Annotated in this window: 46 protein-coding genes, 1 tRNA gene and 2 pseudogenes (2 of these 49 only partly in view); 32 read left to right on the top strand and 17 right to left on the bottom strand. The window is 65.1% G+C overall.

Going from position 1 to position 57,671, the window contains the following annotated elements; all coding sequences use genetic code 11:
• The 4 genes in view from mfd to pdxA are tightly spaced (at most 52 nt apart) and all read left to right on the top strand, a layout consistent with a single transcriptional unit that may run on beyond the window.
• Positions 1 to 2,660: the 3' portion of a transcription-repair coupling factor gene (gene mfd / locus EXR94_00550; GenBank protein MSR01218.1), read on the top strand. 610 nt of this gene lie to the left of the window's left edge; 2,660 of the gene's 3,270 nt are visible here — the last part of the coding sequence; its start codon lies beyond the left edge, outside the window; its stop codon occupies positions 2,658 to 2,660.
• Positions 2,661 to 2,712: 52 nt separating this feature from the next.
• Positions 2,713 to 4,152, top strand: coding sequence for a hypothetical protein (locus EXR94_00545; GenBank protein ID MSR01217.1), 1,440 nt, complete (start codon positions 2,713 to 2,715; stop codon positions 4,150 to 4,152).
• A 16-nt stretch (positions 4,153 to 4,168) separates the two neighbouring features.
• Entirely contained in the window at positions 4,169 to 5,506 is a 1,338-nt protein-coding gene (locus EXR94_00540; GenBank protein ID MSR01216.1) for a hypothetical protein, read from the top strand.
• Positions 5,503 to 6,417 carry a 4-hydroxythreonine-4-phosphate dehydrogenase PdxA gene (gene pdxA / locus EXR94_00535; protein ID MSR01215.1) on the top strand — a complete coding sequence of 305 codons (915 nt, stop codon included), beginning with the start codon at positions 5,503 to 5,505 and terminating at the stop codon, positions 6,415 to 6,417. Before EXR94_00540 ends, pdxA begins: the two co-directional genes overlap by 4 nt.
• On the opposite strand, the gene EXR94_00530 is transcribed toward pdxA, so the two are convergent.
• Positions 6,386 to 7,885, bottom strand: coding sequence for an HlyC/CorC family transporter (locus tag EXR94_00530; GenBank protein ID MSR01214.1), 1,500 nt, complete (start codon positions 7,883 to 7,885; stop codon positions 6,386 to 6,388). The genes pdxA and EXR94_00530 overlap by 32 nt on opposite strands.
• On the opposite strand from EXR94_00530, the gene EXR94_00525 reads away from it, so the two are divergent.
• The 4 genes from EXR94_00525 to EXR94_00510 all read left to right on the top strand — a co-directional run bounded on the left by EXR94_00525 (position 7,818) and on the right by EXR94_00510 (position 11,048).
• The gene (locus EXR94_00525; GenBank protein MSR01213.1) at positions 7,818 to 8,681 is read left to right on the top strand and encodes a cation transporter; all 864 of its coding nucleotides are present in this window, start codon (positions 7,818 to 7,820) and stop codon (positions 8,679 to 8,681) included. The two genes, EXR94_00530 and EXR94_00525, sit on opposite strands and share 68 nt — an antisense overlap.
• Before the next feature lie 83 nt (positions 8,682 to 8,764).
• Positions 8,765 to 10,618 carry a translational GTPase TypA gene (typA, locus tag EXR94_00520; protein ID MSR01212.1) on the top strand — a complete coding sequence of 618 codons (1,854 nt, stop codon included), beginning with the start codon at positions 8,765 to 8,767 and terminating at the stop codon, positions 10,616 to 10,618.
• Between the two features lie 41 nt (positions 10,619 to 10,659).
• Positions 10,660 to 10,878: a hypothetical protein gene (locus EXR94_00515; protein MSR01211.1), complete on the top strand. Its 219-nt coding sequence runs from the start codon at positions 10,660 to 10,662 to the stop codon at positions 10,876 to 10,878.
• A gap of 96 nt (positions 10,879 to 10,974) precedes the next feature.
• A tRNA-Ile gene (locus tag EXR94_00510) sits at positions 10,975 to 11,048 on the top strand.
• Between the two features lie 97 nt (positions 11,049 to 11,145).
• Here the strand turns inward: EXR94_00510 and EXR94_00505 are convergent.
• Positions 11,146 to 11,601, bottom strand: a complete 456-nt coding sequence (locus EXR94_00505; GenBank protein MSR01210.1) for a site-specific integrase — start codon at positions 11,599 to 11,601, stop codon at positions 11,146 to 11,148.
• 295 nt (positions 11,602 to 11,896) lie between these two features.
• Here EXR94_00505 and EXR94_00500 point away from each other — a divergent pair, with 295 nt between their 5' ends.
• Entirely contained in the window at positions 11,897 to 14,299 is a 2,403-nt protein-coding gene (locus EXR94_00500; GenBank protein MSR01209.1) for a transmembrane domain-containing protein, read from the top strand.
• A 52-nt stretch (positions 14,300 to 14,351) separates the two neighbouring features.
• Here the strand turns inward: EXR94_00500 and EXR94_00495 are convergent, their stop codons facing one another.
• The 4 genes from EXR94_00495 to EXR94_00480 form a co-directional block, all read right to left on the bottom strand.
• Positions 14,352 to 15,548, bottom strand: coding sequence for a sterol desaturase family protein (locus tag EXR94_00495; protein ID MSR01208.1), 1,197 nt, complete (start codon positions 15,546 to 15,548; stop codon positions 14,352 to 14,354).
• Between the two features lie 587 nt (positions 15,549 to 16,135).
• Complete coding sequence (locus EXR94_00490; GenBank protein ID MSR01207.1) at positions 16,136 to 19,294, bottom strand: glycosyl hydrolase; 3,159 nt, start codon at positions 19,292 to 19,294, stop codon at positions 16,136 to 16,138.
• A 460-nt stretch (positions 19,295 to 19,754) separates the two neighbouring features.
• Complete coding sequence (locus EXR94_00485) at positions 19,755 to 20,054, bottom strand: Hsp20/alpha crystallin family protein (GenBank protein MSR01206.1); 300 nt, start codon at positions 20,052 to 20,054, stop codon at positions 19,755 to 19,757.
• A gap of 64 nt (positions 20,055 to 20,118) precedes the next feature.
• Positions 20,119 to 21,432: a hypothetical protein gene (locus EXR94_00480; GenBank protein ID MSR01205.1), complete on the bottom strand. Its 1,314-nt coding sequence runs from the start codon at positions 21,430 to 21,432 to the stop codon at positions 20,119 to 20,121.
• 178 nt (positions 21,433 to 21,610) lie between these two features.
• Between EXR94_00480 and EXR94_00475 the strand changes: the two genes are divergently transcribed.
• The 3 genes from EXR94_00475 (at position 21,611) to EXR94_00465 (ending at position 23,785) form a co-directional block, all read left to right on the top strand.
• Entirely contained in the window at positions 21,611 to 21,940 is a 330-nt protein-coding gene (locus EXR94_00475) for a hypothetical protein (GenBank protein ID MSR01204.1), read from the top strand.
• A gap of 79 nt (positions 21,941 to 22,019) precedes the next feature.
• Positions 22,020 to 22,487, top strand: a complete 468-nt coding sequence (locus tag EXR94_00470; GenBank protein MSR01203.1) for a nuclear transport factor 2 family protein — start codon at positions 22,020 to 22,022, stop codon at positions 22,485 to 22,487.
• Positions 22,424 to 23,785: an amidohydrolase family protein gene (locus tag EXR94_00465; protein ID MSR01202.1), complete on the top strand. Its 1,362-nt coding sequence runs from the start codon at positions 22,424 to 22,426 to the stop codon at positions 23,783 to 23,785. Before EXR94_00470 ends, EXR94_00465 begins: the two co-directional genes overlap by 64 nt.
• On the opposite strand, the gene EXR94_00460 is transcribed toward EXR94_00465, so the two are convergent.
• Positions 23,782 to 26,118, bottom strand: a complete 2,337-nt coding sequence (locus EXR94_00460) for a S9 family peptidase (GenBank protein ID MSR01201.1) — start codon at positions 26,116 to 26,118, stop codon at positions 23,782 to 23,784. The genes EXR94_00465 and EXR94_00460 overlap by 4 nt on opposite strands.
• Positions 26,119 to 26,254: 136 nt before the next feature.
• Here EXR94_00460 and EXR94_00455 point away from each other — a divergent pair, with 136 nt between their 5' ends.
• On the top strand, positions 26,255 to 27,373 hold the full coding sequence (locus EXR94_00455) for a class A beta-lactamase-related serine hydrolase (GenBank protein MSR01200.1): 1,119 nt from the start codon (positions 26,255 to 26,257) through the stop codon (positions 27,371 to 27,373).
• Between the two features lie 36 nt (positions 27,374 to 27,409).
• Here EXR94_00455 and EXR94_00450 read toward each other — a convergent pair whose 3' ends face one another.
• The 3 genes and pseudogenes from EXR94_00450 to EXR94_00440 form a co-directional block, all read right to left on the bottom strand.
• Complete coding sequence (locus EXR94_00450; GenBank protein ID MSR01199.1) at positions 27,410 to 27,892, bottom strand: hypothetical protein; 483 nt, start codon at positions 27,890 to 27,892, stop codon at positions 27,410 to 27,412.
• A gap of 108 nt (positions 27,893 to 28,000) precedes the next feature.
• On the bottom strand, positions 28,001 to 28,741 hold the full coding sequence (locus tag EXR94_00445) for an aldolase (protein ID MSR01198.1): 741 nt from the start codon (positions 28,739 to 28,741) through the stop codon (positions 28,001 to 28,003).
• A 1-nt stretch (position 28,742) separates the two neighbouring features.
• A pseudogene (locus tag EXR94_00440) lies at positions 28,743 to 29,121 on the bottom strand (VOC family protein).
• 141 nt (positions 29,122 to 29,262) lie between these two features.
• Between EXR94_00440 and EXR94_00435 the strand changes: the two are divergent.
• The 5 genes and pseudogenes from EXR94_00435 (at position 29,263) to EXR94_00415 (ending at position 33,081) form a co-directional block, all read left to right on the top strand.
• The gene (locus EXR94_00435) at positions 29,263 to 30,477 is read left to right on the top strand and encodes an MFS transporter (protein MSR01197.1); all 1,215 of its coding nucleotides are present in this window, start codon (positions 29,263 to 29,265) and stop codon (positions 30,475 to 30,477) included.
• A 19-nt stretch (positions 30,478 to 30,496) separates the two neighbouring features.
• Positions 30,497 to 30,919 (top strand): hypothetical protein, encoded by a 423-nt coding sequence (locus tag EXR94_00430; GenBank protein MSR01196.1) that lies wholly within the window; start codon positions 30,497 to 30,499, stop codon positions 30,917 to 30,919.
• 467 nt (positions 30,920 to 31,386) lie between these two features.
• Positions 31,387 to 31,596 (top strand): hypothetical protein, encoded by a 210-nt coding sequence (locus EXR94_00425; GenBank protein ID MSR01195.1) that lies wholly within the window; start codon positions 31,387 to 31,389, stop codon positions 31,594 to 31,596.
• Between the two features lie 98 nt (positions 31,597 to 31,694).
• Positions 31,695 to 32,825 (top strand): dipeptidase, encoded by a 1,131-nt coding sequence (locus EXR94_00420; protein MSR01194.1) that lies wholly within the window; start codon positions 31,695 to 31,697, stop codon positions 32,823 to 32,825.
• Positions 32,826 to 32,934: 109 nt separating this feature from the next.
• A pseudogene (locus EXR94_00415) lies at positions 32,935 to 33,081 on the top strand (isocitrate lyase).
• A gap of 69 nt (positions 33,082 to 33,150) precedes the next feature.
• Here EXR94_00415 and bla read toward each other — a convergent pair.
• Genes bla through EXR94_00400 form a run of 3 tightly spaced genes read right to left on the bottom strand, consistent with a single transcriptional unit; the run spans position 33,151 to position 37,389 of the window.
• Positions 33,151 to 34,131 carry a class A beta-lactamase gene (bla, locus tag EXR94_00410; GenBank protein ID MSR01193.1) on the bottom strand — a complete coding sequence of 327 codons (981 nt, stop codon included), beginning with the start codon at positions 34,129 to 34,131 and terminating at the stop codon, positions 33,151 to 33,153.
• A 26-nt stretch (positions 34,132 to 34,157) separates the two neighbouring features.
• Entirely contained in the window at positions 34,158 to 35,873 is a 1,716-nt protein-coding gene (locus EXR94_00405) for a CocE/NonD family hydrolase (protein ID MSR01192.1), read from the bottom strand.
• A 4-nt stretch (positions 35,874 to 35,877) separates the two neighbouring features.
• The gene (locus tag EXR94_00400) at positions 35,878 to 37,389 is read right to left on the bottom strand and encodes a carboxypeptidase (GenBank protein ID MSR01191.1); all 1,512 of its coding nucleotides are present in this window, start codon (positions 37,387 to 37,389) and stop codon (positions 35,878 to 35,880) included.
• 103 nt (positions 37,390 to 37,492) lie between these two features.
• Here EXR94_00400 and EXR94_00395 point away from each other — a divergent pair, with 103 nt between their 5' ends.
• The 8 genes from EXR94_00395 (at position 37,493) to EXR94_00360 (ending at position 48,274) form a co-directional block, all read left to right on the top strand.
• Positions 37,493 to 38,590, top strand: a complete 1,098-nt coding sequence (locus tag EXR94_00395) for a D-TA family PLP-dependent enzyme (protein ID MSR01190.1) — start codon at positions 37,493 to 37,495, stop codon at positions 38,588 to 38,590.
• A gap of 2 nt (positions 38,591 to 38,592) precedes the next feature.
• Entirely contained in the window at positions 38,593 to 40,536 is a 1,944-nt protein-coding gene (locus tag EXR94_00390; protein MSR01189.1) for an ABC transporter ATP-binding protein, read from the top strand.
• A 66-nt stretch (positions 40,537 to 40,602) separates the two neighbouring features.
• Positions 40,603 to 40,944: an arsenate reductase gene (locus tag EXR94_00385; GenBank protein MSR01188.1), complete on the top strand. Its 342-nt coding sequence runs from the start codon at positions 40,603 to 40,605 to the stop codon at positions 40,942 to 40,944.
• 11 nt (positions 40,945 to 40,955) lie between these two features.
• Entirely contained in the window at positions 40,956 to 41,699 is a 744-nt protein-coding gene (locus EXR94_00380; protein ID MSR01187.1) for a GntR family transcriptional regulator, read from the top strand.
• Positions 41,671 to 44,802, top strand: a complete 3,132-nt coding sequence (locus EXR94_00375) for a SusC/RagA family TonB-linked outer membrane protein (GenBank protein ID MSR01186.1) — start codon at positions 41,671 to 41,673, stop codon at positions 44,800 to 44,802. Before EXR94_00380 ends, EXR94_00375 begins: the two co-directional genes overlap by 29 nt.
• 20 nt (positions 44,803 to 44,822) lie before the next feature.
• The gene (locus EXR94_00370; GenBank protein MSR01185.1) at positions 44,823 to 46,163 is read left to right on the top strand and encodes a RagB/SusD family nutrient uptake outer membrane protein; all 1,341 of its coding nucleotides are present in this window, start codon (positions 44,823 to 44,825) and stop codon (positions 46,161 to 46,163) included.
• Between the two features lie 399 nt (positions 46,164 to 46,562).
• Positions 46,563 to 46,862, top strand: coding sequence for a TfoX family protein (locus EXR94_00365; protein ID MSR01184.1), 300 nt, complete (start codon positions 46,563 to 46,565; stop codon positions 46,860 to 46,862).
• Positions 46,859 to 48,274 (top strand): aminotransferase class V-fold PLP-dependent enzyme, encoded by a 1,416-nt coding sequence (locus EXR94_00360; protein MSR01183.1) that lies wholly within the window; start codon positions 46,859 to 46,861, stop codon positions 48,272 to 48,274. Before EXR94_00365 ends, EXR94_00360 begins: the two co-directional genes overlap by 4 nt.
• A gap of 356 nt (positions 48,275 to 48,630) precedes the next feature.
• Here the strand turns inward: EXR94_00360 and actP are convergent, their stop codons facing one another.
• Positions 48,631 to 50,196, bottom strand: a complete 1,566-nt coding sequence (actP, locus tag EXR94_00355; GenBank protein ID MSR01182.1) for a cation/acetate symporter ActP — start codon at positions 50,194 to 50,196, stop codon at positions 48,631 to 48,633.
• Positions 50,193 to 50,468: a DUF485 domain-containing protein gene (locus tag EXR94_00350; protein MSR01181.1), complete on the bottom strand. Its 276-nt coding sequence runs from the start codon at positions 50,466 to 50,468 to the stop codon at positions 50,193 to 50,195. The genes actP and EXR94_00350 overlap by 4 nt, the downstream gene beginning before the upstream one ends.
• An 80-nt stretch (positions 50,469 to 50,548) precedes the next feature.
• Here EXR94_00350 and EXR94_00345 point away from each other — a divergent pair, with 80 nt between their 5' ends.
• The 5 genes from EXR94_00345 to serC all read left to right on the top strand — a co-directional run bounded on the left by EXR94_00345 (position 50,549) and on the right by serC (position 56,406).
• Positions 50,549 to 51,436: a hypothetical protein gene (locus tag EXR94_00345; protein ID MSR01180.1), complete on the top strand. Its 888-nt coding sequence runs from the start codon at positions 50,549 to 50,551 to the stop codon at positions 51,434 to 51,436.
• 108 nt (positions 51,437 to 51,544) lie between these two features.
• Positions 51,545 to 52,822, top strand: coding sequence for an amidohydrolase family protein (locus EXR94_00340; protein ID MSR01179.1), 1,278 nt, complete (start codon positions 51,545 to 51,547; stop codon positions 52,820 to 52,822).
• Between the two features lie 37 nt (positions 52,823 to 52,859).
• A complete protein-coding gene (locus EXR94_00335) occupies positions 52,860 to 54,083 on the top strand; it encodes a DUF1015 domain-containing protein (GenBank protein MSR01178.1) in 1,224 nt (407 codons plus the stop codon).
• A gap of 15 nt (positions 54,084 to 54,098) precedes the next feature.
• The gene (locus tag EXR94_00330) at positions 54,099 to 55,313 is read left to right on the top strand and encodes an ACT domain-containing protein (protein MSR01177.1); all 1,215 of its coding nucleotides are present in this window, start codon (positions 54,099 to 54,101) and stop codon (positions 55,311 to 55,313) included.
• A gap of 1 nt (position 55,314) precedes the next feature.
• Positions 55,315 to 56,406, top strand: coding sequence for a 3-phosphoserine/phosphohydroxythreonine transaminase (gene serC, locus EXR94_00325; GenBank protein ID MSR01176.1), 1,092 nt, complete (start codon positions 55,315 to 55,317; stop codon positions 56,404 to 56,406).
• Here serC and EXR94_00320 read toward each other — a convergent pair.
• A complete protein-coding gene (locus tag EXR94_00320; protein MSR01175.1) occupies positions 56,325 to 57,074 on the bottom strand; it encodes a CPBP family intramembrane metalloprotease in 750 nt (249 codons plus the stop codon). The genes serC and EXR94_00320 overlap by 82 nt on opposite strands.
• Positions 57,071 to 57,640 (bottom strand): SufE family protein, encoded by a 570-nt coding sequence (locus EXR94_00315; protein ID MSR01174.1) that lies wholly within the window; start codon positions 57,638 to 57,640, stop codon positions 57,071 to 57,073. The genes EXR94_00320 and EXR94_00315 overlap by 4 nt, the downstream gene beginning before the upstream one ends.
• Between EXR94_00315 and sseA the strand changes: the two genes are divergently transcribed.
• Positions 57,534 to 57,671 carry the start of a 3-mercaptopyruvate sulfurtransferase gene (gene sseA, locus EXR94_00310; GenBank protein MSR01173.1) on the top strand. It continues 714 nt past the right edge of the window, so 138 of the gene's 852 nt are visible here — the first part of the coding sequence; the start codon lies at positions 57,534 to 57,536; the stop codon falls past the right edge of the window. The two genes, EXR94_00315 and sseA, sit on opposite strands and share 107 nt — an antisense overlap.

The following is a 57,671-nucleotide window of genomic DNA, read 5'->3' as shown; positions in this document are numbered from 1 at the left end:
GGGGCTTCGATCTTACCAGCCAGCGGAGCGGGGAGGAGCAGGAGGCGGTAACGGTCCTGCCGGTCCGGACGGTTGCGGCGGCCGTGTCGGCCGATCGCGGGGCCAGTGTCCGGCGTTCGCTACTCGATCTTCTCCCCACGGGCACGTTGGTCCTCGTCGACTCTTCCACCTCCAACGCCGAGGAAGTGGCGCGGGCGTGGCGGGAGGCCGAGCACCATCTCGAGGTCGCCCGTCGGCTCGGCGAGGACCCGCCGGCGCGCGCGGAGATTCTTCTCTCGCCTGAGCAATGGGGCGCCGCCCTCCACCGGTTTGCCCACCTCACGCTCTGCGAGGAGCCGGTTGATCTCCAAGCCGGGTTCTTCCCGCCGGAAAAAATCGACCGTGATGTCAAGCGGCTTCGGAGCCTCCTCGACGGCGGGCTCGCCACCCTGATTCTTTGTGATAACGAAGGCCAGCTCGAGCGGCTGAGCGAGTTGCTCGACGAGCACGGGCGGCCGGGCGGCGCGATGCTGGCGGTCGGCGCCCTCGATGGCGGCTTCGTGATGCCGGCTCTTCGGGTCATGACCGACCATGAGGTTTTCCGGCGGGCCCGGCGGCTTCGACGGGTCCGCCGGTACCGGCAGGCGGCGCCGACGGTGGTGGCCGGCACGTTGGCCAGCGGCGATTACGTGGTGCACCTCGACCACGGAATCGGAATCTACCGGGGAATCACCTCGATCGAGGTCGAGGGCGGCGCGATCGAAGTGGCGATCGTCGAGTACGAGGGTGGCGACCGGTTACATGTGCCGCTCTACCGGCTCGACCAGATCGAGCGCTACCGCTCCGGCTCGGACGACGGCGACCAACCGCCGCCGCGGATCCACCGGCTCGGCAGCGGCTCCTGGAAGAAGGTCCGGGATAAAACCCGCGAAGCGATCCAGCAAATGGCCGCCGAGCTGCTGGAGCTCTATGCCAGGCGCCAGGTCAACGCCGGGTTTGCCTCGCCCCCGGACACCAAATGGCAGCGGGAACTCGAGTCGGGCTTTCTGTACGAGGACACCCCCGATCAACGGCGGGCCACGGACGAGGTGAAGAAGGACATGGAACGCCCGGTTCCGATGGACCGGCTCGTGGTCGGCGACGTCGGCTACGGCAAGACCGAGATCGCCGTTCGGGCCGCGTTCAAGGCGGTGCAGGGCGGCAAGCAAGTGGCGGTCTTGGTACCGACCACGGTGCTGGCGGAGCAGCACGGGCGGACCTTCGCCGAACGGCTGGCCGACTTCCCGGTCAAAGTCGAGGTGCTCTCCCGGTTCCGGACCGCGAAGGAGCAGAAGAAGGCGTTAGGCGAACTGGCGGCCGGCACGATCGACATCGTGGTGGGCACCCACCGGTTGCTCTCCAAGGATGTCGAGTTCAAGGACCTCGGGCTCCTCGTCATCGACGAGGAACACCGGTTCGGGGTCAAGCACAAGGAAATGATCAAGGCGATTAAGTTGGCGGTCGATGTGCTCACGTTGACGGCCACCCCGATACCCCGGACCCTGCACATGTCGCTGGCCGGAATCCGGGACCTGAGTCTCATCGAGACCGCCCCGCGCGACCGGTCGCCGATTCTGACCTTTGTCGAGCCGTGGGACGACGGGCTGTTGGAGGAGGCCTTTGCCCGGGAACTCGACCGGGGTGGGCAAGTGTTCATGGTCCATAACCGGATCGAAACGATCGAGACCATCGCCGCCCGGGTCCGGGCCCTGGCGCCGCGGGCTCGGGTGGCGGTCGGGCACGGGCAGATGTCGGCTGACGACCTTGAGGCCGTGATGCAGAAGTTTGTGGTCGGGGACCTCGACATTCTGGTGTCGACGATGATCGTCGAATCGGGCCTCGATGTGCCCAACGCCAACACCATGGTGGTGCATGACGCCCATCGGTTCGGTCTGGCCCAGCTGTACCAACTCCGGGGGCGGGTCGGGCGGAGCCACCGGCGGGCGTACTGCTACCTCCTGACCCCGGATTTGATCGATCAGGAGGCCGAGGAACGGCTCAAGGTGCTCGAGCACCATACCGAGCTGGGGGCCGGGTACCGGATTGCGCTCAAGGACCTCGAGATTCGGGGGGCAGGCAACCTGCTCGGCAGCGAGCAATCGGGTCATGCTCATGCCGTGGGGTTCGATCTCTACCTCCGGTGGCTCGAGGAAACGGTCAAATCGCTCCGGGCCGGCGGGGGGATCGTCGAGACCCCGGTCCCGCCGGATGTGGTGTTCGACCGGCCAGCGCAGCTCCCGGACGAGTACGTGGCGGATGACGATTCCAAGCTGGATATCTACCGGCGACTAGCGCGAGCGGCCCGGCCCGACGAAATTGATGAGCTTCGCCAGGAGCTTCGGGAGCGGTTCGGGGTCCTGCCGGATGCGGCCGAGAATCTCCTCGATCTGACCAGGCTCCGGGTCATCGGGGCCGGCCTCGGCATTCAGCACATCCTGGTTCGGGGCGATGAGGCCCGGGTCAGCTTCCGGGCGGGCACGACGCCCCGGATGGCCCGGCTGACGGCGGCGCTCGAGCATGTGCAACTCGCGGCGGATATTCGCCGGACAGTGCCGCTGTCGCTTCGGTTGGTTCGGTTGGGTGGGGAACAGATCATTCCGGCTCTGGTGCGGGCGCTTCGCCAGGTGGGAGCCGACAAATAGGCGCGACGGTGCATCGGCATCCGTCATCAAGACACCATGAACGGGAGTTGACATGAGGCGTTTGGTTTCTGGGTTCGTGCTTGGGGGCGTGCTGCTCTCCGGTTGCGACAAGTTCGCGGCGCGGTCGGATGTGGCGGCCCTGGTAGGGGCCCACGAGTTGTCGGCGGCCCGGGTGGCCGAGATCATGGGCAAATCGGGGGGCGGTCCGACCCTTCAGGCTGCCGAGTTCATCGCGAATCTCTGGCTCGACTACTCGTTGTTCGCCCAAGCCGTTGCGAAGAACGAGATCAAGACCGATTCGACCAGTATCGAAGCGGTCCTCTGGCCGACGTACGCCTCCGCTCGGGCCCGGATCTGGCAGGATTCGGTGCGGGCCCGCCGGGCGGTCTTGTCTGCCGGGGCGGTCGACAGCGCGTACAGCGGCACCGAAGGCCGGATCGTTCAGCACATCATCCTGATGCCCGCCGGACCGACGGCCGCCGACACGGCAACCGCCAAGAAGCAGGCCGACGATGCCCTGGGCAAACTCCGCGGCGGGGCCGACTTCGGCCAGCTCGCGGCCCAGATCAGTGGCGACGGCAGCAAGACCGACCAGGGCTATCTCCCGTTTGGTCCGCGCGGTCAGTTCGTCAAGGAATTCGACGATGTGGCCTGGAACCTCCAGCCGGGAGAGATGAGCGGCGTGGTCAAGAGCCAGTTTGGCTTCCACATCATCCGCCGCCCGACGCTCGATGAAGCGCGGTCCCGGATCCAAGCCAAGCTGACCGAAGAGACCGCCGGCAAAACCGACTCGCTCTACATCGCGGAACTGACGGCGGCGTACGGGATCAAGGTGGCCGGCGGCGGGCCGGCGGCCATGAAGTCGGCCGCGGCCTACCCCGAAGATGTCCGGAAGTCGAACCGGACGTTGGTGTCGATCAAGGGAGGCGACCTGACGGTGGGCGACTTCGTCAAATGGACGGCGATGTTTCCGCTTCAGGCCAAGATGCAGATCCGGAACGCCCCCGACAGCTTGCTCAACGAGTTCGCCAAGGACCTCGCGGTTCGGACGATCTTGGTCAAGGCGGCCGACTCGGCCGGGCTCCAGGTCCAGCCCCAGATGCGCCAGTTTGCCCAGATGCGGTACACCCGGTCGGTCGAGCAGCTCCGGACCGAGCTCGGACTTGGGGTGCCGGAGTTGGGCGCTGAATCGAAGCTGTCGGCGGCCGACAAGTCCAAGGTCGCCTCCGACAAGGTCGAGGAGTTCTTTGCCCGGCTGCTCGACGGCAAAGCCCAGATGCAGGTGGTCTTGCCGGAACTCGGAGATCATCTCCGGGCGACCGGTGGCGGCAAGGTGAACCAGGCCGGTGTTGCCCGCGCCGTCGAGTTGGCCACCGCGCAATTCCGGCGCGACTCAGCCGCCGCGGCCGCGAAGGGTGGGCAGCCGGGTGCTCCGGCCCCGATTCAGCAGGCTCCGGGCGGACCGCCGATCGGCGAGCCGGCGAAGCCGTAACGAGTAAGGAATCTCGATGTTGTTCAAGGCGATGGGATCGGCCGGGGTGGCGGCGGTTGTGATGCTGACCCCGGCCCCGGCAGGGGCCCAAACCAGAGATACCACGGATGCCCTCGATCGGATTGTGGCGGTCGTGGGCACCAAGGCCATGCTGTCGACCCAGTTGCAGGAGCGGTTGTACACCGAGCTCCAAGGCCGGGAAGCACCCAAGGATCCCAAACTCCTCCGGCAGTTGTTGGAGACGATTCGGTCGTCGCTGGTCGACGACGAGTTGGTGGTGCAAGAGGCCCAACGCGATACGATGATCAAGGTCACGGACGAAGAGGTGACCCAGTCGGTCGACGAACTCTATCGCAACATTCGGCGCAAATTCAATTCGGAAGAACAGTTTCGGGCTGACCTCCAGAAGGCCGGGTTCCAGACCCTCGAGGAGTGGCGGAGTTACAGTTCCGACCAGCAGCGGCGGAAGTTCTTGAGCGACCGGTTTTGGCAGCGGCTGAACCAAAGCCAGAAGATCAAGGACCTCCCGCCGACGGACAACGAGGTTCGCCAGTACTACGACCAGAACAAATCCTCGTTTGCCCCGCGCTCGGAAGGGATTTCGTTCCGTCAAGTCATCGTCGGCCCGAAGGCCAGCGACTCGGCCAAGATCGTTGCGGTTCGGATTGCCGACTCGATTCTGGTAGAACTCCGGAAGGGCGCTGATTTCGCCGTCGCGGCCAAGCGCTTTTCGATGGACCCCGGGACCAAGGAACAGGGTGGATCGCTCAACTGGATCCGCCGGGGTCAAGGGTATGATCCCAAATTCGAGGAAGCGGCCTTTTCGCTTCGGCCCGGCCAGATTTCCGATCCAGTCGAGTCGTCGTTCGGATTTCATTTAATCCAAGTTGAGCGGGTCCAACCCGCCGAGGTGTCGGTCCGGCACATCTTGATCAGTCCGGCCATCGATTCGACCAACGCCGATAGCGCCCGCCGGGTCAGCGAGGCGGTGTACGTCGCCATCAAGGCGGGCGCATCGTTCGACAGCCTGCAGCGGCTCTACCACGATAAGATCGAGGAGCGGGAGGTCAACCAGTTGCCGCTCGACCAACTCGCGCGGCAGGCGCCCCCGTACGCCGAGGCCCTGCGGGATGTCAAACAAGATGAGTTGGCGCCGCTGTTCCGGCTCGACTCGCCCGACCCGAACCGGGCCAAATTTGCGGTGGTGCAGGTCACCAATCGGATCCCCGCCGGCGAAACCCGGTTTGAGGACGTCCGCGATCAGATCCGGAACCGGCTGGCCACGATCCTGGGCCGCCGGAAGCATTTGGACCGGCTTCGTCATGCCACGTTCGTGGAGTTCCGCCCGCTGTGACCCCCGGGCCCGCCCGCCTCGCCGTCACGTTAGGCGATCCGCGGGGCATCGGGCCGGAGATCGTCGCCAAAGCCCTGGTCGGTCTGACCGGGGTTTCCATCACCCTGATCGGCGCCGACGACCAAATCAACGGCATTCCAGCGGATCATCGCGTCTCCGTGGGCTCATGGAAAGCGGGGTCCGGGGCCCGTCCCGAGGACCGGCCCCGGGTGGTCCGGGCCGGGCAACTGGCCGGGCATGCGGTTGAACGGGCTGCGGCGTTGGCCATGACGGGGCAGGTGGACGCGATCGTGACCGCCCCGCTCGAGAAGCATGCCCTGCATGTGGCCGGCTTTCGGTATCCCGGTCACACCGAGTGGTTGGCTCACCTCGCGGGCGATGTCGAAGTCGCCATGATGCTGGCGGCCGACCGGCTTCGAGTGGTCCTGGTGACGACCCACGTGGCGTTTCGAGACGTGCCGGCCCTGCTGACCACCGACCGGGTGGTTCGGACCGGCAAAGTGACGATCAAAGGGCTTCGCGACTGGTTTGGGATCGAGGAACCGAAGCTCGCCCTCTGTGCCCTCAACCCCCATGCCGGGGAGCAGGGGCTATTTGGCGACGAGGAGGCCCGCATCCTGGCGCCGGCCGCCCGGGCGCTCGGCGCCGCGGGCCCGCTTCCGGCCGACACGGTCTTTGTCCGAGCCATGCGGGGAGAATTCGATGCCGTGCTTGCCCCCTATCACGACGTCGGGATGACGGCGATCAAGGTGGCCGCCTTCGGTGAGGGCGTGAACATCACCCTCGGCCTCCCGTTTCCGAGAACCTCTCCCGACCACGGAACCGCCTTCGACATCGCGGGCCAGGATGTCGCGAACCCGGCCAGTATGCGCCAGGCCGTTACCCTGGCGGCGAGCCTGGCCCGTCGGTAGTTCGCGTCCCCGGCGCCGAGACCTTGACCTTCTTGACCCTCCGGCCCTCCATCGCCACGATTTCGAACCCGTGATTGCCGGCGGTGACCCGGTCGCCGGGTTGCGGGAGCCGACCCAGTTGGCCGAACAGATAGCCACCTAACGTGGTGTAGTCGGTATCGTCGAGGGCGGCGGCGTGGGCCGCGTTGAACTCGGAAATCGTCATCGAGCCGTCGAGCATCGGGGCCCCGTCCTCTGGAACCGAACGTTCGGCGACGTCGTGTTCGTCGAAGATCGGCCCGACGATCTCCTCGAGCAGGTCCTCCATGGTCACCAGCCCCGCGGTGCCGCCGTACTCGTCGATCACGATGGCCATATGGGTCTTGAGCCGCTTCATGTCGGCCAAGACGTCTTCGACTTCGCGGGTGCTCGGGACCAGGTGGGGAGCCCGGGCGACGGACCGCACCGAGGCGTCCGGCGTGGTGCGGAGCGCCCGGAGGAGGTCCTTGGCGTGGACGATGCCGACAATATCGTCGAGGGAGTCGAGGTGGACGGGGTATCGCGACCGGCCGGCGGCGGCGACGATGTCGGCCGCCTGTTCAACCGTGAGCCCCGCTTCGAGGGCCACGATCTCCGTTCGCGGCGTCATGACGTCTTGAGCGGTCTTTTCGGTGAACTCGAACACCCCTTCGAGGAGCCGGGCGTCCTGAGGACCGAGCTGGCCGCCCTCCTGGCTCTGTTCGACCAGCATCCGGATCTCCTCGGGCGAGTGGAGCCGCTCGTGGGAGCCGGTGGTCTCGATGCCCATCAGCCGGAGGAGCCAGTTGGCGGTGTTGTTGAGAATTCGAATCGGCACCGCCATTAGCCAGGCGAACCCGATCAGGGGCGCCGCCATCCAGCTGGCCATGACTTCCGGGTAGCGGAGCGCCAGGGCCTTCGGCATCAACTCGCCGAGGATGATCAGAGTGTAGGTAATGATCCCGAAGCTCAGGACCGTGGCAATGGTTTCGGTCTGGACCGGGCCGATCCGGTCAGGCAAGGTCTCAAGTGCTTTGAGGAGCAGGCCGGACAACGCCGGCTCGCCGACCCAGCCCAGGCCGAGGGAGCAGAGGGTAATGCCGAGCTGGGTGGCGGAGATGTACCGGCCGAGCGATTGATGGACGCGACTGGCCAGCATAGCTTTACGGTCGCCGTCGCGGGCCATTTCGTCGAGCCGGGTCTTGCGGGCCCCGACCAGGGCGAATTCCGCCGCCACAAAGAAAGCGTTGGCCCCGATCAGGGCCAAGACCGCCGCGAGACCCAGTAACAGCGTCCCGGCTTGGGGAGGTTCCATAGGTACCAACGTAAGCCACCCGGTGGCCTTGGAGCGAGAGGCCGTCTCCAAGAAACTGATCCTCGTCCTCATCCTCACCGCGGTCTTCATGGTGATCGAGGCGGTGGCCGGCTGGGTGAGTGGCGCCCTGGCGCTGTTGGCGGACGCCGGGCACATGCTGATCGACGTGGCCGCCTTGGCCCTGTCGGCGTTTACGGCCTGGCTGGTTCGGCAGCCTGCCTCGCCGTCGAAGACCTACGGGTACCTCCGGATGGAGATCCTGGCGGCCGTGGTCAACGGCGCGGCCCTGATCGGGATTGCGGCGGCCGTGATCGTCGAGGCCTTCGACCGGCTCGGCGACCCTCAGCCGATCCGGGTGGACATTTTCCTGGCCGCGGCCGTGGCGGGCCTCCTGATCAACGTGACCAGCCTCCGACTCCTCCACACCCACCGGCATGGCGGCCTCAATATTCGGGGGGCCTACCTCCATGTGCTTGGCGACACCCTGGGTTCAGTCGGCGCCCTGATCGCGGCCTTGGTGGTGATGTCCACGGGCTGGACGTTGATCGATCCGATCATGTCGATCCTGCTCTCGGTGTTGATCCTGGGCGGGGCCTGGCAGCTCCTCAAGGAGAGCACCCAAATCCTCCTGGAGTCGGCCCCGCCGCACGTTCCGATGAACGAGGTCCGGAGCCGGCTCTTGGCGGTGGCTGGGGTGCAGGATGTGCACGATCTCCACGTCTGGACCGTCACGAGCGGCGTGGTGGCCATGAGCGGGCATGTGGTGGTCCCGGAGTTGGCAGGCCATCCGGCCGCGCTGACCCAGCTCCTGGCGGAGCTTAAAGCCCTCGGAATCCAGCATTCGACCCTTCAGCTCGAGGTCCAGGATCACTGCGAGGGGCTCGATTGCTTACGTCGGGGGGAGACCGGGCCGATTCACAGCCAGGAGGCCCCCGCCCACCACCACCACTAAGGGGGACGGGCGGGTTTTGGCCTCCTCCTTGCGCCGGTCCGGCTCCCCGATCTATATATGGCCCGCCGAAGGGGGCTAAAGCTTTGCAGATTCGTAACATTGCTATCATTGCGCACGTCGACCACGGGAAGACCACGTTGGTGGATCAGATGCTCCGCCAAGCGGGGGTCTTCCGCGAGAATCAGCACGTCGAAGAGCGGGTGATGGACTCCAATCCCCTCGAAAAAGAACGTGGTATCACGATCCTGGCCAAGAACACGTCGGTGCACTGGGGCGATACCAAAATCAACATCGTCGACACGCCGGGCCACGCCGATTTCGGCGGTGAAGTCGAGCGGATTCTGCGGATGGTCGATGGGGTGCTGATTCTGGTCGACGCGGCCGAAGGCCCGATGCCCCAGACCCGGTTCGTGACCCGGAAGGCGCTGGCGCTCGGTCTCAAGCCGATCATCGCCATCAACAAGATCGACCGACCCGACGCGGAGCCGTATCGGGTGCACGACGAGGTCCTCGGACTCTTTATCGACCTCGAAGCCACCCACGAGCAGCTCGACGCGCCGTTTCTGTATACCTCCAGCCGTCATGGACACGCGACGACCGAACTCGACCAGCCGGGGACGACCCTCGGTCCGTTGTTCGATTCAATCGTGGCCAACGTTCCGGCGCCAACCGGCGATCCGGAAGGCCCGTTCCAAATGCTGATCTCGACCCTCGATCATTCCTCGTTCCTTGGCCGGCTGGGAATCGGGCGGATCGAACGGGGCCGCCTCAAGCTCGGCGACAGCGTCGCGGTCCTTCCATTGGGCGAGCCCGGCATGGTTGCCCCGGACGAGATCATCGGTCGCGGCCGGGTCACTCGACTGTACCAGTTCGAGGGGCTCGCGCGGGTCGAAGTGCCCGAGGCTGAGGCCGGTGACATCGTGGTGGTGTCGGGCTTTGACGGGATCGAAATCGGGAAGACGTTGACCCAGGTCGAATGCCCGGAACGACTCCTTGGTATTGCGGTCGAAGAGCCGACGATCTCGGTCGATTTTTCCCTGAATAACTCTCCGTTCTCCGGCCGGGAAGGGAAGTTCGTCACCAGCCGCCAGGTGCGGGACCGGTTGTTCAAAGAACTGGAGCGGAACGTAGCGCTCAAGGTCGAGGAGACCGATTCGCCGGATACCCTGGCCGTGAGCGGCCGCGGCGAACTCCACTTGGGCATCTTGATGGAGACGATGCGGCGCGAAGGGTACGAGTTCCAGGTGTCGCGGCCCCGGGTCATTACCCGAGAGGGCGCCGACGGCGAACGCCTCGAGCCGTATGAAGAGTTGCTGGTGGACGTGCCCGAAAGCTTCATGGGCGCCGTCATGGAAAAACTCGGGCCCCGGCGGGCCGAGTTGACGGAAATGCGGAACCCGGGCCAGGGCACCCTCCGGATGGTGTTCCGGATTCCGTCTCGTGGTTTGTTCGGCTACCGGTCGGAGTTCCTGACCGATACCCGGGGCACCGGCACGTTGCACCACCGGTTCCTCGACTATGGTCCGTGGGCGGGTCCGCTCGCGGGCCGGAAGCGGGGCGTCTTGGTGGCGGACCGTGAGGGCGAGTCGGTTGGCTTTGCGTTGGCCAACTTGCAGGAGCGGGCCCAGTTGTTCGTGGCCCCGGGCGAGGCGGTGTACGAGGGAATGGTCGTCGGTGAAAATTCCCGGCCCGAGGACATGGACGTCAACGTGGCCAAGGAAAAGAAGCTGACGAACATGCGGACCACGGCCACCGACGACAACATCGTGTTGGAGCCGCCCCGGGTGATCACGTTGGAGTACGCCCTCGAGTACATCGAGGATGACGAGCTGATCGAAGTCACGCCGGCGTCGATCCGCTTGCGGAAGCGGGCGCTTCAGCAGAACGAGCGCAGGAAAACCGCCCGGGCTACGGCTCGGGCCAATGCGTCGAACTGACGTGAACTGTCACCCTCATTCATAGGAAGGTGGAGAAACCCATGTCGGCCCTGGTGGCGTTGTACGGAGAAGTCGAGATGCGCCGTCGTTTTGATGAAGACGAAGAGGATACGGACGGCAATCCCTTGGGATTCGACGACAACGAAGACGATGAAGATCTCGACGACGGCGAAGCGGATGAAGAAGACGGACCCGACGACGAGTTGGACGAAGACCTCGAAGGGGGCTTCGAGTTCACCGAGGACGACGACGAGCGGTAGTCCGGTCCCTCTGCTACGGTGTAAACCGTGATGGGGTCTAGGGTTGCGTGAGGTGGTGGGGGCGGCTATTGTAACCGGCTCCCTATAGGTACTCTGGGGCCTGTAGCTCAGTTGGTTAGAGCGCACGCCTGATAAGCGTGAGGTCGGAAGTTCAACTCTTCCCAGGCCCATTCCGATAAATCATTGCCCCGTCGTTGTTTGTCTAGCGGTGGGGCGTTTGATTTTCCAGATTCCATTGTGCTTGGTGTCCGTTAGGGTGTCCGTCCCTTAACCTTTCAGGAGCTTGCGCTTGGATTGACCCACGCGCATCTCCTCCTCCGTCGTATGCTGATAGCACTTTACTACGGTCATCGGTTCTTTCCAGCCACCAAGATCACAGATGACTCTAAGCCCTGCATCGCAAAGTTCTGAGGCAAACTTACGACGAAAAGCATGCCACCCGCGCCCCGATTCGGGTGTGAAACCCGCTGCCATCTGCGCCCGTTGCATCCAATCTCTTGCAAGGTGACGCGATACCGCTTTGGCTGAATCTCGTGGCGCTGGGATCACTGGCGACTTGCCGATGCCTTGGGTGACTTGTCGTGCTTCTTTCAGAATGGCACTTGCTGCTTCTGTCAGCGGCGTGGTGTGTTCGTGATTGATTTTGTCAGCTTCCTGTCTCCAAGTCAGTCGGCCTTGAATGAAATCAACATCCTTCCACTGTAGGCTGAGGATAGCGCCGATCCGATGGCACCATCAGGACCGTCACTGCAAACCGGCTTCCGAGTACCCCGCGCATCGCGTCTCTCCGAGATCGTGACCTGCCGGGCTGGTGGAAATTCCACTCACCCGTCCAGCACAAGCCCACCACGACGGCCCGGTTTCCCACAACCGAGCGGCGCCGGCGCCCGCTTGTGATGCAAAGCACAGCACTCGGCCGGGGCATGGAATATGCCCTCTCTCAGCTTCCGGGATTTGCACGATTCGCCTATACTCCTGGCATACCATCAGTTCCGCGGGTTTTCCCGCCGAGGCCGTCATGCGTCGTGTCCTTGCACCCTGCGCCGTCGCAGCCATTTCGCTGCTTGGGTTCCTGGCTGGCTGCACCACCGAGCCGACCGACCCGGCCCCGCCGCCCCCGCCTCCGCCGGCCTACCTTCGCTGGTCCGACGCAGCCACCTGGCCGGGTGGCGTGGTTCCCGGTCTCGGGGCTGTGGTGGTGGTACCGGCGGGCAAGGCGGTGCTGCTCGACGTGAGCACGCCTCAACTGGGCGGCCTGACGGTTGACGGGACCCTTCGCTTCGATCGCAAAGACCTCAATCTCACCGCCAACTGGATCGTGGTGCACGGGCGCTTCGAGGTCGGCACCGAGGCAGAGCCGTTCGCCCAACGCGCGGTCATCACTCTGACCGGACCCTCCACCGACGACATCGAAGGGTTCGGCGCCAAGATTCTCGGCGTGCTGGGTGGCGCCCTCGAGTTGCACGGGCTGCCCCGGGTGAGTTGGGCTCGCCTTGGGGCCACTGCTCCCGCCGGGAGCACCCAGCTCCAGATGGAGCGGGCGGTGGACTGGCGCCCCGGAGATCGAATCGTGCTTTCCTCCACCGACCTGAGCCCTGACCAGGCGGAAGAGGTATTGGTCTATTCGGTTTCGGGAAACATGGTCACGCTGCAGTCCGGGCTTCGGTTCAGCCACTGGGGGGTGACCGAGACCTTTGCCGGGAAGCCGCTCGACGAGCGAGCCGAAGTGGGGCTCCTGACCCGGAACGTGGTCGTGCAGGGTGACGAAGCATCGCTGACCAGCCAGTTCGGTGGCCACCTGATCGTTTCCCGGGGAGGCTCGGCCCACATCGAGGGCGTGGAGATCACCAGGATGGGCCAGAAGAAGGTGCTGGCCCGGTACCCGATGCACTGGCACATGATGGGCGCGGTGGACGGGCAATATTTCCGGAAGAACAGCATCTGGAAGACCTTCAACCGCTGCGTGACGGTGCACGGCTCCAACAATGCAGCGGTCCAGGGCAATGTCTGTTACGACAACCTGGGACACGCCTACTTCCTGGAGGACGGGGCGGAAACCGGCAATCTGTTCGAAGACAACCTCGGGGTACTCACCAAGAAGGCCCCGGCGGGGCAGGAGCTGCTGCCGTCGGACGTGAATCCGGCCACCTTCTGGATCACCAACCCCGACAACACCTGGCGGCGCAACGTGGCGGCGGGTTCCAAGGGGTTCGGGTTCTGGTTTGCCCTTCCAGTGTCGCCCACTGGTTTGTCTACCGGTTCGACCCAGCGGCCCCGGGAAACACCGCTCCGCGAATTCGTCGACAACGTGGCGCACTCCAACGCCAACACGGGGCTCAATGTGGATGACGGCCCCAACCCCGACGGGACCACCAGTACGGCCCACTATGCTCCAAAGCAGATTCCCGGAAGCAGTTCTCCTTCGGTGACCGCCTACTTCCAGCATTTCACCGCCTACAAGCACAACAACGGGCGCGGGGTGTGGCTCCGGGGCACCGAACTCCGCCTGGTCAATGCCATGCTGGCCGACAATGCCATAGGGGCGACCTTCGCCTCGAGCGAGACCTTCGTCATGGACGCGGTGTTCGTGGGGCAGAGCGCCAACAGCGGCGGCACCCAACTCCGGAACGGGTTTCCGGTCCGGGGCTACGAGTTCTACGACGGGCGGGTCGGCGCTGAGCGGGTGACCTTCGTGAACTACGTAACCAGCGGCAGCCGGATGATGAGCGCGTTGGGCTTCAACCGGACCAACGGCTTCCCGGTGGATCCGGGCAACTACGGCAAGGAGTTGACGTTCATCAATGCGAACAGCGTCTTCCTCGACAACCCTGCGGTGGACAAGGATGGCGACAAGGCCGCGATCATCCTCGACGGCGACGGCAGCCTGACGGGCGTGAGCGGGCAATACGTGGTGGCCAACAATCCGTTGATGATCACCTCGGCGTGCACCGTGCGGACCGCCTGGAACGCCTGGGTATGCGCTGCCCCATTCGTGCAGTTCCAGGTACGCGGCGCCAATGCCCAGGTGGTGGCTCCGCTCACCATAACCCGGGATGATGCCGTGGCGTCCGCCTATGTGGGCGTACCGGACCAGCCCCAGACCGTCTCTGCCAGCGTGGTGACCTCCCGGAGCTATCGGGTGCAGTACACCGGCGCGGTGCCCGACCGGCCCCAGTTCTCCATGCGGCGGAGCCTCCCGGGCGACTGGATGCGGATCATCGCGCCCTATCCCAACATCCCCTTCACCGTGATCCGGGATTCCAACAACGGTGCGCCGCTTGTCGCGGCGGCCACGCTGGCGCAACTGGACGCCAGCACGGGAAACAAGTACTTCTATGACGTCGGGACGGGGCTGCTGTACTTGAAGGCGGTGACGCAGAGCGGGAGGACGCAGGCGACGCTGTTTGTGGTGCCGAAGTGAGGGTTGCTGGTTGCTAGTCACTAGTTACTAGTGACCAGGAACCAGTTACCAGCTACATCACCACCACCGCCCGCACATCGCTGGATGTAAGCAACACCCGCAACCGCACCATCCAGTACGCCGAGCCCGCGGCGGCCAGTGCCAGCATCCCAGCCGCCCCGATGGGCAGCGCTCCGGCCATTGCCAGACCAATCGCCACGACAGCGGCCACGATCATTCGCGCCACTTCGCTCTGACCCGCCCAGGTGCGGCCCTCGAGAATGCCGCCGATGTTGCCCAGAGAGAGCGCCACGTAGAAGACCCCTGCCAGCATGTGCGCCAATGGAAGCCGCCCCACGGCATCGAGCAGCAACAGAGAGCCGGCCAGCACCCCCACGAATTGCACCAGGGCATAGGTCTTGAGCGGAGGGGGAACCGGCGGCTCGTACTTCACGAATTCCCGTGCCGCCGAGAAGCTCCGCCAGATATCCCGGAACACATGCAGGTTGGCCCAGAGGGGATTCCAGCTCGCCAGAGGTTTAGTCAGGCCGTAGACCGGCTCGGTCCGCTCCGGCTCGAAGGTCCCGAACAGCCGGTCCCACACGATAAAGGTCCCGGCGTAGTTCTTGTCCTGATACTCGGGGTTCACACCATGGTGCACCCGGTGGTGGGAGGGAGTGTTCATCACCACCTCGATCGGTCCCATGGTCCGGATCGCCCGGGTGTGAATCCAGAATTGGTACACCAGGCTCAGCGCGTGACACACCACCCACATTGTGACCGGAACGCCCAGAACCGCGAGCGGCAGGTAGAAGACCCAGCTCATGAACCCGTGCAGGCTGCTCTGCCGGAGCGCCACGGTGAGGTTGAACTCTTCGCTGGAGTGGTGCACCACGTGGCCGGCCCAGAGCAGGTGACTCACATGCGAAACGCGATGCATCCAGTAGTAGGCAAAGTCGTCGAGGACGAACACCAGCGACCAGCTTGCCAGCGCCGCCAGGTCCAGGCCGCCCCCCGCGAACGGCGATCGGTCGATCCACCCCGGCAGGTCGAGGACCCGCTGCAGTGACCAATGGGTGGACACCCATCCGAACCCGAAGATCGTTCCCAGTGAAATGAAAATGCCGGCGAGTTGGCTGAGAATGCCGCAGGAGAGATCGCTGATCGAATCGTTGAGGCGGTACAGCGGCCGATGGCGCACTCGCGCGATCAGCAGTTCCAGCCCGATCAGGGCAAAGAAGAACGGGATCGAGGCCTTGATGACGTCCACGCCGGCCTACTCACCGGCGGCGAAAAGATGGGCGCCGGCCCGCTGGGCCTCGAGCAGGGCGAAGAAACCCGAGGGCTGCAGAATGACCCCGGGAACGAGGTGCGCGGGGGGCCAAGGTGTCCGTTAGGTGTCCATTGGTGTGCGACAATGGGTCACAATTGGAGAACAGCTTCCCGGCAGAATGGCGGGATTTCGTAGGAAACATCGGCCTTTCGTCGGATTAGTAGTGTCTTAGTGGCAATACTGATAAGCGTGAGGTCGGAAGTTCAACTCTTCCCAGGCCCATTTCCGAAACTGAAAGCCCCGTCAGCGGTTACGCCGGCGGGGCTTGTTCGTTGTGTCAGGTGAGGCGTGAGGCCGTCCGCATAAGCAAACTGTGTGATCGCCACCCAAGTTCAGTTTGTGCTGCCTTGAAACCGTATCGCCCGGCGAACCGTCCCGGCAAGACGCGGCGGGCGCCGGCCCAGGTCCATCCAGGCGCGAACCTGAATCGGCCGCTGGCTCCCCTGCCACGGCGAGAGTCGGGTCTCTAGCTCAAGAGCCCGTCGAAACACTCTCGGGCTGGTTGAAGGCTGGCGGGGCGTCGGTCACGGCTTCCCGATCGCCCCGATGCCGGCCTCCCACAGCTTGCGGTTGAGCGCGGGGATGTCCTCGTTGGTCATGGCATCGGACCGCGCCTTGAGGGCCGCCCATTGCCGGTCAAGCTCTTCTCGGCGGTCTCGCGATGGCTGATTGACCCGGGGCAGGTCGCTCTCGGTCTGGTTGATGAGGAAGATGTAGTGCGCGGTGAACTTCTGCGGAAAGTTCTCCACGTCGTCATACACCTTGGCCCGCCGCTGGATCATGTCCTCATCCCACGCCTTGAGCTTGGCGAGGAGCGCCTCCCCGTCTCGTTTGCCGGCGGCGGCTTGGTCTCCTGCCGGAAGAGCCGCGAGGACCACGGCCAAGCGTTCCCATACCGCATGCAGCCGGTTGACCGTCTGGTGCATCAACGTCAGTTCGCGCTCCATGTCCCGCATGAACCCGTGGTACTCGGCGTAGGTGGCCGCATCGGTGGGATACAGCGGATTCGGAAGGATCGCCGCCTCGGTCGCGGCCGTCCGGATCCCCAGCTTGAGCGCGAACCGGTACAACCCGGGTGACGCCTTGTGTCCCTGGTAGCTGGCCTCGAGGTGCGTGCCGGGAACCGCGGGCATGGTCGGATACCGCAGATCCCAGACGAACCGGTTGATGCCGGGAGCGGCCGGGAGCACCGGGTCGGTCGGGAGGTCGCCGTCAGAGGCCTTGGAGGTGCTGTCTTGCTTCGACGAGACCCGCCGGACCAGGGTCCCCGCGGAGTCCGTCACCTCGAGGATCACGCTGTCGGTCTTTTCGAGCTTGGGCAGCTGGTAATACAAGACGATGCCCCCGGCCGGGTTTACTCCGCGGGTTGGGTCCGCGCCGGTGAATTCGGCGGTGGTCCGGTCGAGCTCGCTGCCGCCGTTGACCAGGTACGCATCCGCCGGGCGATAGATCGTGTAGTCGGGGGCGTCCTCGCGGTACTGCCGGATCAGGGCGAGGTCATCCAGGATCCACAGTCCGCGGCCCGAGGTGGACGCGATCAGGTTGCCCCGGTGGATGCGGAGGTCGGTGATCGGCGTGACCGGCAGGTTAAGCTGGAATGGCGACCAATCCTTCCCGCCATTCCAGGAGATGAAGAGGCCGAGCTCGGTGCCCGCGAAGAGCAGGTCCCGCCGCCCGTCGTCCTCGCGCACGACGCGGGTGAACGCCATCCGCGGAATGCCGGCGTCGATCCGCGTCCAGGTTTCCCCGTAGTCCGTGGTCTTGTAGAGGCCCGGGGTGTGATCGTTGAACTTGTAACGGGTGGTCGCGAGGTAGGCCGTCGCCTTGTCGAAGGGTGAGAGCTCGATGGCATTGATGAGGCACTCCGCCAGGCCCTTGGGCGTCACGTTCTTCCAGGTCGCGCCGCCGTCGCGCGTCAGGTGCACTAGGCCATCGTCGCTCCCCGTCCAGATCACCCCCCGCTCGCGGGGCGATTCCACCACGTAGGCGAGGGTCCCGTAGTTCTCCGCGCCCACGCCCTCGTTGGTGTACGGAACGCCGGCGGTGCCCTGCTTGGCTTTCTCGTTCCGGGTGAGGTCGGGGGAAATCTCTTTCCATGTCTTGCCCAAGTCGGTCGTCTTGAGCAGGGTCTGGGCCCCGTGATAAAACGTGGCGGGTGGGCTCCAGATGATCGGCGCGTTCCAGGCGTACCGGTACTTCATGTCCTTCGCGTCCATGCTCTGGTATTGGATCGGTGCCGCCATGATGCTGGTGCCCGCCCGGGCCTTCGTGTCCAGCACGTCGATGGTCCCCGCGTAGCTGCCGCCCAACACGTACCGCGGGTTGTCCGGGTCGAAGGCGAGGAACGCGCTCTCGCCGCCCGCCGATCCGGTCCAGCTATTCTCGGTGACCCCGCCACTGCCGAGTTCGCGGCTGGCGATGACGACCGACGAGTTGTCCTGTTGCGCCGCGTAGACCCGGTAGGGGAACTGGTTGTCCACGTTGATCCGGTAGAACTGCCCGGTGGGCTGGTTCCGGAGCGTGCTCCAGCTCTTCCCCAGGTCGAACGTGATCGCGGCGCCGCCGTCGTCCGAGAGGATGAAGTTGTCGGGATTGTCCGGATTGATCCACATGTTGTGGGTGTCGCCGTGCTGGACCGGAACGTCCTCCCACGTCTTTCCCCCGTCATTCGAGCGGAGCGCCGGCGCGCTCAGCACGTAGACCCGGTTCTCGTTCTTCGGGTCGATGAAGAGCTCGATGTAGTACCAGGCCCGCTGGAGCAGGCGAGGTTCATTGGTCACCTGCGACCAACTCCGGCCGGCGTCGGCGGACACATAGAGTCCCCGGGCGGTGCCGTAGGAGTCGCTTTCGATCAGAGCATAGACCTTGTCCGGGTTCGACCGGCTCACCGCGATCGCCATCTTCCCCATCTTGTCGGGGAGTCCCTTGGTCATCTTCTCCCAGGTTTCCCCGCCATCGGTGGACCGATAGAGGCCGCTTCCCGGGCCGCCGCTGATGACCTGCCACGGGAGCCGGCCGTGCTCCCACATCGCGGCATAGAGGTTTCGCGGGTTCTTCGCATCCATGGACAACTCGGCGGCACCGGTCTTCTCGTCTACGTAGAGGGTGTTCTTCCAGGTGGCGCCGCCGTCCGTCGACTTGTAGACCCCGCGCTGCTTCGAGGGCCCGTAGAGCGCGCCCTGGGCCGCGACGAACACCACGTCGGGATTTCGGGGATCCACCACGATGCGGGAGATGTGCCGCGTCGAGTCGAGGCCGATCTTCTTCCAGGTCCGCCCCGCATCGGTGGAGCGATAGACCCCGTCGCCTGAGCTGGTCATGACCCCGCGGATGGCGTGCTCGCCCATCCCGACGTACACCACGTTGGGATCGGATTCAGCGACGGCGATGGCGCCCACCGAGCCGGTCTTGAAGTAGCCGTCCGAGATGTTGCGCCAGGTGATCCCCATGTTCTCGGTCTTCCAGACGCCGCCGCCGGTGGTCCCCATGTAATAGGTCTTCGGGTCACCCACGACGCCCGTGCCCGCCACGGAACGTCCGCCGCGGAACGGGCCGATGGAGCGCCATTTCACCTGCCGGAAGGCGCTGTCGAGGCCGGTTGCCGGGGCTACTCCGGGGGTGGGGGAGGGCGCGGTACGCGAGAGCAGTGAAGCGGCAGTCAGGAAAGGAAGCAGGAAGGTCATAGCAGTCGGGAGTCCTGGTGGCCGGTAGGTTCGCCACGGTCGGGTGGCCTTCGGGTGGACGGAAGCAGCGCCGCTGAACTTACCCGCAATGACGCGGCGGGGCGACCCCGGGGGACCCATCCTGAAAGTGGTACCGCACGCGAATCACGGCCTACGGGCTCGGTGTCCGGGGGGCTGGGGGGTCAAGCGGGTGGGCGCGGGTATGTCCGTATAGCTGTCACAGATTCTGCTTCAAACTGACAGGCGCAGGCAAACGCTGGCAGGCGGCCTGATTCCTCAAGTTGTTGCTGGTGCACGCTCACAGGCGCAAGTAGGCGATGCCGTGGTGGCCTGATAAGCGTGAGGTCGGAAGTTCAACTCTTCCCAGGCCCACTGGTTCGTGTGGTTCACCCCGTTTGGCGCCACGTCGCCGAGCGGGGCTTCTTCTTGTCGCCCTCCATTCGAGGATGAGTCCGGGTGCCTAACGTGCGGCGCTCCGGGCCTCGAGGTCAAGATCCTGGCCCATGTTATGACCCTCGATCTGAATCCGGCGAGGTTTGGCCTCGTCCGTTGTCGGCAAGACCACCGTCAATACGCCGTTCGTGAATTGGGCGCGAATGTCGTCGGACACCACCGGTTGGAGTAAGCTGACACTCCGCTCGAATCGGCCGTCGCGCCGCTCCCAATCCCGGTTTCCGCGGGGCTCGCGAGGACGATCAGGTCGGCGATCGCGGTGAACGCTGCTACGGGGCCGACCCACGTGCTCAACTTGTCGGCGCACTGGATCGAGTTCGCCTCGTGTTGGACGGCCCGTTGCCCCTCGTGGTACCGGAACGACTTCATCGTCAGCGAATGCGCCAGCCGTTGACGGGGCCGGGGTTGAAGAATTTCTCGGGTGTCATCACGCCATCCTTCTTGAAGACCTTGCCATCTTTGAGCACGAACCGGACATTCCGGAGCGCGTCGATGTCCCGGAGCGGATTACCGGCCACGGCGATCAGGTCGGCGGCGAGGCCCGGCTTGATCAGGCCCCGGGTCTCCAGGGTTTCACTGACCCGGTATCCGGTGACGGTCATGGCGCGGAGAATATCGACGGGCGGAATGCCCGCGGCTTTCCAGGTTTCGAGAAACTCGATGGCGACTTCGCCCCGGGTCTTGCCTGGCACGTAATAGTCCGCGTCGGTCGAGAACGTGATGGCGACCTTGTTGTCGTAGGCGTTTTTGAGGCCGCGCACGGTGGCGGCGTAACCGTCCGGCGTCGTGTGGCCCGTCAGGGTGAGCGGGGTTTCGGTGCCGGCTCGGAAGGTGCCCTTTTCGGCCATCAGCTTGTGCATCTCGTCGGTGAGGCCGATGTCGTGGGCAATCGACCAAATCCCAGCGCCGATCGCCCGCCTGGCCCCATCGACGGTCTGGACATGCCCTTCGACCTTGACGCCGGCCTTGGCCGACTCGGCGATGACCAACCGGATTTCGTCCGCAGTGTATCCCCATGGCTTGCAATCGACGCAGATCTTGATGACGGTGGCACCAAACAGCAAGTTCTGCCGAATGGCCTTGACGATTTCATCGGGGGTGTCGGCGTCGAGGTATTCGGGATAGACGATCCCTTTGCCGACGGCCATTTCCGGCGTGGGCCAGAACTGGCCGCCCATCCCTCCGATGATGATGCCCGAGTTGATGATGGTGGGTCCGGGAATCCAGCCCTGTTCGACGGCCACGCGGAGGGCGGCGTCGGCATAGTTGCCGTTGTTGCCCATGTCGCGGACGATGGTGAAGCCGGACGAGAGCATCTGGATCCCGTTCGAAACGGCCTGGATGGCGCGAAGCGGGGTGCCTTCCATGACGTAGGTCAGGTAGTAGACGTCGTTCTCGGGCACTTTCTTGTAGGTCAGCGCCAAATGATTGTGGGCATCGACCAGGCCGGGCAGTACCGTCAGCGCGGAGAGATCTACGATCTCGGCGCCGGCTGGAATCGTGAGATTGGTGCCGACGGCGGTGAACTTGCCGTCCTGGATCAGGATGATCTGATTGGTGGCCACCGTTCCGGTTACGGGGTCGATGAGGCGGCCGGCCTTGATCGCGGTGACTTGGGCGGCCGCCGAACCAGCTCCAGCGAGGGCGAGGGCGAGGGCGACGAGCGCCCGGGAGAACAGGGTCATGGTGACTCCGAGTAGGGGCCGACGAGGGGGCTCGGTACGAAGGTACCGATTGGACGGGCGGCTGTCGAGCGGGTGGTGGTTCGATCGGATTGCCGGGAGCCGGCTGGTGCCTAAGACTCACATACTCATTCGGTCCAACCGAACGGCTTTGCTCTGGCGCGCCGCGAGGTGGACCGCCATGGCGGCCCTCGTCGCGGTGCTTGCCATTTGGGTTTGGGCTCCGGCTCAGGGATTGGTCATGGTCTGGGGTGCGGCCATTCCGCTGGTGGCGGTGTCGCTGTTCGTGACCCCGGTGGCTTGGCGCGGGGTGTGTCCGTTGGCCACCTTGAACGAGTTCGGGAACCGGTGGCGGGTGGCTGAACCGCCTTCTCCCGCGCTGCAGCAGGCACTCGGCGTTGCGGGGTTGGTGCTCTTCCCGGTGCTCGCGGGCGGCGTCCTCTCGGTTGCTCTCGTGGGGTTCGTCGGGTGGTGGCTCCGTCGCGCGCTGCGGTCGCCCCGTCCGGCCTGACCCTTCCGCGTCGCCCCTTCAGGGCGCAGATTTGTACTTTCCATTGCCATCGAATCCGGCCCAATTGAGGAGTCCCCCAATGCAGCGTTTGACCGGCGTCGCCGTCGCCCTTTTGTCGCTGGCGGCGTGTGCGCCCCAGCCGAAGCCCTCGTTACCCGCCGATTGGGAAACGACCTTGACCACCACCCGGGAGCAGGTCTGGCGCGAATGGTTCGCCGGTTCGGCGGCGTTGGCCGATGTGTTGACGGACGACTTCGTCGGCATTGGGTTTGGTTCGGACGTCTGGGACTCCAAAGAGACGACCTTGGCGGGGTCCCGGGACTTTGGAGCGAGCGGATCCAAACTGGTGTCGCTGACGTTTCCAAAGACCACGACCCAGGCGATGGGCGACGTGGTGGTGATGTACTCGAACTACGAGTTGGTGTTCGCCTCGAGTAGCGGCGAGCAGACGACTCAGAAGGGCCGGGCCCCGGAGGTGTTCCGGTGGAAGGACGGCCGCTGGCTCCATCCCGGCTGGCACCTCGACTCAGGGCCAGTGAACCTGTGAGATCCGCGATCCTCGGCCGGTTGATCGTCGGAGCCTTGGCAGGGCCGGCCGCACTCGCTCCTCGTCTGCTCGTGGCCCAAGGGGACCGGCCGGCGCCGCGGTTGGTCGTCAAGGCCGGTCACCTGCTCGATGTCCGAACCGGGCAGTGGACGGACAATGCCTTCATCGTCGTTGCGGGCGATCGCATCGTCTCCGTCGGGTCCACGCCGCCGCCCGGGTCGCTCCCGGTGGTCGATTTGAGTGGTTCGTACGTCCTGCCGGGCCTGATCGACGCCCACGTCCACATCAACGACGAGCCGCAACTCCGGGGCCCCGACTATCACGCGGCGTCCGCGGCTCGGTTCGCGATTCTCGGGGTCAAGAATGCCCGCAAGATGATCGAGGCCGGCTTCACCGCCGGCCGCTCGCTCGGCAATAACTACTTCTCCGATGTGGCGGTGCGGGACGGGATCAATCAAGGAGAGATCGTCGGGCCCCGGCTTCAGGTGTCCGGGCCGATGGTGGGCGGGACCGGCACCCACTGCGACTACACGTTCCTGTCGCCCGAGTTCAAATACAACGACGAAGGCGTGGCCGACGGAGCTGAGGGACTGATCGGGAAGACCCGGTTCGCGTTCAAGTACGGGGCCGATTGGGTCAAGTTCTGCGCCAGCGGCGGCGTCTCGGGGCGGGGGACGCTCCCCGACGACATCCACCTTTCCTTCGAAGAAATGAAGGCCATCGTCGACGAGGCCCATCGGCGGCGGAAGAAGGCCACGGCCCACGCGCACGGCACCGAGGCCATCAAGCTCGCGATCCGGGCCGGCGTCGAATCGATCGAGCACGGAAGTCTGCTGGACGACGAGGCGATTCGGATGCTCAAGGAGCACAACGTGGCCTTGGTCGTCGACCTCTACAACGGCGAGTGGATCATCGCGCACGGTGCCGAGAACAACTTCAGCGCGGGGAGTCTAGCCCGGGCCAAGGTGCTTCATCCCTACGCCGTGGCCAGCTACAAGAAAGCATTGGCGGCCGGGGTGAACATCGTGTTCGGCACCGACGCGGGCACCATGCCGCACGGTCTCACCGGCCGGCAGTTTGCCACCTACGTCGAGAACGGAATGCCGGCGCTGATGGCGATCCAGACGGCGACGATCCGGGCGGCCGAACTGCTGGGCTGGTCCGACCGGATCGGGACGGTGGAACCCGGAAAGTTCGCCGACCTGATCGCGGTCAAGGCCAATCCGCTGACGGAGCCGAACACCCTCGCCGCCGTCACGTTCGTGATGAAGGGCGGGGAGGTCATCAAGCTCCGCTAGTACAAGCAGATCGGATCGTCGCAGGAGATCAGGCGATAGCTCTGGTCCGGTTCTCCGCCCGCCAACCACCGGACGAAATAGTCCCACCGCTTCTTGATGGTATACGCGGGCAGCCCGTGCTCCGCTTCGGGCACCACCAGCATGTCGAAGTCCTTGCCGGCCTTGATGAGCGCGTCGACCAACCGGTATGTCATCGCTGGATGCACATTGGTGTCCATGTCGCCGTGCATCAGCAACAGGCGGCCTTTCAGGTTGCCGGCCAGGAGGTAGTTGGCCTGGGACTCGAAGTTGTCACGTCCCGTCAGGGTATCCTTCTTGAAACGCCCCTGGTATTTCTCGCCCCAATCGAACCGGTAGCTTCGGTTATCGTGATTGCCGGCCCCTGACACCGCCACCTTGAAGAAATCCGGATACCGAAGGATCGCGCCGGTGGACGAGAAACCGCCGCCTGAATGGCCGTAGATCCCGACTCGGTCGAGGTCCATGAAGCGGTACCGGGATCCGAGCTGTTTGGTCGCCGCGATCTGGTCCGGGATGCCGTTGTCGGCCATGTTGCCGAAGTAGGCGTCGTGAAAGGCCTTTGACCGCCCGGGCGTGCCGAGGGCATTGACCTCGATCACGACGAAGCCGAGTTCCGCGAGCCCCCGGCGCTCGCCGTTGGTTTGGTAGCCGTAGTGAATGACCGTCCCGATCTGCGGGCCGGGGTAGATGTAGACGATGACCGGGTACTTCTTCGTCGTGTCGATCTTGGACGGGAGGTACACGAATCCATAGAGGTCGGTGAGGCCGTCGCGGGCTTTCACGGTGAACGGGGTCGGCGCGGTCCAGCCGAGCTTCAGCATTTCGGAGGCATCAGCCGTCTCGACGTCGAGCGTCTTCCGCCCATCGAGCGCGGACCGGATGGTCGTGACCGCCGGAAGGTCGGGGCGGGTCTCGGTGTCGACGAAGTATTTGCCGGTCGGAACGAATGACACCCAGTGATGCCCGGTACCGGGGGTCAGGTCGGTCAATCCGGAGCCGTCAGCCGCGACCCGCATCAGTCGGGCGTAGTAGGGGTGGGCCGGGTCTTTGCCGAGGGCGGTGAAATAGATCTGGCGGGTCACGGGGTCGACGTATTTGAGCCACTGCACCAGCCAGGGCCCGCTGGTGACTTGATTAAGTAATTTGCCGGCGGTGTCGTACCGGTAGAGGTGACCCCAACCGTCCCGCTCCGACCACCAGAGGATCTCGGAGTCGCCTACCAGGCGCCAGTTGCCGGTGGCAACCCCGCTGGCGTTTTCGGTAAACGTGGGGAGTGAATCCGCCAATACTTGGCGGGAGCTTCCGGTCGTGGCATCGGCGGTCAGGAGCCGGACGCTCCGGTTGGCCCGCGCCGCGTCAATGAAATAGATCCGGTCCGACTTTGGGCTCCACTGGATCATTCCGGGCCCGGTCCAGCCAAAGACGCTGGCCACCGGCTTGACCCCTTGCACGGTCACATTGCTCTTTTGATCCACATCGAGGACGTGAACTTCGTAGGTCGGGACGATCGAGTCGCTCGGCACCGCGTTCGGATACTGAAACAGCTTCGGCACCGTGCCGGTCGATGAATAGACCGGGAACTTGGTGACGCCGCGTTCATCGACCTTGACGGTGGCGAGCCTCTTCGAGTCCGGTGACCACACGACCATCGGGGCCCGGGCGTCCGGGTCGGGCATCGGCCGCTCGGCCGCGCCGAACCCGTAGCCGAACTCCGCCGAGCCGTCGGTCGTCAGTTGGATCGAGTCCCGAGGCTCGGATACTCGGCGAACCCAGAGGTTGCCCTTCCGAACCGTGGCCGCCCACTTGCCGTCCGGCGAGAGCGCCGCCCACGCCGGTGGTTCGGTGGTCAGGGTGTCGCCCTTGGTGCACCGATACGCCAGCAGGTCGCACTCGTAGCGCTTCGCGCCGAGCCGGAAGGCGATCGAGGTTTCGTTCTTGAGGAGCTTGAAGGTTTGGAACGGCAGCTTGGTGCCGTCGAACGCGGTGTCGCCCGCCACCGACATGGCCGCGCCCAGCCGGGCGTTGTCGAACAGGGGCCGACGGGTGCCCTTGACCGGGTCAACGATGATGAACTCGGCCCCCCGCGGGGTTTTGACCCGGTAGCGAAACCGGGTGCTGTCGTCGAGCCACTCCGGGCTTCCGAGCCCGAGCCCTTCGACCCAAGGCGGGACCCCGTAGAGCCGACTCGGGGCGATCCGCATCATGTCCGCGCGGTTGTAGTCGGGTTGGGCGGAGGCGCGGTGGAGCGGCAGGGTAACGGCCAGCACTGCCAACACGCCGCCGAGACGGACGGGACTGGATAGGACGAACATGCAGAACTCTTCGGAAGGTTGTTCATGAATCTACTCGTCCTCTCGACCGATTGCCGCAGGGAGTCGCCGAGCCGCACCGCCTTGCCCGGGGCCCGCGCCGGCGATACCATGAGGCCCGTCTCTTCCCAGGAATCTGATGCGAGTCCGGTTGGCCCTTGTCGCGATCCTGCTTGCCGGCTTCGGTGGCTGCACTCCGGCTCGCGAACCCGAGTCGGCCGCCGCCGTCTCACCGTACCCGGTTGATCCCCGGATCGACCGGCTGGTCGATTCGATTCGGGTAGCCCGGAAGATTCCCGGCGTCTCGGTCGCCGTGATGCGCGATGGCGCGATTGTCCATGCGGCGGGCTACGGGCTCGCGAACGTGGAGCAGGATGCCAAGGCAACTGCCGAGACGGTGTACCAATCCGGCTCGGTCGGGAAACAGTTCACGGCCACCCTGATCATGGTGTTGGTGGGAGACGGCAAGCTGAGCCTCGACGACCCGATCCGAAAGCACCTCCCCGACGCGCCGAAGAGTTGGGCCCCAATCACGATCCGCCAGATGCTGAGCCATACCTCCGGCTTGGGTGACTATCCGCCCAGTATGGATTATCGCCGAGACTACACCGAGGATCAGCTCCTCCAAGTCGTGTATCAAACGCCACTGCTGTTCGCCCCGGGGGCCGAGTGGTCCTATAGCAATCTGGCCTACCTGACGCTCGGCGCACTGGTGAGGCGGATCACTGGCGCCTTCTACGGTGATCTGCTGAGCGAGCGGATCTTCAAGCCGCTCGGGATGGGGACGAAGATCATCAGTGAATCGGATATCGTGCCCCATCGCGCCTCCGGCTACGTGCTGAAAGACGGCGGGCTCAAGAACCAGGAATGGGTGTCGCCGTCGCTCAACTCGACGGCGGACGGCGCGCTCTACTTCACGGTGCTCGACTTGGCCAAATGGGATGCCGGCTTGGCGGCCGGTCGGGTGCTTCCGAAGGAGAGCCTCGAGCAGATGTGGACGCCGGTCCAGCTGAACGACGGTTCCACCTATCCATATGGTTTCGGATGGGGGATCGGCGGGCTGCCCGGGCACCGGCTGGTCGAGCATAGCGGGGGGTGGCAAGGGTTCTTGACCCACATCGTCCGCTATCTCGATGACCGCCTGACGGTGGTCGTCTTGGTCAATCTCGCGGCCGCGGAATCCAAGCCGGGCGACATTGCGCACCAGGTTGCCGAATTGGTAGAGCCTTCTTTGAAGGCCAAGCCCGCCTCTCGGTAGACCCGCTCGGCCCGGCGCTCACCGGCTTCCGGCAGCTCAGCCCAACTCCAGTTCCAGTCGGGTGGTGCCCGGATTGAGGGGCAGCGTTACTCGGAGCCGGTCGTCGCGCCGTTCCTGACGGCTGGTCATGATGACTCGCCGGTCGCGTCTGACCACCCATGCCCGGTCGGCGGGCACATTCGCCAGCTGAAGGGTGGCCTGGGTCGGCTTGCCGCCGCGACTCCGACCGGCGAGCCGGAGGACCTGGCGGCCGGAATCGAACCGGGCGCCGAGCACGTCGACGTCACTCGACGTCTCCACCAGCGCCGGCTGCCGGAAATGTTCGGCTTCAAACGGGCGGTTGTAGAGGTTCCACATCCCGTCGGGCACGTTGAGCCTGGCATAGGCCAGCATCGCGTTGCCGGTGACCGGGTCCATGAAGGTCAGGTTGCCGGCGAGGACCGCATAGTAGGCCGTCAGGCGGACGACAGGCCGCCAGGTCTGCTCGATGATTCCGAATTTTCCGGTTGGCCGATCCATGGGATGGTCTCAGATCCGCCAGCCGGGCCGTCTGGGGGAATCTGGTCCGGCCGGTGGGTTGGCGTGTCGGGCCGGTATCGGGTCGGCGGCGGAGGCTTTCCGATGAAGCTAGTCGCGGTAATCCGGTGCTTCTCGGTCGAGCAGCCGTTTCAACGCCTCGAGGTGCTTTCGCGGCTGGTCCACCGCATCCGGGTTGCTGTTGATCGCCTTGACCATCTCGGCAATCACCCGCTCCGGAATCGGCCGGAGCGGGCGCCCGGTCGACATCGCCAGCACCTGCACCATCGCCGCCCGCTCCAGGAAGTAGAGATCGTTCCAGGCCGCGTGAATCGAGGCACCGGTGATGATCACGCCGTGGTGGCCCAGAAACAGGACGGTCTTGTCGCCCATGGCGGCGGCCATCCGGTCGCCCTCGGTGTGGTCGAGGGCCAGCCCTTCATAATCGTCGAGATATGCGATCCGCCCCGCGAACTGGAGCGCGTTCTGCGACACCATCTCGAGCCGGCCCGCCTCGATGACTGTGAGCGCGGTGGCGTACGGCATGTGAGCATGAAGGACGGCCCGGGCCCCGGGGTGTTTGAGATGGAGCCGGGAGTGGATAAAGAACGCCGTGTCCTCGACCGCGTGGGCGCCTTCGAGGATTTCCCGGTCAGCCGTAGCCAAGACGAGGTCGCTGGCCTTGAGCTCCCGCCAATGGAACCCGAGGGGGTTGACCAAAAACCGGTGGCCGGACGGTTCGACCGAGTAGCTGAAGTGGTTGTCGATGCCCTCGTTGAGTCCGAGGCGCTCAGCGGACCGAAGGGCGGCCGCCAGGTTTACCCGGTCAGAGTAGTAGGACGGGATGGTCATTTCAGATCGGCTTCTCCGCCATCAGGGCGAACGGGTTGCCTTCGGTGTCATTGAAGAACGTCATCCACAGTTCATATGCCGGTGTTCGGTGGACAACATGCGGTTCGTCCCGAAAGCTAACGCCCCGCGCCGCGAGCTCGGCATGGGTGGCCGCCACGTCCGCCACCCGGTAGTAGAGGATCGAACTCGGATGGTCGAACTCCGGCTCCTCCGCCGTGGAGAGCATCAGTCGGGTGGCCCCGCGCTGAAAGAACGCCAATCCCGGAAACCCGAACAAGAATGGCAGTCCTAAGTCGGTCCCGGAAGAACCCCGTGGCCCGGTCGAGGTTCTTCACGACACGGGCAACCTGCCCGAGCGTCGCCTCCCGAAGGTCCTCCATGTTGCCCTCCTGCTTTACGAGGTCCGCCAGTCAGTGTACCCTTGTCTGGTTCGCCGAGTGCCGACCCGGGTTCCTGAAGCTAACTCGATTCACCGCCCGAACGACCTCCAGCGGCCGATACCCCAACCCGATTCGAGTCTCATGGACAAACGTGCCGCCAATCTCGCCGTCTTGGTCGCCGCCCTCGGTTACTTCGTCGACATCTATGATTTGATTCTGTTCAGCGTGGTGCGGGTCCGCAGTCTGACGGACATCGGGGTGCCCGAGGCAGAGCTGCTCGACGCGGGCGTTCGGCTGATCAACTTCCAGATGTTCGGGATGCTCGTGGGCGGGATTCTCTGGGGTGTCCTGGGCGACCGCCGGGGCCGCCTGTCGGTGCTGTTCGGATCGATCGTGCTGTACTCGCTCGCCAACCTGGCCAATGCCTTCGTCACATCCGTCGAGTCGTATGGTGCCCTCCGGTTCATCGCGGGCATCGGCTTAGCGGGGGAACTGGGGGCCGGGATCACCCTGGTCGCGGAAGTCATGTCGAAGGAATCCCGGGGCTACGGGACCGCGGTTGTCGCCGGGATCGGGGTGCTGGGCGCCATCGCGGCTGCTTTAGTGGCGGAGGCGTTCGACTGGCGGACGGCCTACATCGTTGGCGGCGTTATGGGTCTGGCCTTGTTGGCGCTTCGGGTGGCGGTTCGGGAAAGTCACATGTTCCAGAGCGTCAAGTCGACTCCCATCGGCCGGGGAAACTTCTTCGCGCTATTCGCCGATCGGCGCCGGGGCATCCGATATCTCTCGGTGATCCTCGTGGCGGTGCCGATCTGGTACGTCATCGGCATCCTCGTCACCTTTTCTCCGGAATTCGCCAAGGCGCTGGACCTGGGCTACACGCCGAGCGCCGGCCGGGCGATCCTCTGGCTGTATGCCGGTCTGGCGGCGGGCGACGTCGCGAGCGGCGCCCTGAGTCAAGTGATCCAGAGCCGAAAGCGGGCCATCGGCTTATTTCTCGGGCTCACGGTCGCCGGTTGTGCGGCGTATTTCCTTGAGGTGGCGGGCACCTTGGCCGGGTTCTATGCCCTCTGCAGCGCCATGGGCTTCGCGATCGGGTACTGGGCCGTGTTCGTGACGATGGCCGCCGAACAGTTCGGGACCAATCTTCGCGCCACCGCCACCACCTCGGCTCCGAACTTCGTCCGGGGGGCGGTGGTGCCGATGACCTGGGCGTTTCAGTCGTTTCGCGACGGCGGGCTCGGGGTTGTCGGGGGAGGGATCGCCGTCGGTGTCGTGGTGCTAGTGATTGCCGTGATCGCCCTGCTCGCCCTCGGCGAGACCTATGGTAAGGACCTCGACTACGTTGAATCTTGACCTTGGCGTGAGGAATACGATGCGAACAGGAATCAAGGTGGCCGCGGTCGGACTGCTGATCGGCACCGGGTCCTGCTTGACGGTTCCGCCAACGGATCCGAGCAAGGAAACCATCGCGGCGATCGCGGGGCGGGTGGTCCGCCCCGACGGGACCGGGGTCGGCGGTCCGATCGTCGCGGTGCAACTCTTGACCGGCTCGACCGGCGGGAGCGCTCAGTTCATCAGTTCGGCGTCGGTCCTCGGCGCCGACGACGGACGATTCCTCCTCGTTTTTCTGGTGAACGGATTCACGCCCCAGATCGGGTCGGCGGTGATCTCGGTGACGGCTCCGATCGGGAGCGGGTTGGCGGGGCGCGACACCTCGGGCATTCCGGTCAAGTTGGTCTTGGGCCGGTTGGCCACCGACACCTCGTACGTTCAGATGGAACTCCGCCCCCGGTAAGGGTTGTCGGCCGCGCGGGACATCTAGCGCCCGCGGGGTAGGCCGAACGAAGTGCGGGCCGGTGCAGGCAGCCGGTTCGCGAACCGCAATGCAAGTTCTTCCCTCCGGTCTCTGATTTGGCCATCCGATCGACGATTTCGCGCAAGGCGCTGCACGGCGACGGAGAATCCTTCCTTAGATGACGGTGTTCACTGTCGCAAACGCCTCCTTCCGGGGCGGCATGCAAGCTGCCTTTTGATCGGGGCAACTGGGTTCCGTACGTCGTAGTGCTGCATCCCGGTGCGGCCTTGCCGCCGACCAAGCGAGGATCGAATGAAGGGTCTCACTGTCGTGATTGGTTTTGCCGTGCTCATCGGCGCCCGTCCGAGTTTCGGGCAGACGGCGCGGACGGCGGTCCCGGCACCGGCACCATCGCCGGGATTATTCAAACTGATCCCCGGTCGCCCTTCAACGGGGTTCGGCGGGTCATGGACATGAACTCGTTCGACCTCAACAACTCCGACGGCCCGACCACCTGGTACACCGATCCGTTTGGCCGGGGCGCCCGGACGACGCCGTTCCCGGGGTCGATCCGGCAGTACATCGCGAAGATCAACAATACCGGCCTCGATCTGTCGGGGCCGGGGATCGGCTCCTACCGGAATTACGGGCCCCCCGGGGTTCACGCGCCAAACTAGACGTTGCGGAAGGTCCGGGCGGTTCGCCATCATTCGGGGTCTCCAACGGGGCCCCGAATGCTATTTGGGCCATCCTCCCCTTCAACACCGAGCTTGCCATGACGACTCGCCGCCGCTTTCTCGCCGCCGCCTTCGCGGTTCCGCTGATCAACCGGGGCCGCTTCACGCTGTTTCGGGGCAGCGGAACCGAGTACACCGCCCGCTGTCTCAGTGTGATGGAACGGGCCCTCGTCATCGACATGCTGAGCCCCCTGACCCTCAATTTTCCGTTGATGGGCAAGTGGAACGCGAAGCCCGAGCTGTTTGCCCAGGCGGACTTCGAGCGGTTTCGTTCGTCCGGCATCAATGTGTTCCACACCGCCGTCGGGACCGGCGGGGCCAATGCCTATGACAGCACCTACCAATTCATCGCCAACTGGAACGGGTTCCTGGCCGGCAACGACCGGTACTTCACCCGGATCGACTCGGCGGCCGACTTTGCTTCCGTCAAGGCGTCCGGGAAGCTCGGGGTCATGCTCGGCGTGCAGAACTCGGAGCATTTCCGCCGGCCGGCGGACGTCGACACCTTCTACGCCATGGGGCAGCGGGTCTCCCAACTCACCTACAATACCCGGAACCTGATCGGCAACGGCTCGACCGAGCGCCGCGACGAGGGGCTCAGCGATTTTGGGTTGTCCATCGTCGACCGGATGAACACGGTCGGGATGGCTGTCGATGTCTCGCACTGTGGCGATCAGACCTCGCTCGACGCGTTCGAGGTGTCGAAGAAGCCGGTCCTGGTGACCCATTCGAATGCCCGGGCGCTCAACCCAGGCCACCCGCGCTGCAAGCCGGATTCCGTCATCAAGGCCGTGGGCAAGGCGGAAAGCGTGATGGGGATTACCGGGGTCCGCAATTTCGTGAAGGGCAGCGAGCCGACCACCATCGAAGACCTGCTCAATCACTTCGACTATGTCGCGAAGATGATTGGCGTCGAACATGTCGGGATCGGGAGCGACATTGACCTCGATGGGTACGACGATATGCCGCCGGAGGACTACAAACGCCTCAAGGCCGGCTACAAGTCCGACTATGCCTTCCGCGACAAGATCGATATCGACGAAGTGGCCCATCCGAAGCGGATGTACGATCTGACGGACGGGTTGATCCGCCGGAAATACACCGACGACCAGATTCTCGGGATCTTGGGGGGCAACTTCCGGCGGGTGCTTTCGGGGATTTGGGTCTAAAAGCCGTTACGGCGATCGGCATGCTAAACGGCCATCCCAACACGACCCCCGGCGACTGGCGGATCACCGTCCCCGTCTGGTGTGCCGATCAGCGCAATCAGATGACCGGGCCGAGTTCGCCTCCGAGGTCAACGGCTACACCGCCACCAAACATCAACGCGAAGTGGGTACCGGCTACTTCGGCGACGTAGCCCAGGTCGTGAGCGGCGGCTCGTCGTCAGCCACCGCGCTCGCGGGCTCGACCGAGGCCGCATAGTTTTGATCTCGGCACTCGGCACTCGGCGCTCGGCACTCGGCCGAGTGCCGAGTGCCGAGTGCCGAGATCTCAGTTCCCGAAAACGAAATAGTCGTAGACCGCTCGAGAGGCTTGGGCCACCGTGGCTTCGAGGTCGGGGCCTTGGATTTTGCTCGACTTCTTGACGTAGGCGGCGATGGCGAGGTGGGTGCCGTCGGGCAGGTCGATGATGCCGATGTCGTTGACCGTGCCGGCGTAGGTGCCGGTCTTGTGGGCCACTCGAGTGCCCGGGGGAAGCATGCCCTTGATCCGGGCGGCGCCGGTTTCGCAGCGATACATGATATCGAAGAGCAGGGCGGTGTTCTTCATATTCAGCACCTCACCCTTCCATACCTTGGTCAGGAGGGTGACCATGCCCTTGGGGCTGCCGTGGTCCCGGGGGTCCTCCGCGTAGTAATAGGCGGCTGAGTCGCGCCGCGCCTTCGAGAGGGCGCCGATCTGGGACTCCCATTTGGTTCTCGAGAACTTCCCGTCGGTCCAGATGTCGGTGATGCCGTACGGGTTCGCGATGACCTCGGCCGTGGGGCGGTCCACCCGGACGTCGGTAATGCCCACGTCCCGGAGCCGCTGGGTCACCGCCGAGCCCCCGCCGGAGAGTTTAAGCATCCAGTCGGTGGAGTTGTTCTCCGACAAAATCAGCATTGTCTCGAGCATGTTCCGCACCGACAGCGCGAAGCCCGGCTTCCGAAACAGCAGGAACGCTTCGCTCCCGATATGCAGATCGGTGGTATCCCAGGCCACCATCCGGTCGAGATCGAGCTTCCCTTGCTCCACCAGGGTCAACGCCTGGACCGCGATCGGCACCTTATAGGTGCTGGCCAGCGGAAACGCCTCATCGGCGTTGTGAAAGAACGTCCGCCCCGACTCGAGATGGACCGCCGCGATCCCGAGCACCCCGCCCGAGAGCGGCGCGATCCGGTTCATCTCGCTATGGAGGGCGGTTTCAGCCCGTTGCGCCGCGACCGGCCCCGCCAACCCGCCCAGCATCAAGGCACCAAGAACACCACGCATATCAATACTCCAAAGTTGAAGGGAATTCACCGCGTTAGCGCCGAGTGCCGAGTGCCGAGTGCCGAGCGCCGAGCGCCGAGCACGGGCAGTACCAAAAACGACGCTCGCCCCGCCTCATGGTAAACCGTCTGATTCGCGACAACCCCGCTCGCTTCTTTGCCGATCGGCCCGCCGGTCTGCATGTTCCGGTCGAATTTCGGGAACGCATGCGACGCGATTTCCAGCCGAACCCGCCAGCCCCGGTCGAGCCGGATGCACGTCGACCAGTTGTCGATCTGGTATTGCTCGATGGCCCCCGGCTCCAGGAACACCTCGCGGTCGCGCCCGTTCCGGAACCGAGCCCGGACGAGCCCGTCGTTCAACCGGAGCACGAACCCATCGGGGCGGACGGCCAGGACCTTGGTGGCCCAATCGGTATCCTTGGCCGACGAAGCGGCAACCAGGGTTACACTGAGCGGACCGCAGAGTTCCATCGGGGCCGCGAGCGGGGCGGTGGTGTAGATCAGGACGTCGGCCCGCTTGTGAACCTCGCGGTAATCGTCGGGGCCGCCAACTTGGGAAAAGGCGTCGTCGGTTACGAAGGGGTAGGGATTCATCGGATCGGCCCGATACCGGTCGGGCGGTGAGTCACCCGGCGGCATCGTGTCGAGCCGGCCGTCGCCGCGGCTGGAGTTGGCCTTCCCGCCGCTCGAGAGGTAATAGCGAACGTACCGGGTTCGGGCCAGAGGCCACTCGGCTTCGTCCCGCCACCGGTTCTCGCCCATCATGAAGACCCGGACCTTGGCGTCCCGCTCGGCGCCGTTCGGGATCTCCTTGAGCCACCGGTCGAACCACCGGTGATTGAGGCTGTCGAGATTGACGACTGCCCGCGGGCCGAAGTCGATGGCGCCGAGTTTCCGGCCCTGGTTGATCCGGTGGCCCCACGGGCCGATCATCAAGAACTGGTTGGCCTGGCCCCGGGTAATCGCGTAGTTCTCGGTGGTGCCCACCAAGACGTCATCGTACCAGCCGCTGATGTGAAACATCGGGATGGCGACGTCCTTGAGCGCTCCCTGGAAACTCTGGGCCTCCCAATAGCTGTCGCGGGTCGGGTGATCGAGCCAGTCACGCCACGCGGTCAGGGTTCGGCCTAACAGACGGTCGGCCTCGTACAACGGGAGGTGGCCGTAGGCGCCTCGAAGATCGTGTTCGGAAATGTCCTGCATCGTCTTGCCCGAAATGGCGGCCAGCCACGAAATCGTCGTGATGCCATAGGCGCCGAACTGAACGGGAAAGTTGCGATCGGGGTCCGGCGGAGTGACGCTCGGAATCAGGGCCTTGAGGGCGGGCGGCTTGGTGATGGCCGCGTACATTTGGACCCACCCGAGGTACGACCCACCCATCATGCCGACGCGGCCGCTGGACCAGGATTGGCGGGCCAGCCACTCGATCGTGTCGTAGCCATCGTGGGCCTCGCTAACCAGCGGATAAAATGTCCCGTCCGACTCGCCGCGACCGCGAACGTCCTGGACTACATAGGCATAGCCGCGCGAAGCCCAGAGTTTGCCGGCCGCCACGAACCCCGCCCCGGCGTTGTCATACGGCGTCCGGACCAGGATGATCGGCACTCGCTCGGCGGAACTGGGCCGGTAGACGTCGGCCGACAACATAACGCCGTCCCGCATCGGGACCCGGACATCGTACTCCATCGTGATCCGGCTCGGGGCCGCGACCTGCAGTAAGAGCACCAGGGCAGTCACCATCGTCTTATCGCTTGGCCGGCTGGCCGGGCGTGGTCGTCGTTCGCGCGATGAAGGCCCGGATGTCTTCGTTCGAGGTCGCGAGGTCTTGCTGCCGGAGGTACATCATGTGGCCGGATCGATACCCCTTGAAGGTCATCCGGTCCTGGAACCGCCCCGACGGGTCCATGTTCCACATCGTGTACTTGGCGTCGAAGTAGGGGGTGCCGCCGTCGAAGTAGCCCGACTGCACCATGACGTGGAGGTAAGGGTTCGAGCCCATCGCCTCCTGCAAGTTGGCGCCGGTCTGGTCGCCGGTGCGGTTCCAGGGGTGCACCGGCCCGAAAAGCCAGTACTGGAGATCGGTCTTCCAGCCAAGCTGCTCCCGGAGGTAGGAGTTGATTGCCGGGGCAAACGCATGGTTCCAGGAGGTCAGGGCCGGGTCGAAATCCGGCGATTCACCCGAGTCCTCGCGGTCGAGGCCCCGGTACCGAGAATCGAGCCGCCCCACCGTTAGGCCACGGTCGCGAAGCAGTTCCTTCCAGAAGAACGACGTCGAGACCGCCATTGAATGCTGCCGGACCACGTCCTCCTTGAGGCCGCTGTACCGGGCCACCTGCTTGATCAGGGCGCTCCGGCGCGCGGGGTCGAGGGAACCGGCCCGGGTCAAGGCGGGGACCAACTCGTCCACCGTGAACTTCTCCACTTCTGGGAGGAGCTGATCGAGATTCTTGCTCTGGAGGTCGGGCGCGAGCGCCTTGTGATACCACGCCGTGGCCGCGTAGTAGGGCAGGGTCAGCGCCGAACCCACCGGACCGTCCCGGGCAACTCCGAGGGGGGTCGGCGAAACCAGCACGACGCCGTTCAAGTACATCCAGTGCGATCCTTGAAGCCGCTGGGCCAGGCCGGACACCCGATTGGTCCCGTAGCTTTCGCCGATCAGGTACTTGGGGCTGGTCCACCGGCCTTGCCGGCCGACGAAGGCATCGAGCCAGCGAGCGAGGTAGGCGATGTCCTCGTTGACTCCGAAGAACTGCTCCCGCTTCTGGTCGCCGATGATTCGGGAGAAGCCGGTATTGACCGGATCGATGTAGACGATGTCGGCCACGTCGAGGATCGAGTGGGGATTGTCTTGGACGCCATAGGGCTGGACCGGAAAGCCCTCGTCGTCGATCCGGAGCAGCTTGGGGCCGGTGTAGGCCATGTGCATCCAGACCGAGGCCGAGCCGGGGCCGCCGTTGAACGACATCACGAAGGGCCGGGTCGATTTGTCGGCGACATCGGTCCGCTCGTAGTAAGTGTAGAAGAGCGTCGCGACCGGAGCGCCCTTGTCGTCCCACACCGGCTGGGTTCCGGCGGTGACGCGATAGGGAACCCGTTGGCCCTTGATGGTGGCCACGGCGTCGCGCCGGGTCACGGTATCGATCGGGAATTTCACGGCGGCAGGGGATGGCGCCGGGGTCGCCGGGGTCGTGGGGCGGTCTTGGGCCACGAGGGGAGCCGCGGCCAGCCAACCGAGCACGAGGATCGTCTTGTTCATCAGATGTTCCGGTGAGAGTCTGCCCGATTGTACCGGCTCCGGAGTGCTGGGGCAATGGACCGCGCCCCCGGCTAGATTACCGCCCTTCCAAACCCGGTTTCCCATGCGCCTGACTGAACTCGAAACGCCCGTTCCCCTCGTCGACCTCGACGTTCTCGACCGGAACCTCGATCGGATGGCGGCCTACGCCAAGCAGTACGGCCTCGGTCTTCGTCCCCACGTGAAGACCCACAAGTCGCCCCGGCTCTCGTCGGAGCAGATTCGGCGTGGTGCGGTCGGCCTGACCTGTGCCACGACCCATGAAGCCGAAGTGATGGCCGACCTGACCGATGATGTGTTGGTGGCCTATCCGCCGGTCGGCTCGGCGCGGCTGGCCCGGCTCATGGCGTTGCCAACGCATGTCCGCCTGATGGTGGCGCTGGACTCCGCGGAGGCCATTGAAGGGCTGGCGGCCGCGGCGCGGGCCGCCAACCGGCCGGTGCGGGTGCTGATCGAATGTGACTTGGGCATGCACCGGGTCGGGGTCAGCACCATCGAGGAAGGAATCCGGCTCGCGAAGCTGGTTCGGTCGCTGCCGCCGCTCGAATTTGCCGGGGTCAATTTCTACCCCGGGCACATCCGGGGGGCCCCGGCCGAGCGGCAGGAACTGATGGCGAAGCTCAACAGCGACAGCACGACGTGGCTGGCGGCGTTCGACGCGGCGGGGGTCAAGCCGGCCATCGTGAGCGGGGGGTCGACGCCGACCGCGTTCGAGTCCCATGAGATTCATGGCCTCACGGAAATCCGGCCCGGCACCTACATCTACAACGACCGGGAGATCGTCTCGACCGGCGCGGCGGCGCGCGAGGACTGTGCCTTTACGATCCTGGCCACCATCATCAGCACCTCGGTGCCCGGCCAGGCGGTCTGCGATGCCGGGGCCAAGGCGTTAGGCCGCGAGCCGCTCCGGGTCGGCAGCGGGGTCGGGTTCGGGGAATTGGTCGATCATCCCGAGGTCACCGTCAAAGGCATGTCCGAAGAGCACGGGATTCTCGATTTGAGCCAGAGCACCTGGAAGCCCAAGGTCGGCGACCTGGTCCGGATCATCCCGAATCACGTCTGCATCGTGACCCATCTCAATGATTTCATCCATGGGGTCCGGGGCGACCGGGTCGAAACCGTGTGGCCGATCGCGGCCCGCGGGCGGATGGCGAAAGCGTAACCATGTTGGGTTTAGCCGGTATCGCGGTGCGGTTTGCCGACACCACGATTTTGAAAGACGTCTCGTTCCAGATGCAGGACGGCGAGCGGTGGGGCATCATCGGTCGGAACGGGATCGGGAAGACTTCGCTGTTTGAAGTGATCACCGGCGACCTCACCCCGGCCGAAGGGGTGGTGACGAAGTCGCAGGGCATCAAGGTGGCGGTGCTGGATCAGCACCGCACCTTCGAAGGCGCCGACACCGTGTGGGAGGCCGCGGCGGGGGCGTATAAGGAACTCCGGCGGCTCGAGGTCAAACTGGCCGAAGATGCCATTGCCATGAGCGAAGCGGGCGATAGCCTGTCCCAGGAATTGCTCGACCAGTACGGACACGATCTCGAACGGTTCGAACACGAGGGCGGCTATGAGGTGACCGCCCGGGTCGACGCGATTCTGGACGGGCTGGGCTTTGATCCGGTCGCGGCCCGCGACCAACTGGTCACGACGTTGTCGGGCGGCGAACGGGGGCGGATTGCCCTTGCCGCCCAACTTGCGGCTAAAGCCGACCTGCTGCTGCTCGACGAGCCGACCAACCACTTGGACATCCACGGGATTGAGTGGCTGGAAGGCCATCTCAAGAGTTCGGGCGTGACGACGCTCATCATCAGCCACGATCGAGCCTTCCTCGACGCGGTGGCCGATCACATCCTCCATCTCGAAAACCGGACCGCCACCGCCTACACCGGCAACTACCGAACCTTCGGCGAGCAACGGGCCCATGCCCGGCTCTCGGCCCAGCGGGCCTTCGATAAGCAGGCCAAGATCGTCGCCAAGGAAGAGGACTACATCCGCCGGAATAAGGCCGGGCAACTCGCGCTTCAGGCCAAGGGCCGGGAACGCCGGCTGTCTCGGTTGCCGCGGCTCACCGCGCCGCCCGATGATGCCTCGGTCATGGCAGTCCGGTTCGAGGCCCAGTCCCGGGGCGGCGATCAGGTCCTGAGCACCGACCGGCTTGGCGTCGACATCGGCGACCGAACGCTGCTCCACGACTTCACCACCTCCGTCCGACGGGGCGACGTGATCGGCCTGGTGGGTCCGAACGGCACCGGCAAGTCGACCCTGCTGTCAGTGCTCCTGGGCCAGCGCGAACCGACCCGCGGGGCCGCCAAGATCGGCGACTCGATCGTGGTCGGCTACTACCGCCAGGACTTGGCCGATGTGCCGCGCGACAAGTCTCTCTTCGATTTGATTCACGACCTCCGCCCGACGTGGAACCGGGGCCAAGTCCAAGATCACCTTGGCCGGGTCGGCTTCTCCGGCGATTCGGTCAAACGGAAGCCCGAGAGCCTCTCCGGCGGCGAGTTGGCCCGGGTGGCCATGGGGCGGCTGATGTTGACCCAAGCGAATCTGCTGGTATTCGACGAGCCCACCAACCATCTCGACGTCGAAACCATCGAGGGTTTGGAAGACGCGATCGATGCTTTCGACGCCACCGTCTTGCTGGTGAGCCACGATCGAGCCCTCCTTCGGGGACTCACGACCCGGACTTGGGTCCTCAACGACGGCGTGATCGAGGATTTCGCGGGCGGGTTCGAAGAGTGGGAGGAGAAGGAAAAGGACAAGCGCCGGGCGACCGCGGCATCCACCAACGCGGCCAAAGCGGCGACGCGGGAGCGGGAGAAACTGGCCCGGGCAAAAGGCACCGAGAAGCCCAAGGGTCCCAAGCCGGCCACTGCGGCCAAGCGGGCCATGGACGCCGCCGAGCAGCGGGTCCAATCCGCCGAGTCGACGGTGGCCAAGCTCACGGCCGCGCTCGATGATCCGGGGCTCTACGGGTCCGGCGATGGCGCCCGGAAGTCCAAGGAACTCGGCCGGTCGCTCGAAGCCGCGAAGCGAGACCTTGAGGCGGCGATGGCCGAGTGGGAGCGGTCGTCGGTCGACTTGGAACGGTTCGGGTCCCCTACTTGACCGGCGGCTGACCGACTTGCTTGAGGTTGACCGGCGCGACCCGCTTCATAGTGTAGATTCCGATCCATGGAGGTTCAAGTGTTCGGCGTCAAGAAGAGCGCGGAAACCCGCACCGCGCTCCGGTTCTTCGCGGAACGGCGCGTCAAGACCCATTTCGTCGACTTTGGGGTCCGGGGTCCTTCCCCGGGCGAACTGACTCGGTTTGCTCAAAAATTCGGGGTGTCGGCCCTGATTGATACCACCTCGAAGCGGTTCGCCGAACTCGGGTGGGGCGTTGCCCGCTACGGCGATCAAACCTGGCTCGACAAGTTGGTCGAAGAGCCGCTGGCGTTGAAACTGCCCTTGGTCCGGTACCAGCAGCACCTCACGGTGGGCCCGGCCGAGCCGATCTGGAAAACCTGGACCTGAGGCCTGATGTCATGACGCCTACGAGCCGCAAACGAGCCCCGCGGGTTGAAGCTCGCCCGCCGGGTGCCGGTCGGCCCGATCGGGTGGTCGAGGTGTACGAAGAGCTCCGCGACTTGGTGGTGCGGGGCCGGCTCGCCCCCGGGGCTCGGTTGGTCGAGGCCCAGGTCGTCAGCCGGCTCGGGGCGAGCCGGACTTCAGTGCGCGGGGCGCTCCAGCGGCTCCAGCAAGAGGGCTTCGTCCGGGGCGGGACGACCGGGCTCAAGGGCCGGATCGCCGTGGCGCCGCTGACCAGCGCGGATGCGGTTGAATTGTTTCAGGTGGTGGCGGAGATCGAAGGTCTGGCCGCGGAAAACGCCTCCCAATTGGCGCCGACACCGCGCCAGAGCTTGGTGGCGGATCTCAACCGGGTCAACGAGGAGTATCGCCGGACCGCCGCGGCGCCCCGGCCCGATGGCGACCGGTTGTTTGCGCTCGACACCAACTTCCATTGGCTCTACGTCGAAGCCGGTGCCGGCCCCCGGCTCCTCGGCCTCCACCTGGCCATCAAGCCCCAGATCGAGCGCTACGTCCGGATCTACCAGACCGCCTTGACCGAGGCGATCCCAACGTCGGTCGTCGAACACGCCGCGGTCGTCGCCGAGATCGCGACCGGGTCGGGGCGGGGCGCCCAGGACGCGGTCCGCACCAACTGGCGGAACGCCGCCGCCCGGCTCCGGTTGGTCATCGATGCCCGGGGCGAATCGGGGTCATGGTAGTTGCACCCAATCCCTTCATTGGATATTGTTCTATTCATTACATAACCGTACACACAAACGGCGCCGGAAAAACGCGCCCGTGGGTGTGCGAACGTCCCTGAATCTGGAGAAGCGTATGAGGTGGAAACGGTTCCTTGGAATTGCCGCCACGCTAGTGGCCCTCGCCGCCGGTCGGGCCGCCGCCCAAGAAGTCTCGGGCGTGGTGCTCGAAGGTCGGTCCGGCCGGCCCCTGGAAGGAGCCCGGGTTTCGGCGAACTCCAAGGACGTCCGCACCGACGCCCGTGGACGGTTCACGCTGAGCGGTCTCTCGGGCACTGAAGTGTCGATCCGGGTCAGTATGATCGGCTACCGGCCCATCACGGTCATGTCGGCCGTTGGCAAGACCGACATTCGGATTACGATCAGTGAGCAGGCCGTCAACCTCGCCGAGATCGTCGTGACCGGTACCCCGGAAGCGATCGAGAAGCGCTCGCTCGGGAACTCGATGTCCACGGTCCATGCGGCCGACCAGCAGGCCTTTGCGCCGGCGCCCGACATCTCGAACCTGATCAACAGCCGGGCCCCCGGTGTGGTGGTAATCCCGGGGACGGGCCAAGTCGGGTCCGGACCCCAGATCCGGATTCGCGGCGTCAATAGCTTCAGCTTGAACGGCAACCCGCTCATCTACATCGACGGGGCCCGGGTCAACAACGACGTGTCGCAGGGCATTTCGGTCCAGGGATTCGGGTCGGGCATCAGTTCCCGGCTCAACGACATCGACCCCGACCAGATCGAGAGCATTGAAATCATCAAGGGGCCGGCGGCCGCCACGCTCTACGGCACCGAGGCGACCAACGGCGTCATTCAAATCATCACCAAGCGAGGGAAAGCGGGCCAGCGGCCGGTGATCGGGATGTCGATCCGCCAGGGCACCAACTGGTTCATGAACCCGGAAGGCCGGATCATTCAGCCGCTCAACGGGATCAGCACCGCCAACGGCGCCGCCTGCGGAGTGCCCTCAGCGACCTGCGTTCTCACGGCCTGGAATCCGGTCCGCCAAGAGGATTCGCTCTTCAACCTCGGAAAGGTCGATCGGCCGCTGTTCGAGAACGGCTACCTGATGGGGTATGGCTTGACCGTGAGCGGCGGCACCGATGCGGTCCGGTATCACCTCGGATCGAGCTTCGACGCCGACAACGGGATCGAGCCGACGAACTATCTCCGCCGGATGTCCACCAACGCCAACGTGTCGATTGCGGGCGGAGAAAAGTACGACGTCAACATGAGCTTCGGCTTCGTCAAGAGCAAAGTCAACCAGGCCTTTGAGGCCGGCTCGGGCGGGATCTGGTTCTCGACGATCTTCGGCGACCCGGCCCTGCTCAACACCCCGCGGCGGGGCTACAACGGCGCGCCGCCGGAGTACCAGTGGGGCGCGCGGCAGGCGGTCCTCTCGGTGAACCGGTTCACCACCAGTGTCACCATCAACCACCGGCCCACCACTTGGTTGTCGCAGAAGTTCACGGTCGGGCTCGACCAAACCGACCAGGCCGCCGAGCAACTCAATCGCTTCTTGAAGCCGGAATGGGTCCAGTTCAATCCCGGCATCGGCGCCCTTGGCGGCAAGTTCAAGAACCGCCGGACGGTGAACTACACCTCGTTCGACTACAGCGCCACGGCGCGGGCCAAGTTGACCTCGGCGATCAACTCATCCACCTCCTTCGGCGCCCAGTATTTCAAGCGGCGCACCGACGACCTGACCGCCAACGGCTCGCAGTTCGTGGCCCCGGGCCTCGAAACGGTCTTGGCCACGGCGATCACGACTTCCGCCGAGGACTTCGTCGAGAACGCGACCCTGGGCGTCTACCTCCAGCAGCAGTTCGGTTGGAAGGACAAGTTCTATCTGACCGGCGCCGTCCGGGTCGACAACAACAGCGCGTTCGGTGACAATTTCGACTTGATCGCCTATCCGAAAATCAGCGGCTCGTACATCGCCAAGGAAAACGGCGAGGGCTTGCTCAACACCCTGAAGCTTCGCGCGGCGTATGGCCAGTCGGGCCAACAACCGGTGGCGTTCGCGGCCATCCGGAGTTGGCGCGCGGTCACCGGTGGTGACGGCTCGGCCGCACCGATTCCGGAGTTTGTCGGGAACCCGGACCTAAAACCGGAACGCGCCGCGGAAATCGAAGTCGGGGCCGACGCTGGGCTGCTCGGAGACCGGCTCGGCTTCGGCATCACGGCGTTCACCAAGACCACCAAGGACGCGATTTTGCTCCAGAGCCTGGCGCCCTCGCTCGGGTTTGCCGGGACCCAGTTCGTCAACATCGGGGCCGTGCGAAACCGAGGGATCGAAGTCGAAGCCTACGGCCGTCCGCTCGAGCGGAAGGACGTGAGCCTGGACCTTCGGTTCTCGCTTTCCTACATCAAGAACAAGGTTACCGACCTGGGCCTCAACCCGGACGGGACCGCCAAGAAATCCCTCGGGGCTGGCCAGCCCACGCTGGGCGATCCGGTGAATGCCCGGTACCACCGGAAGGTGATTGCCGCGACCTACGACCCGACCACTCGCCGGGCGATCAATGTCCTTTGCGATGACGGCGTTGGTGGTGCGGGCGTTGCCTGCAGTTCGGGAGCCCTGGTGCTCGGTGGCCAGTACGACCCGACCACCGAAGGCGCGTTGAGTGCCACGGTCACGCTGTGGAACCGGTTCCGCCTGTACGGCTTGGCCGATTTCAAGGCCGGCAACGTCCACACCGACAACAACCGCCGGGCCCTTTGCCAGGTGTTTTTCCGGTGCGATGAGAACTTCAATCCGGACAAGTACGACCCGAAGGTCGTCGCCGAGATCGCGACGGCCGGTACCGTCACGTCCTTCGTGACCAGCAAGGCTGACTTCATCAAACTCCGCGAGTTGTCGGTGGCCTATCAGCTGCCCCGCGGCATCGCCAAGTGGTTCCGCGCGGCGGACGGCAGCGTGTCGCTCTCGGCCCGGAATCTTCATACCTGGACCGGGTACAGCGGGCTCGATCCGGAGTCGTATTTCGTCACCCAGCAGTTCGTCCGGCTGGAGCAGGACCAGACGCCGCAGCTCGCGTCGATCAATATCTCGCTCAACCTGACTTTCTGACCAATCGAGGACCTGACTATATGCGTACTTCCTTCATGAGACTCCTGAACCGCGGGGCCGCTGCCACCGGGCTCACCGTGGGTCTGGTTGGATGCGGCCAGTTGCTCGATCAGGCCGCGCCCAGCCGGGTGCTCGAAGAAACCCTCCAAGGCCCAGCAGCCGCCAAGCTCATCGTGGACGGCGCCCGCGCGTCGTTCGGCTGTGTGCTCCAGGCGTACGTCACCGGCGGGGGCTTGCTGACTGACGAACTCGAAGACACCCAACTCGCCGCCGCCGGGTGGGATTGGGACCGCCGAAGCATCCTGAAGGTTGGCGGAAATTTCGCCACCGCCGGCTGCGACGGGGGCCAGCAGTTCGGGATCTACACGGCCCTGCAGACTGCCCGCTACACGGCCGATTTGGCGTCCACCAATTTGGCCACCTTCACCGATGCCGAGGTGCCCGGCCGGGTGGCGCTGCTGGCAACGGCGTCGCTGTTTTCGGGCTATTCGCACCTCCTGCTGGGCGAAGGCTTCTGCTCGGGGACGGTCGACGGCGGACCGGAACTGACCCCGGCCCAGGTCTTTGCCCTGGCCGAGACCAAGTTCACCGACGCCATTGCCTCGGCGACGACCGCGAACAACACCTCGCTCCTGAACGCCGCGCGGGTCGGCCGGGCTCGGGCTCGGCTCAATCTCGCCAAGCTTCCCGGCGCGGCAGTGGTGACCGGCAAGCTGACGGAGGCAAGGGCCGACGCGGCTTTGGTGCCGGCCGGGTTTCTGTATAGCGTCCCGTTCAACAGTGCCTCCACGTATTCCCGGAACATGCTCTTCACCCGGAACACCGAGAGCCGGCTCTTCGGCGTGGCCCCGCGGTATTGGGCCATGACGTTCAACGGGACGCCCGATACGCGGGTCCGGGTCACCTCCGGCTCGATTGGACAGGACAACCTGACCAAGAACGTGTACCTGGCCCAGAAGTACAATTCGCAAGCTGCGCCGATTGCCCTGGCCAAGTACCAGGAGGCGCAACTGATCGTGGCCGAAGCCGACTACCATCTGGTCGGTCCCTCGGCTGCCGTGCCGATCATCAATGCCCTTCACACGGCGGTCGGGCTTCCGGCCTTCGCAAGCACCGTGGCCACCGAGATCCTCGGTCAGATCGTCGAGGAACGGTCGCGGGAGTTGTTCCTCGAAGGTCACCGGTTCTACGATACCAATCGGTTCAACCTGCCTCTCAGCCCGGCGGTCGGCGTGCCTTTCATGCCGCCGAATCCGGATGGCAGCATCCGGAACAAAGGCGGCCAGTACGGCGACCTCCGGTGCCTCCCCCTCCCGGACGTCGAGCGCGACAACAACCCCAACCTGGTCCGGGCCCGCTAAGGGACGGATTAAGGGTGGTGGCGGTAACCGAGGGCCTGGGAAACCGGGCCCTTTTCCGTCCCCCCAGGCCGAGGGCCGAGCGCCAAGCCCCGATCCCCGATCCCCGATACATTTACCAAACGTGTCAGTTCCGACCTTTGACGAAAGGGGCCCCCCGGTGATCCTCGAAAAGTTCTTTGGCGCCATTCGAGCCCAACTCAACAAGCTTGCCAACTGGTTCTGGGAAAAAGATCCCATCGCCCAGATCCAGTACGAGTACGACAAAGCGGTCGAGCAGGAACGGCTCGCCCAGCTCAAGATGCTGGTCGAACGCCTCTAGTCCCCGTGTCCGTTTCCGTCTCATTCAAGGCCTACGTCCAGGAGCAATTCGCCGATCCCAAACGGCTGAAGGCTCGTCCGATGTTCGGCGGCGTCGGCCTCTCCTGGGAAACCACGTTCTTTGCCGTGATCGACGACGATACCGTGTTCTTCAAGGTCGACGCCGAGACCCGCCCCGCCTTCGAACAAGCCGGCTCCGGCCCCTTCGACCCCTTTAAGAACGGCAAGCCGATGCGCGGCTACTACGAGCTCCCCCCCGAAATCCTCGAAGACCGGGAGCAACTCGCCGTCTGGCGCGCCACCGCCGTCGCCGTCTCCCGCCGGGCCCCGTCCCCCAAACGCCGAGCGCCGAGCGCCGAGCCCCGAGTGCCGAAAAAATGACACCCGAGGAGTTCCGCCGGTACGGCCACCGGGTGGTCGACCTGATCGCCGATTACCGGTCAGGGGTGGCCGGCCAATCGGTTCAGGCCACCGTGCATCCCGGTGAAATCAAGGCCGGACTGCCGGTCGAGCCTCCGAGTCACGCCGAGCCGTTCGACCAGATCTTGGCCGACGTCGAGCGGATGATCGGAGCCGGGCTGACCCATTGGGCCCATCCCCAATTCTTTGGGTTCTTTCCGGCGAACGCCGAGTTGGCGAGCGTACTCGGCGACTACCTGAGTACCGGCTTCGGCGTGATCGGGCTGTCCTGGCAGTCGAGTCCGGCCCTGGCCGAGTTGGAAGAGAGGGCCATGGATTGGGTCCGGCAAATGCTGGGCTTGAGCGCGGCCTGGAGCGGCGTTATCCAAGACACGGCGTCGACTACGACGCTGGTGGCCCTCCTCTCGGCCCGGGAGCGCACCACCGGGTTCGGCGCCACTCGGGGCGGCTTCCAGGCCGAGCCGAAGCCGCTCGTCATCTATTGTAGCGCCGAGGCCCACAGCTCGGTGCCGAAAGCGGCGTTGTTGGCTGGGTTCGGGCGCCAGAACATTCGGCTGATCGAGGTTGATGAGGCGTACGCGATGCGGCCCGAGGCCCTCGAGGCGGCGATCGCCGCCGACCTTGCCGCAGGGTCCCGGCCCTGTGCGGTGGTCGCGACGATCGGGACGACCACGTCAACCGGGTTCGATCCGCTCGAGCCGATCGCCGAGTTGGCCCGGGCCCATGGCCTTTGGCTCCACGTCGACGCCGCCATGGCGGGTTCGGCGATGGTGCTGCCGGAGTGCCGGGGGCTCTGGGCCGGGATCGAGTCAGCTGACTCGATCGTCATCAACGCCCACAAATGGTTAGGCGTGGCCTTCGACTGCTCGTTGTACTACGTCCGCGATCCCGAACACTTGGTCCGGGTGATGTCGACCAATCCGAGCTATCTCCAGTCGTCGGTGGACGGCCAGGTCAAGAATTACCGCGACTGGGGCATTCCGCTCGGCCGCCGATTCCGGGCCCTCAAGCTCTGGCTGATGATTCGGGAACAGGGCGTCGACCGGATCGCGGCCCGGTTCCGGCGGGATCTTGCGAACGCGGCGTGGCTCGCAACCGAGATCCGGCAGACCGCGGATTGGCGGGTCGTCGCGCCGGTCCTGATCCAGACCCTGTGTGTCCGCTACGAACCGCCCGGCCTAGCCGGTGAAGCGCTTGACCGGCACACCCTGGCCTGGGCCGAGCGCATCAATCGCTCCGGCCTCGCCTACCTGACGCCGGCCGTGCTGGGAGGGCGGTGGGTGGTCCGGGTCTCGATCGGTGGTCTCTTGACCGAGCGGAACCATGTCGAGGCGCTCTGGGCGTTGATGCGGCGAGAGGCTGAGGCCTCGTAACCGGCGTTAGGCTCGGCTTGGTCGTCCTCGCCTGCTGGGGTGTCGAGACCGCGCCCTGTCAGCCGAGGCCGTCCCCCATCGTCGAGCGGGCGACCGCCGTGATGCAGGACCTCGTTGGCCGCAATCTGTTCCAAGGGGCCGTCGTCATCGGCCGGCGGGGCGTCATCCAGTATTCGGGGGGCTTCGGGTTCGCGGCTCCTCGAGGGCGACACGGTCCTCCGGTGGATGCCGGTGGCGATGGACGTGCTCGTGACGCCGCCGCGCGCGGGGACGCTCGAGTTTGAGGTGACATCGGCGTACGAACCGCCGGTCACCACGCGGGCACTGGTGCGAGTGCGACCGCGACCGCCGAGCCGCTAGGCCCGCTTGTCGCCCCAGAGCATCTGCCGCTCCCGGTCTTCGAACGATGCAATCTCCGCGGCCCCCCGCCGCGCCGTCAGCAACGACACCACGATCCCCACCGCAAATGACAACGGGATCGTGACTAGCGCCGGATTCTTGAGCGGGAACCACGCCGTCTCATGCTTCAGGATGTCGATCTGAATCGTGGGCGAGAGATAAATCAGGACCAACGTCGTTAGCGTCCCGACCACCATGCTGGCCAGGAGCCCCATGGTGGTGGCCCGCCGCCAGAACACCCCCAGGCAAAGCGCCGGGAAGTTACCGCTGGCCGCGATCGCGAACGCCAGCGACACCATGAACGCCACGTTCTGGCCCTTGAACGTGATGCCAAGTCCGATCGCCACGACGCCGAGGACCACCGTAGCGCCCCGCGCAATCCGGAGTTGCTCGTCCGCCCCGGCATGCCCGCCTCGAAACACGTTGACCCAGAGGTCGTGCGACAACGCGGCGGCCCCCGACAGCGTCAGCCCGGCCACCACGGCGAGAATCGTAGCGAAGGCCACGGCGGCGATGAAGCCCAGGAAGGGCGTGCCTCCAAGTACCTCCGCCAGAAGCGGAGCGGCCATGTTGCCGCCTTTGTCGACCGCCCGAATCGCGTCCGGACCGACGAGCACCATGGCCCCAAACCCGAGAATGAACGTCAGCAGGTAGAACCCGCCGATCAGGCCGGTGGCATAGAACACCGACTTCCGGGCCGCCTTGGCGTCCGGCACGGTGAAGAACCGCATCAGAATGTGCGGCAGGCCCGCCGTGCCGAACATCAAGGCCATGCCTAACGAAATGGCATCGAGTGGGTTGGCCACCAATTTACCGGGCGCCAGTACGCTGCTTCCGTATTTCGCGGCCGCGGCGGCAAACAAGGCAGTTGGGCTCATCCCGAACTTCATCAACACCATGATGGCCAGCAGGAAGGCCCCCGACATCAGCAGGACGGCTTTGACGATCTGGACCCAGGTGGTCGCGATCATACCGCCGAGCAGGACATAGAGAATCATCACCGAACCGACGATGATCACCGCCGACTCGTAGGACAGGCCGAACATCAGCTTGATCAGGCCGCCCGCCCCGACCATCTGGGCAATTAAATAGAAGATGACCGTGGACAACGTCCCGATGGCCGACGCCACCCGGATCGGCTTCTGCTCCCGGTGGAGCGCCACCACGTCCGCGAACGTGTACCGCCCCATGTTCCGGAGCGGCTCGGCAATCAAGAACAACACCACCGGCCAGCCGACCAGCCACCCGGTCGAATAGATCAGGCCATCGAACCCGGTGGTCGAGACCAGCCCCGCGATCCCTAAGAACGAGGCCGCGCTCATATAGTCGCCGGCGAGCGCCCAGCCGTTCTGGCCGGCGGTCACCGACCGGCCCGCGGCGTAGAACTGTTCGGTGGTCTTGGTCCGCCGGGCGGCCCAGTAGGTAATCCCGAGCGTGATGCTGATGAAGGCGAAGAAGAACCCGATCGCGACCGGATTCCGCTGGCCGATGGCGGTGGCGGCGGCGTCGACCTGGAGGATCATCGGCCCGCCTCGTGCCGGAGGCGCTCGAGCTCCGGATCATAGGTCCGGTTGGCCCACCAGATATAGGCGTAGGTGAGAACCCAAGACGCCCCGATCACCAGCGCGCCGAGCAAGATGCCGAGACTTAAACCCGGTGCCACGAGCGTGGCCATCAGGGGCTTGTTGTAGGCGATCAACAGGATGAACCCGAAATAGACTACCACCATCACCGTCGTCAGGCTGATCGCGACGCGCCAGCGCGTCCGGGCAAGCGCCCGAAGGGGTTCGGACATATGTCGTGTGGCCTATGGTTGGTCTTGGGAGCGAGGAGCGACAAGGCTAACGTTAGCCTATTCCCGGAAAGTGAGCAACGATGCGCGGATGGTTCTTCGTCGCTGGTTTGGCCGGCGTTGCTGGGCCGGCCGGAGCCCAGGCCCCCCCAGCCACCGACATCTACTTAGTGCCGATCAAGACCCAGGGCGCGAAGCTGATAGTTGGGGCGCCGAAGAACCTGACCCATCGGAAGGGTTTCGACAATCAGCCATCCTTCTCGCCCAATGGGAAGTCGCTGTTCTACACGGCGATTCACGGGGGCGGTCCGAAGGGCACCGACCAATCGGACATCTTCCGGGTCGATTTGGCCACCGGCCAGACGGTCGCCGTTACCGCCACGCCCGAAAGCGAGTACTCGGCCACCGTCATTCCAGGAACTTCCGACATCGCGGTAATCCGGGTCGAGGCTGATTCAACCCAGCGCCTGTGGGCCTTTCCGCTGAAGGGCGGCGCGCCTCGGCTCCTATTCGATCGGATCAAGCCGGTCGGCTACCAGGCCTGGCTCAGTCCGACGACGGTCGGGCTGTTCGTGCTGGGGTCGCCGTCGACGCTGCGGTTGGCCAACCTGACCACCGGGGAGTCACGGGTCGCGTTATCCGACATCGGACGCGCCCTCCAGCCCTCGCGGGGGTCGAAGGCCCTGTCGGTCACTCACCGGATGGCGGAGAAGGAGTGGTGGGTTGTTGACATCGATCCGGCAACCTTGGCGCGGACGCCCATTGCCAAGCTACCGGCCGGCGCCGATTTCTTTGTCTGGCTCCCCGATGGAAGCCTGCTGACGGCGGCGGGCAAGGACCTGTTTCGCCGGACTGGAGACGGGGACTGGACCGTCGTCGCCACACTGGCCGTGCCCGGTTCGATCAGCCGCCTGGCCTTGAGTCGCCGCGGCGACTGGTTGGCCCTCGTGGCGGACGACGGTGCCCCATGAGCATCCGACCCCTGATCGTGATCGCGGCATCAACCGCGCCCTCGATATCGCCGACACGGCGGCCGCCCGGAACCAACGGCTCGATTCCATCGGCTAATAGGAGTTGCCATGCGTAGCGTCTTGATCGGACTCGCCCTCGGCGCCGGAACCTGGGCCACCGGCCTGGCCCAGGCCCGTCCTGATACCACCGCGATCGTACTCGAACCGGCCCGGGTGTTCGACGGCGACTCGCTCCGCGTCGGCTGGCGGGTGGCGGTGCGGGCCGGGCGGATCGTGGCGGTCGGACCGAACCTTACGGGAGGACAGCGGATCCCGCTGCCTCGCCTGACCCTGCTGCCAGGGCTGATCGAAGCCCATTCGCACCTCTTGCTCCATCCCTACGACGAGACGCCCTGGGTCGACCAAGTGCTCAAGGAACCGCTCGCGCTCCGGGTGGCCCGGGCCGTCAACCACGCCCGGCAAACCCTGATGGCCGGATGGACCACCGTCCGGGACCTGGGCACCGAGGGGGCCGATGACGCCGACGTCGGGCTCCAGGCCGCCGTCGACCAGGGGATCATCCCGGGTCCCCGGATCCTCACCACCACCCGGGCCATCGTGGCCACCGGCAGCTATGCGCCGAAGGGCTTCGACCCCCGCTGGCAGGTTCCCCAGGGAGCCGAAGAAGCCGACGGGGTCGAAGAACTGACCAAGGTCGTTAGGCGCCAGATCGGGAAAGGCGCCGACTGGATCAAGGTCTACGCCGACTATCGCTGGGGCCCCAAGGGCGAGGCCCGCCCGACCTTCTCGGTCGAGGAATTGACCCGGATTGTCGAGACCGCCCGGACCAGCGGCCGCTTCGTCGTGGCCCATGCCACGACCGCCGAGGGGATGCGGCGCGCCACCCTTGCCGGGGTGCGCACTATCGACCACGGCGACGACGGGACCCCCGAGGTCTTCCGCCTGATGGCCGAGCGCGGGGTGGCCCTCTGTCCGACCGTGGCGGCCGGGGACGCGGTCGATCAGTATCGGGGCTGGAAGAAGGGGACCGACCCCGAACCGGACGATATCAAGGCCAAACGGGCCAGTGTCAAGGCCGCGCTCGACGCCGGGGTCACCATTTGTAACGGGAGCGACGTCGGCGTCTTTGCCCACGGCGATAACGTCCGGGAACTCGAGCTTCTGGTGGACTACGGGATGACCCCGCTGGCGGCCCTCAAGGCGGCCACCAGCGTCAACGCCCGGGTCCTCGGCCTCGACGACCGGGGGCGGGTCGCGGTCGGCCTCCTAGCCGACCTGATTGCCGTCGACGGCGACCCCACCCAGGCGGTCGCGGCCCTTCGGCGGGTTAAATTCGTGATGAAGGGGGGCTCCGTGGTCTTGACGGGGTCGCCATCCGGCGGCTAGGATGCGAGGCTGCTAGACCCCTTTTCTGGAGCCAACGATCCGTCTCAAACCCTTCCGCGCGTGGCGCCCCGAACCGAGTGTCGCCGCAAGGGTTGCGGCTCCTCCCTACGACGTCGTGGACCGTGCCGAAGCCGCCCAATTGGCCCAGGGCAACCCGTTCAGTTTCCTCCACGTCGGTCGGTCGGATATCGACCTCCCGCCCGATGTTGGCCCGTACGACGAACGGGTCTATCTCAAGGCCCGCGACAACCTCAAGGCATTCATGCTCGACGGAACCCTGATTCAGGACCGGGATCCGTCGCTCTATCTCTACGAACTCACGATGGATGGCCGGTCCCAGGTCGGCGTCGTCGGCTGCGTCCATATTGAGGACTACGAGCAGGACGTCATCAAAAAGCACGAACGGACCCGGAAGGACAAAGAGGACGATCGGACCTGGCACGTGCTCACGCTCAACGCCAATGCCGAGCCGGTGTTCCTGACGTACCCGGGCCAGCTGTACCTCGACCGGCTCGCCGCCGCCGAAATGCGGGCCAATCCGATCTACAACTTCACCTCCGAGGGCGTTCGGCACCGGGTTTGGATCATCAAGAACTCCGACACCTACATCGATGCGTTCCGGCGGATCGCCGCGGCTTACGTGGCGGACGGCCATCACCGCTCCGCCAGCGCCTGGCGGGCCGGCAATGAGCGGAAGGGCTGGAATCCGCGCCACACCGGGCTCGAGGAGTACAACTGGTTTCTCGCCGTGCTCTTTCCGGCCAATCAGCTCGAGATCATGGCCTACAACCGGGTGGTTCGTGATCTGAACGGCTTATCGGTGGAGCAGGTGCTCGACCGGCTCCGGCAAGTCGGCTCCCTGGCCGAAGCCACCCACCCGGCCCCGGATCGCCAGTGGGTCTTCGGGATCTATCTGGCCGGGCGGTGGTTCCGGCTCGAGCTCTCGCCGGAATCGATCAATGGCCAAGATCCGATCAAGTCGCTCGATGCCGAATTGCTCTATGACCGGATCCTCGAACCGATCCTCGGCATCGGCGACATCCGGGCCGACAAACGGATCGACTTTGTCGGCGGCATCCGGGGCACGGCGGAACTGGAACGCCGGGTCGACTCCGGTGAGATGGCCATCGGGTTTGCCTTATATCCCGTCCGGATCGAGCAAGTCATGCTGGTGTCCGACGGCGGCGGCATCATGCCGCCCAAGACCACCTGGTTTGAGCCGAAACTAAAAAGCGGCATCTTTGTTCACACCCTCGACTGACCAGGACTGCGGGTTATGACACGCGTGCTTATTGCCGACAAATTCGACAAGGTCGGCATCGATGGGTTGAAAGACTTGGGACTCGACGTGGTCGTCCGGCCGGACCTTAAGCCCGACGAACTGGGTGATGTGCTCCATGAGGTCGATCCCAATATTCTGATTGTCCGGAGCAAGAAGGTCGGCGAGGACGCCATGAAAAAGGCGCCTCGCCTCGCTCTGGTCATCCGGGCCGGCGCCGGCATCGACACGATCGACGTGGCTGCCGCCTCCCGGCTCGGCATCTTCGTGTCGAACTGTCCCGGAAAAAACTCGATCGCCGTCGCCGAGCTGGTCATGGCGCTGCTCCTGTCGCTGGACCGCCGGGTGGCCGATCAGGTCATCGAGCTCCGCCGGGGCGAGTGGAACAAGGGCGAGTACTCGAAGGCCCGCGGCCTCTACGGGCGGACGCTGGGCATTGTCGGCCTCGGCCAGATCGGTCGCGAAATTGCCAAGCGGGCGCTGTCGTTCGGCATGAAAGTCATCGCCTGGTCCCGCCAGCTCACACTCCAGGACTGCCTTGAACTCGGCATTGACTACGCCGAGACGCCACTCGACGTGGCCCGGCAGGCCGATGCCGTTACCGTCAACGTCGCCTCGACTCCGGAGACCAAGCACTTGGTCAACGCCGAGTTCCTCGGGGCCATGCGGCCGGGCGCCTACCTGATCAACACGTCCCGGGGTTCGGTGGTGGACGAAGCGGCGCTGCTCGACGCGATGGCCACCAAGGGGATCCGGTGCGGCCTCGATGTGTACCAAGGCGAGCCCGGGGCCTCGAAGGGGCAATTCGACTCGGTGCTGGCGAAATCGGCCGGGGTCTACGGAACCCATCACATCGGTGCCTCCACCGATCAGGCCCAGACCGCGATTGCCCACGAGGTCATCCGGATCGTCCGACAGTTTACCAAATCGGGCGTCGCGCTCCACTGCGTGAACCGGCTGGCGAAGAGTTCGGCCACCCACGTGCTGTCGGTTCGGCACCAGAACAAACCGGGTGTCCTGGCCCATGTGTTCCGAGTGCTCTATGACGAAAAGATCAATGTCGAAGAGGTCGAGAACATCGCCTATCATGGATCGGAGGCGGCCAGCGCCCGGGTCCATGTCACCGGGTTGCCCAGTCAACATGCCATCGATGAAATCAAGGACGGGAACCCCAATGTCATCAGTGTCGATTTGACTGAGCTAAGGCGGTAGTATGGAACGGGTCCACAATTTCAATGCGGGTCCCGGCGTCCTGCCGGAATCGGTGCTCAAAGCGGCGCAACGGGACGTCTGGAACGTCGCCGGCTCCGGCATGGGCATCATGGAGCACAGCCACCGGGGCAAAGTCTTCGAGAAGATCATCGCCGAAGCCGAAGACGATGCCCGGAAGCTGGCGGGGATTCCCGACAACTACCGGGTCTTGTTCATCCAGGGCGGCGCCACCCAGCAGTTCGCGATGGTCCCGATGAACCTGCTGCCCGCCGGCCGGACCGCCGACTACTTGATCACCGGCGTCTGGTCGGAAAAGGCCGTGAAAGAGGCCAGGAAATTCGGGGCCACCCATGAGGCGGTGTCTGGAAAAGGCTCGAATTTCACCGAGATTCCGCCGGCCGATGTTATCCGCTACTCCGACAATCCGGCGTATGTCCACCTGACCACCAATAACACGATCTATGGTACCCAGTGGCGCACCGAGCCCGCGGTGCCGGCCGGCGTCTCGCTGATTGCCGACACTTCGAGTGACATGTTCAGCCGGCCAATCGACGTCGCCAAGTACGGCCTCATCTACGCCGGCGCCCAGAAGAATCTTGGTCCCTCGGGTATCGTCGTCGTCATCGTGCGCGACGACTTGACCGAGGTCGGGCCGTCCGGCATCTCGACCATGATGCAGTACCGGACCTACGCCAAGGAGAAGTCGCTCCACAACACGCCACCGACCATGGCGATCTACATGGTTGGCCAGGTCCTCAAGTGGATCGCCGAAACCGGCGGCTTGACCGCAATGGCCGAGCGGAACGAGGAAAAAGCCAAGTTGCTCTATGACTTTATCGATCAGTCGGCGTTCTTCCGGGGCACCGTGGCCGCCGGGAGCCGGTCGCTGATGAATGTCTGCTTCCGGGCGCCGACCGAAGAGTTGGAGAATCAGTTTTGCGCCGCGGCTGAAAAGAACGGCTTGGCCGGCCTCAAGGGGCACCGCTCGGCCGGCGGAATGCGGGCCAGCATCTACAACGCCTGCCCCCGCTCGAGCGTCGTCGCGTTGGTCGAGTTCATGAAAGAGTTCGAGCGGGCCAACGCCCGGACGTAGCGCCCGTAGCTGAAGCCGGCGATCAGGTCGTAGAGAATGTGAACGACCATCGCCGGATACAAGGAGCCGGTCACCATCACGAGCCCGTGGAACACCACCGCGAAGCCCGTGATCACCAGAACGGCCGGCCACCCCTGGACCAGATGGGAAACCCCGAAAATCGCGGCGGCAATGGCCACACTTGCCGCCGCCGACCCGGTCATCTGGTGCCCGATCCAGAACAACACCCCCCGATACGTGATTTCTTCGCCGATGCCGGCTAGAACCGATACCGCTGTCCAGAGCGCATGGTCGGTCGCATCGATCGGTGCGATCAACTGGACCCGCCGGTCCCCCCGGGCTGCCTGCCGCCGCCACTCGGGCCATCCGAGAAACACCGCCATGGCCATGGCCAAGACCCCGAGGGCGGCTAGCCAGTGGCCAACCGTTGGGAAATAAGGTGCGAAGAGCGGGATGCCGAGGGACCACGCGGTCGCCACCGACAATCCGGTCAGCGCCAACTGCTGAACAATGACGCCGGCCAGGTAGCGCTTTTTGGGAGGCAGCGCGGCGGTTGCCAGTCGGCTGCGGCTCCGCCACGCGGCCCAGGGGATCACCCCGCCGATCAAAACCAGGAACCAGAAACCGACCATCCCGACCCCGGCGGGTTCGGCCTCGGCACCCGTCATAGCGCCCCGGCCGCCCGGCGAACCCGCTGGACGATCGCACTGAGACCCTGCGTCCGCATCATGCCAAGGGCCTCGTCGAGCTTCATCAAGTGGAGCAGGTCGACCGGCAGGCTCGCGGCATCCGTCACCGGCCGGCCGTCGAGCGCCCGGACCAAGAGCGAGAGAAAGCCCCGTACGGTCGGCGACTCGCGGGGCACGTCGGCGTGGAGCCGAACCAAATCGCCCTCGCGCTCGAGCCACAAAAAAACCGGCGTTTGGCACTCGGCGATCCGATGGGCCTCGCGATCCCGGTCGTCCCGGAACCGGTCGGGCAACTCCGGGAGTTTCTTGGAGGCGTCGAGGAGGGCGTCGAGCCGGGTGCCTCGGTCGGCGGACCCGAATCGCTGGATCAACTTGTCGATCGTCATGAAGCCGGGCCAAATTGGGTGAGCACGCCCCAATCTACCTGGAGCCCGACCGATGAGCCCGACGCTGCCCGGCCCGCTCGTCCGTACCGAATGGTTGGCCGCTCGCCTTGGACAACCCGGCCTCGTGGTCGTCGACGCGTCCTGGTACCTGCCGGCCATGGCGCGAGCTCCGAAGGCCGAGTACCTGGCG

The organism is Gemmatimonadota bacterium, assembly GCA_009692115.1.
In the GTDB taxonomy this organism is placed as follows: domain Bacteria; phylum Gemmatimonadota; class Gemmatimonadetes; order Gemmatimonadales; family GWC2-71-9; genus SHZU01.
This window is presented reverse-complemented; position numbering and strand designations above follow the sequence as displayed.

Excerpts from the sequence above, each read along its gene's own strand:
- EXR94_00480 (MSR01205.1), bottom strand. The coding sequence starts at position 21,432 with ATGACCCTGTTCTCCCGGGCGCTCGTCGCCCTCGCCCTCGCCCTCGCT.
- EXR94_00320 (MSR01175.1), bottom strand. The coding sequence starts at position 57,074 with ATGACGGGTGCCGAGGCCGAACCCGCCGGGGTCGGGATGGTCGGTTTC.
- EXR94_00380 (MSR01187.1), top strand. The coding sequence starts at position 40,956 with ATGACGCCTACGAGCCGCAAACGAGCCCCGCGGGTTGAAGCTCGCCCG.
- EXR94_00375 (MSR01186.1), top strand. The coding sequence starts at position 41,671 with ATGCCCGGGGCGAATCGGGGTCATGGTAGTTGCACCCAATCCCTTCAT.
- EXR94_00385 (MSR01188.1), top strand. The coding sequence starts at position 40,603 with ATGGAGGTTCAAGTGTTCGGCGTCAAGAAGAGCGCGGAAACCCGCACC.
- EXR94_00400 (MSR01191.1), bottom strand. The coding sequence starts at position 37,389 with ATGAACAAGACGATCCTCGTGCTCGGTTGGCTGGCCGCGGCTCCCCTC.
- EXR94_00420 (MSR01194.1), top strand. The coding sequence starts at position 31,695 with ATGACGACTCGCCGCCGCTTTCTCGCCGCCGCCTTCGCGGTTCCGCTG.
- EXR94_00430 (MSR01196.1), top strand. The coding sequence starts at position 30,497 with ATGCGAACAGGAATCAAGGTGGCCGCGGTCGGACTGCTGATCGGCACC.
- EXR94_00450 (MSR01199.1), bottom strand. The coding sequence starts at position 27,892 with ATGGATCGGCCAACCGGAAAATTCGGAATCATCGAGCAGACCTGGCGG.
- EXR94_00435 (MSR01197.1), top strand. The coding sequence starts at position 29,263 with ATGGACAAACGTGCCGCCAATCTCGCCGTCTTGGTCGCCGCCCTCGGT.
- EXR94_00525 (MSR01213.1), top strand. The coding sequence starts at position 7,818 with ATGGTGATCGAGGCGGTGGCCGGCTGGGTGAGTGGCGCCCTGGCGCTG.
- EXR94_00540 (MSR01216.1), top strand. The coding sequence starts at position 4,169 with ATGTTGTTCAAGGCGATGGGATCGGCCGGGGTGGCGGCGGTTGTGATG.
- EXR94_00515 (MSR01211.1), top strand. The coding sequence starts at position 10,660 with ATGTCGGCCCTGGTGGCGTTGTACGGAGAAGTCGAGATGCGCCGTCGT.
- EXR94_00395 (MSR01190.1), top strand. The coding sequence starts at position 37,493 with ATGCGCCTGACTGAACTCGAAACGCCCGTTCCCCTCGTCGACCTCGAC.
- EXR94_00425 (MSR01195.1), top strand. The coding sequence starts at position 31,387 with ATGGACATGAACTCGTTCGACCTCAACAACTCCGACGGCCCGACCACC.
- EXR94_00345 (MSR01180.1), top strand. The coding sequence starts at position 50,549 with ATGCGCGGATGGTTCTTCGTCGCTGGTTTGGCCGGCGTTGCTGGGCCG.
- EXR94_00370 (MSR01185.1), top strand. The coding sequence starts at position 44,823 with ATGCGTACTTCCTTCATGAGACTCCTGAACCGCGGGGCCGCTGCCACC.
- EXR94_00475 (MSR01204.1), top strand. The coding sequence starts at position 21,611 with ATGGCGGCCCTCGTCGCGGTGCTTGCCATTTGGGTTTGGGCTCCGGCT.
- EXR94_00315 (MSR01174.1), bottom strand. The coding sequence starts at position 57,640 with ATGGCCGGCAGGTACCAGGACGCGTCGACGACCACGAGGCCGGGTTGT.
- EXR94_00500 (MSR01209.1), top strand. The coding sequence starts at position 11,897 with ATGCGTCGTGTCCTTGCACCCTGCGCCGTCGCAGCCATTTCGCTGCTT.
- EXR94_00545 (MSR01217.1), top strand. The coding sequence starts at position 2,713 with ATGAGGCGTTTGGTTTCTGGGTTCGTGCTTGGGGGCGTGCTGCTCTCC.
- EXR94_00460 (MSR01201.1), bottom strand. The coding sequence starts at position 26,118 with ATGTTCGTCCTATCCAGTCCCGTCCGTCTCGGCGGCGTGTTGGCAGTG.
- EXR94_00530 (MSR01214.1), bottom strand. The coding sequence starts at position 7,885 with ATGTGCCCGGCGTCCGCCAACAGCGCCAGGGCGCCACTCACCCAGCCG.
- EXR94_00350 (MSR01181.1), bottom strand. The coding sequence starts at position 50,468 with ATGTCCGAACCCCTTCGGGCGCTTGCCCGGACGCGCTGGCGCGTCGCG.
- EXR94_00390 (MSR01189.1), top strand. The coding sequence starts at position 38,593 with ATGTTGGGTTTAGCCGGTATCGCGGTGCGGTTTGCCGACACCACGATT.
- serC (MSR01176.1), top strand. The coding sequence starts at position 55,315 with ATGGAACGGGTCCACAATTTCAATGCGGGTCCCGGCGTCCTGCCGGAA.
- EXR94_00470 (MSR01203.1), top strand. The coding sequence starts at position 22,020 with ATGCAGCGTTTGACCGGCGTCGCCGTCGCCCTTTTGTCGCTGGCGGCG.
- actP (MSR01182.1), bottom strand. The coding sequence starts at position 50,196 with ATGATCCTCCAGGTCGACGCCGCCGCCACCGCCATCGGCCAGCGGAAT.
- bla (MSR01193.1), bottom strand. The coding sequence starts at position 34,131 with ATGCGTGGTGTTCTTGGTGCCTTGATGCTGGGCGGGTTGGCGGGGCCG.
- EXR94_00330 (MSR01177.1), top strand. The coding sequence starts at position 54,099 with ATGACACGCGTGCTTATTGCCGACAAATTCGACAAGGTCGGCATCGAT.
- EXR94_00455 (MSR01200.1), top strand. The coding sequence starts at position 26,255 with ATGCGAGTCCGGTTGGCCCTTGTCGCGATCCTGCTTGCCGGCTTCGGT.
- EXR94_00340 (MSR01179.1), top strand. The coding sequence starts at position 51,545 with ATGCGTAGCGTCTTGATCGGACTCGCCCTCGGCGCCGGAACCTGGGCC.
- EXR94_00445 (MSR01198.1), bottom strand. The coding sequence starts at position 28,741 with ATGACCATCCCGTCCTACTACTCTGACCGGGTAAACCTGGCGGCCGCC.
- EXR94_00490 (MSR01207.1), bottom strand. The coding sequence starts at position 19,294 with ATGACCTTCCTGCTTCCTTTCCTGACTGCCGCTTCACTGCTCTCGCGT.
- EXR94_00405 (MSR01192.1), bottom strand. The coding sequence starts at position 35,873 with ATGGTGACTGCCCTGGTGCTCTTACTGCAGGTCGCGGCCCCGAGCCGG.
- EXR94_00360 (MSR01183.1), top strand. The coding sequence starts at position 46,859 with ATGACACCCGAGGAGTTCCGCCGGTACGGCCACCGGGTGGTCGACCTG.
- EXR94_00365 (MSR01184.1), top strand. The coding sequence starts at position 46,563 with ATGTTCGGCGGCGTCGGCCTCTCCTGGGAAACCACGTTCTTTGCCGTG.